This window comes from Streptomyces sp. MMCC 100, from assembly GCF_041538145.2.
Classification (GTDB): domain Bacteria; phylum Actinomycetota; class Actinomycetes; order Streptomycetales; family Streptomycetaceae; genus Streptomyces.
Genome location: NZ_JBGORK020000001.1, coordinates 4,917,180 through 4,971,759, shown reverse-complemented (window position 1 = coordinate 4,971,759; position 54,580 = coordinate 4,917,180). Strand labels below are relative to the sequence as shown.

The following is a 54,580-nucleotide window of genomic DNA, read 5'->3' as shown; positions in this document are numbered from 1 at the left end:
GGCCAGCCGCTCGGCCAGCGCCGTGTCCGGGTGGTCCAGGACCCGGGCGAGCGCCTCGCCGTAGACTTCGGTGAGCGCGCGGACGGCGTCGACGGCCGCCCGGGCCGTAGGGCCGGGCGCGCTCTCGACCTTCTCCAGCAGCTCGTCGATGTGGGCGATCCGTGCCGCGACCTCACCGTCACCGAGCCGTGGCAGCGCGCCGGCGGACTCAGCCATGGGAGGCTCCGTACATGGGAGAGTGCTGAGTGGTGAGTGTCTTCCCCTTGCCGAGGTACATGTGCACCCCGCAGGGCAGACAGGGGTCGAAGCTGCGGACGGTGCGCATGATGTCGACGCCCTTGAAGTCGTCCGGGCCGTTCTCCTCGAAGATCGGCTGGCCTTGGACGGCGTCCTCGTACGGCCCCGGCGTGCCGTAGCTGTCGCGGGGGCTGGCGTTCCACGGGGTCGGCGGATATGGGTGGTAGTTGGCGATCTTCTTGTCCTTGATCACCAGGTGGTGCGAGAGCACTCCGCGCACGGCCTCGTGGAAACCGCAGCCGATCGCCTCGTCGGGCACCTCGAAGTTCTCGAACACCTTGGTCTGCCCGGCCCGCACCAACCCCATCGCCTCCTCCACGAATTGGAGGGCCATCGCGGCGGCGTAGGCGATGAAGTACGGGCGTGCGCGGTCGCGTTCGATGGTGTTGCTCCACTTGGGGATGTGCCACTCCAGCGTGGTCTCCGGGAGCTTCTCGCTCTTGGGCAGCGAGATCCGGACGCTGTGTCCGGTGGCCTTGATGTACGGGGTCTCGACCAGCCCGTTGAGCGCGGTCGACCACAGCCGGGCGAGCGGCCCGCCGCCGGTGTCCAGGGCCAGGTGGTCACCGGTCTTGTCGTCGTACCAGCGCGGGCTCATCACCCAGCTGTAGTTCGAGTCGAAGTCCCGCTTCTGCGGCTGCGGCACGGTGGTCTGGTTCCAGGGGTGACGCATGTCGACCGGGTTGCCGAGCGGGTCGTGGGTGACGAACGGCTGCTCGTTCACCCAGTCCTCGTAGTAGGAACTGCCCAGCAGGATGCGCATGCCGAGGTTGATGTCGACGAGGTTGTTGGTGACAAGTTTCCCGTCGACGATGATGCCGGGGGTGACGTACATCGCCTTGCCCCACTCGTTCATCGTCTCGTAGCGGTAGTCGACGACGTCGGGGTTCTGCCAGGCGCCCCAGCAGCCGAGCATGATGCGGCGGCGGCCGACCTCCTCGTAGCCGGGCAGGGCCTCGTAGAAGAAGTCGAAGACGTCGTCGTTCATGGCCACGGCCTGCTTGACGAAGTCGAGGATCCCCATCAGTCGGGAGAGGTAGTCGGTGAACGTGCTGGGCTGCGGCATCGTGCCCACGCCGCCCGGATAGAGCGTGGAGGGATGGACGTGCCGGCCTTCCATCAGGCAGAACATCTCCCGGGTGACCCGGCTGATCTTCAGGGCTTCCTTGTAGACCTCGCCTTCGAACGGGTTGAACGCTCGCATGATGTCGGCGATGGTCTTGTAGCCGTGCAGGTGGCCGCGCGGCGCCCCGGTGCGCTCCGCCCGCGCCAGGACGCCCGGGTTGGTCGCCTTGACCATCGCCTCGCAGAAGTCCACGAAGACCAGGTTGTCCTGGAAGATGGTGTGGTCGAACATGTACTCGGCCGCCTCGCCGAGATTGACGATGTGCTCGGCCAGTGGCGGCGGCTTGACGCCGTAGGCCATCTGCTGGGCGTAGTCGGAACAGGTCGTGTGGTTGTCACCGCAGATGCCGCAGATGCGCGAGGTGATGAAACCGGCGTCGCGCGGGTCCTTGCCCTTCATGAACACCGAATAGCCGCGGAAGAGCGACGAGGTGCTGCGGCACTCCACCACCTCCCGGTTGGCGAAGTCGATCTTCGTGTAGATCCCGAGGTTGCCGATGATCCGGGTGATCGGGTCCCAGTTCATGTCCACGATCTGCGGAGGTTTCCGCCCGGCGGTCCCGGCCCGGTCCTCGGTGGTGGTCATGTGCGTTCCTGCCTCGCTGCTCGTGTGGTCGTCGGTCGGGGCGTGCGGTCTCACGCGCGCCAGTACGGGTCGTAGCCGGATGTCAGGGCCGGCTCGTTGTGGCGCCACTTGGGCTCGCGGTTGACCGCGGCGTTGGTGATGCCGCGCATCCGCCGGATGAAGGCGCCGTAGGGCTTGATGAGGAGCGACGACAGGCTGCCGCCGGCGGGCTCGTCCATGAACGGCATGAAGGCGTCCGGGAACCCGGGCATGGTGCAGCCGATGCAGATTCCGCCCACGTTCGGACAGCCACCGATGCCGGACATCCAGCCGCGCTTGGGCACGTTGCAGTTGACGACCGGTCCCCAGCAACCCACCTTCACCTGGCACTTGGGGGAGCTGTAGTCCTTGGCGAAGTCGGCCTGCTCGTAATACGCGGCGCGGTCGCATCCCTCGTGCACGGTCTTCCCGAACAGCCACTGGGGACGGAGCATGTGGTCCAGTGGGGGCGGCGGCGCGGCGCCTGCAGCGTGATAGAGGACCCAGACGAGGGTCTCCATGAAGTTCTCCGGCTGGATGGGGCAGCCGGGGACGTTGACGACCGGGAGGGCGCCCTGCGACTTGAAGTCCCAGCCCAGGTAGTCGGCCAGGCCCATGGAGCCGGTGGGGTTGCCCGCCATGGCGTGGATGCCGCCGAACGTCGCACAGGTGCCGGCGGCTACCACCGCCCACGCTCTCGGGGCGAGCCGGTCGATCCACCAGTTCAGAGTGAGCGGCTCACCGGTCTCCTCGTCGTTGCCGAAGGAGGTCCAGTACCCGTCGCCCTGGATGATGTTCTGGTTCGGGACCGAGCCCTCGATGACCAGGATGAACGGCGACAGCTCGCCGCGGACCGCCGCACGGAACGGCGCCAGGAACTCCTCGCCGCCCAGGGTGGGCGAGAGAACCTTGTTGTGCAGGTTCACCTTGGGCAGGCCCGGGATGAGGCCCTGGACGAGATCCTCGATGGCCGGCTGGCCGGCCGCGGTGAGCGACACGGTGTCGCCGTCGCAGCTCATGCCCTCGGAGATCCACAGGATGGTGACCTCGTCGAAGCCGTCACGCTCCTCGGACCGGCTCGGTTCGGTGGCGACGTCGTGGGTGCCGCTTTTGATGCTCATGTCCTGGGCCTCCGCTCCAGTCGGTCCCGGATTCGGTCGTAGGCCGCGGCCACCGGTCCCGCGAAGGTGAGCGCGGGCGGCCGGTCCGGCGCCCCCGGATGCGGACGGGTCGGTGCGGCCTGCTTGGCCCGCTCCAGCTCCCGTCCCAGCTTGTCGAGCTGCTCCTGGTCGACCGCCTCGCGCAGCTTGGGCATGAACTCGGTCTCTTCCTCGCGCACGTGTTCCTCGACGTCCCGTCGAAGCTGTGCCATCAGGTCGTCGGTGCGCTCGTCACCCTCGCCGAGCCGGTCCAGGTCCGCGAGGGCCTTCTTGACCGCCATGTGCTCGCCGAGATGGTTGCCGACCAGTTGCTCGCCGTCCGGCAGGACCTTTTTGGCCAGCGGGTAGACCATCAGTTCCTCGAGAGCAGCGTGCTTGGACAACTCCCGGACGAGCAGCTCGACGACGCCGCGCCGCTGGCTGTCCGATGCTGCCGAGTGGTAGTCGCGGAACAGCTGCTCGACCATCCGGTGGTCGTGCTTCAGCACCTCAAGGGCATCCATCGGACCGTCCTTTCTCCGGCCCATCGGCCAGTGGTTCGAGCGGCTCGAGTTCGTCGGGCCGAAAGTGATGGAAGCGGCCGTACCAGCTGTTCAGCTCCGCTGCGGGGTCTTCATCCAGCGTGACGGCGAGATGCACGCTGCCGTCCACGTCATGGAGGACCGCCGCGACCTCGGCGGTACGGCCGATCAGGAACATGTCCTGGGCGTCGGCGCCCCGACCACGCGGGCGGAGCCGTACCCGGCTGCCACCCCGTACGGGCACGCCGTCGACGAGGACCGTGTCAGTGGTCGGCGACAGCCCGTCGTCGGCGCCCTCCTGCCACCACACGGGCCGGCCTGCGAGGGGATCGACGGGGCCCGTCGCCCCGGCCGGCGCCGCGGGCGGGGCGACGGGCGCGGACGGGGCCGGAGACAGTGACCGGATGGCGCCGTGCAGCCGGGTGAGGACCTCGGGCGGCATGGCCTCGACCCGGTCGAGGATCTGGGCGGCACGAGGGTCGGTGGCGCGTGCCTCACGCTTTTCCTCGTCGCTCAGCAGCAAGGTGCGCAAGGTCAGGATCTCGTCGATCTCCGCGGCGTCGTGGAGATCCCCCGGGCTTTCCGGTGCGACCTGAGGATGATCGGAAAGGATGATGGGCGCGGAAAGCATGGCATTCCCGGTGTGCCCGTCTCCGGCGCCGGTGTCTCCGGCACTCTGGGAATGACGACCTGCCGTGGCCGGTCGGCCGCCGAGAACGGGGAACGTGAACGCGTTCTGACACTCGCGGGCGTACTGCCCCAGTCCCTCCGGCGGATCGATCAGCGAGACGAACCGCACGCCGTCTCCGCCGATGAGCGTGTGCGTGGCGATCAGCGCGTTGCGCAGCGTCTCGCTACGAGCGGCGCCCGGGTCCGGAGCGGGGCTCGTGTTCTCGGTACGGATCCGGAGCCGGTAGAGGCCGTCCGCGACCTGCTCAGCCAGCATGCCGGTGGCCGCCTGAACGGCAACGCGCCGCCGTACCACCCGTCCGTCGCCCCCGGGTAGTGGCTCGATCTCCTCGCCGTCCGGCGCTCCTACCGGAAAGACGTATTCGCGCCCCATGAGGTCGCTGAGTGGAACAACGATTTCGTGTTCGTGTGGCACCGCCTCGTCGAAGGTCAGGTGCGTCGTGCCACCGTCCGTACGCAACGACGCGACCGGACGGTACGGCTCGCCGGGGACAGCCTCCTCGACCTGCTTGTGCTGCCACTGGAGGTAGCGCACCCGTACGCGCACGACTGCGTCGGGCCGCCGAGTGCGCACGAGGCACTCCGTCTGCTGGTACCAGGAGTCGGCGGCCCCTGAGATGCCGGGAACGACGGGAAGATCCAGCTCCGCCCAGTCCCGGGGGAAAAGGACGCCGAACTGCCATCGCACCCGGTTCTTGGGCGAGGACCGGCGATAGGGGTAGAGCAGATAACCCTCATAAAGGATGGCGTCGGCGACAGCGCTGAGCTGTTCCAGGGCACATCCGGGCCAGTCCGACGGCAGAGCCGTGCCCGTCATGGCAGCAGCGTGCGCGGAAACACTCTCGACCCGAGCATTCGCCATCCCGCCTCCTCGAAACCGTGTGTGCGCCCTTCCTTCCACACGGTCGCCCCGCGCACGCGTTCTCGCTCTTCCGGTCTCGCCGGATTGAGCCGTTCAGGGGAATGACGGTCAGCAGGAGCGGGAGTGGGCATGTGGCGCGTCGCGGCCTCGATCGCCGAGCAGTGCCTTTCTGTTGCACGCCGTGGGGCCGCGTGTTCGGCTGGTCCGAGCCGAACCGTGCGAAACGCTGCGTCGGGGCCGAATGAAGGGAAAGTCCGTGGCCGGATCGAAGCGGAAGTGGTCGTCGGTCACCCGTGCAGGGGCAAGAGGCCTTGTGGCCGCCATGGCGATGACGGGCGCCCGCACGGTGACGGCAGGCGTCGCTCCCGAGGAGCGGACGCCTCCGGAGGCGATCGTCGAGGAAGAGGCGCCGGGGCTCTTCTCGCGTCTGGACGAGCACCACCGTGAAGCTGTCACCGAACTGCTCCACTGGGCGTATGGCGCCGGCGGTGGCATGGCTTTCGGGCTGCTGCCCGCGCGGGTCCGCCGATTCCCCGGCACAGGAGTGGTCTACGGCCTGGCTTTCTGGCTGGCCTTCGAATTGGGCATCGCCCCGATGCTCGGTATCCAGCAGGCCAGGCACCGCAAGGTGGTCTGGCGTGTGGTCATCGCGCTCGACCACGTTCTGTACGGCGTGGTGGTGGCCGGTCGCCTGGCGCCAGAACCGTCTGTCAGCGCCACTCAAGGGTCGCGCGAGAACGATGGAGACGGCGCCCCCTGACCGCAACCCCTGGAGCGACCGACGCCTCAGCACCCAGGGCCCAGCAGCGGATTCTCCGCGGCGCGAACGGGTGAAGACCGCGCGCAACCGATGGTGAGTGGCGCCGACGCTACTGCCCTGGAGGATTCTGGTCGCCGTGAACCTCGTTGTCCTCAGAAGGTGGCCAAGACGTGCGAGTACTCGTGGCAGGGATCGGGAACGTCTTCCTCGGCGATGACGGCTTCGGCGTCGAGGTGGCGCGGCGGCTGCGGGCCCGGGGCGGGCTGCCGGAGGGCGTGGAACTCGTGGACACCGGCATTCGCGGCATGCACCTGGCCTACCAGCTCCTCGACGGCTACGATGGCCTGCTGCTGATCGACACCATGCACGGCGACGGCCCACCGGGCACGGTCTACCGGATCGAGCACGACCCGGACGCCCCGGCCCCGGGAAGCGGCCTCAACGGACACGGCATGGACCCCGGTTCGGTGCTGGCCCTCCTCGACGAGCTCGCCACCGCAAACGGCGTCCACCGACCGGTGGGTCGGACTCTCGTCGTGGGCTGCGAACCGGCCTCGCTGGACGAGTCCATGGGATTGTCCGAACCGGTCGCTGCAGCCGTCGAACCCGCGCTCCGGGCCGTCGACGAGCTGGTGACTCTGCTGCTGGAGCGCCCGACGGAGCAGACCGGCAACCGGTCGGACCGATCGGCGGCGCGGCGTGTCACATGAACACCCAGCCACCGTGCGGTCGTAACGTTCGTGTCCGAATAGTCCGGTGCTGACCGTCGCATCGGACGATTCCGTAAGTCTTCTTCCGCTTCGCACGCCGGCCGGTCCGACACCAGCCGCTTTACGCACCCCGGGAATCCGCATGCACGAGTTGTCGATCGCGATGGCCGTGGTGGAGCAGGTCCAGGAAGCCGCCGCGGAGCACGGGCACGAGGCGGCCTCATCCGTGTCCCTGCGACTGGGGGAACTCGCCGGCGTGGTGCCCGACGCACTGCGCTTCAGCTTCGAGCTCGCCGCCGCAGGCACCGTGCTGGAGGGCGCCCGGCTGTATATCGAGCAGTTGCCCGGGCGGGCCCGGTGCGCAAGCTGCGACACCGAGTGGACCACGGGCGTGCCCCCGTCCCTGTGGTGCCCCGAGTGCCGCGGCTGTGCGGCCGACCTGGTGTCTGGACGAGAGCTCCAGATCGCCGAAGTGCGGTGGACCGTCCGCGACGACCTCCCGGTATCCGCACTGCCCCACGAGGAGAGCTGACCCATGTGCCAAGTCGCCGATCTCCAGCAGGCCGTCCTCGTCAAGAACGACGAGCGAGCCGCGGACCTGCGGGCCGAACTGGCCCTCCGCGGCACCACGGTGATCAACCTGCTGTCCAGCCCCGGCAGCGGCAAGACCGCCCTCCTGGAGGCCGAGCTCGCGCATGCCCGGGCCGAAGGTGTCCTGGTCGCCGCCCTCACCGCCGACCTTGCGACCGAGAACGACGCGGTACGGCTGGCCCGGTCGGGTGCGCCGGTCAAGCAGGTGCACACCGATGGTCTGTGCCACCTGGAGGCGGACATGCTGCGCGCACACCTCGACGGCTGGCTCCCGGGCGGCACCCGGCTGCTGTTCGTCGAGAACGTCGGCAACCTGGTCTGCCCGGCCTCCTACGACCTGGGGGAGTCCCTGCGGGTGGTGCTCGCCTCCGTCACCGAGGGCGAGGACAAGCCGCTGAAGTACCCGACCGCTTTCGGGCTGGCGCAGCTGGTCGTGGTGACCAAGAGCGATCTCGCCGAGGCCGCCGGTTTCCAAAAGAACGCCTTCCTCAGCAATGTGCAGCAGGTCAACCCGGGCGTGGACGTGCTGTTCACGTCCGCCCGGCGCGGACAAGGCGTCGGTGACCTGGCCAAGCGGGCGCTCGCGGTCGCCGAGGGCGCCGTCGCCCACCGGCCGGTCATGGCTCGTACCGACACCGCGCACGGCCACCACGCCCCGGCCGCGGCGCGCCGGTGACCGGCGATCCCGGCACAGTGCCCACCGCACCCGGGCTCCAGCGCCGCCGAGTGACGGTGCGCGGAGCCGTGCAGGGCGTCGGGTTCCGGCCGTTCGTCTTCGTCCTCGCCGGCGAACTGGGCCTGGCGGGGCATGTCGCCAACACCGTGGACGGTGTGGTCGCGGAGGTGGAGGGCAGCGGTCCGGCGCTGGCCGACTTCTGCGACCGGGTGGCCCGCGACGCGCCGCCGCTCGCCGTTGTGGAGTCCGTCTCCCACGAACCGGTCACCGCGATGGGCGAGGCCGGGTTCGCCATCGCAGCTTCCCGACCCGGCAGCACCGCCCGCACACTGGTGGCACCCGACACCGCGACCTGCGACCGGTGCCTGGCTGAACTGGGCGACCCGACCGACCGGCGCCACCGGCACCCGTTCATCAGCTGCACCCACTGCGGGCCCCGCTTCACCATCGTCACCGGCCTGCCGTACGACCGGCCCCAGACCACGATGGCCGCCTTCCCCATGTGCCCGCGCTGCGGCGACGAGTACCGCGACCCCGCCGACCGGCGCTTCCACGCCCAGCCCATCGCCTGCCACGACTGCGGCCCCCGGCTCCGCCTCGTCACCCCGGCCACCGGTACGGCCTCCGACGGCGACGCCGACCCGATGGCCGAGGCCCGCCGACTGCTTGCCGAGGGCGCCGTGGTGGCCGTCAAGGGACTGGGCGGCTACCACCTGGCCTGCGACGCGGGCAACTCCGACAGCGTGCGCGACCTGCGGCGGCGCAAGGGGCGCGGGGACAAACCATTCGCGCTGATGGTGCCTCACCTGGCCGACGCCGAACGTTTGGCCTACGTCGGCGCCGTCGCGCGGAGGCTGCTCACCGGCGGCCAACGCCCCATCGTGCTGCTGCGCCGCAGGCACGGCTCAGAGCAGGTCATCGCCGCCGACGTCGCCCCTGGCAGCGCCGATCTCGGTGTGATGCTGCCCTACACTCCGGTGCACCACCTGCTGTTCGGGCTGCCCGGCGACCCGGCAGGGCCGCGCGTGCTGGTCATGACCAGCGGCAACCTCGCGGGCGAGCCCATCGTCACCGACGACGAGGCGCTGCGCCGCCTGGCGGGTCTCGCCGACGCCTGGCTGACGCACGACCGGCCCGTCCACGTCCCCTGCGACGACTCGGTCGTACGGGTGATCGACGGACACGAGCTGCCGCTACGCCGTTCCCGCGGCTACGCGCCGCTACCCGTGCGGCTGCCCCTGCCGGTCCCGCCCACTCTCGCCGTCGGCGGAGACCTCAAGAACACCTTCTGCCTCGGCGAGGGCCACCGCGCCTGGCTGTCGGCGCACGTGGGCGACATGGACGACCTGGCGACGCTGGCGGCCTTCGAGGGCGCCGAGCGGCAGCTGGAGGAGATCACCGGTGTTCGCCCCACGCTGCTGGCCGCCGACCGCCACCCCCGGTATCGCTCGCGAAACTGGGCCGAACGCGCAACAGCCGGGCGCCCGATGGTGGCGGTGCAGCACCACCACGCCCACATCGCCGCCGTGCTCGCCGAGAACGGCCACGACGGCGGGGCCCCGGTCATCGGCGTTGCCTTCGACGGCACGGGGTACGGCGACGACGGCGCCGTGTGGGGCGGTGAGGTCCTGCTGGCCGACTATGACGGGTACCGGCGCTTCGCCCACCTCGCCTACGTGCCGCTACCGGGTGGCGACGCCGCCGTCCGGCGTCCGTACCGGATGGCTTTGTCCCATCTACGCGCGGCAGGCCTGCCCTGGACGGACGACCTGCCGTGTACGGCCGCCTGCCCGCCGCCCGAACTGGGGACTCTCGCGGTGCAGCTGGAACGCGGCCTCCACTGCGTGCCCACCTCCAGCATGGGCCGGCTCTTCGACGCGGTCTCCTCACTGATCGGGGTCTGTCATCACGCGCGGTACGAGGCACAGGCGGCCATGGAGCTGGAGGCGGCGGCCGTCCGTGCCGACGGTGCCACCGGCGGCTACGCCTTCGATCTGGCCGACGGCCCCGGTGACGCGCTCACCGCCGACCCCGGCCCGGTCCTGGCCGGCGCCGTCGCCGATCTGCGGCGCGGAGTACCGGTCGAATTGATCGCGGCCCGCTTCCACCGGACGGTCGTCGATCTCGTACGACGTCTGTGCACGGCGGCCCGGAAACGGCACGGACTGGACACGGTGGCTCTCAGCGGCGGCGTGTTCGCCAACGCGCTGCTCGGCACGGCGTGCGCGGACGAGTTGCGCACGGACGGCTTCACCGTCCTGAGTCACCGGCTGGTACCGCCCAATGACGGAGGACTCGCCCTCGGCCAACTCATGGTCGCCTCGCGAGCCCCGGCTGCCACGGACAGCGAGCAGGGCCCGCTCCCGCAGCCGGCCCACGACCGCACCCACTCCGAGGAGGACTGAATGTGCCTGGCGGTACCCGGCAAAGTGCTGCACATCGAGGAGCGTGACGGCACCCGCATGGCCACCGTCGACTTCGGCGGCGTGGCCAAGGAGGTGTGTTGCGAGTATCTGCCGGACCTGCGGGTCGGTGAGTACGCGATCGTCCACGTCGGCTTCGCGCTGCAACGGCTGGACGAGGAGTCGGCACGGCAGACCCTGGCCCTGTTCGAGGAGATCGGGCTGCTGGAGGAGGAGTTCGGCGATCCCTGGGAGACGGCTGCCCGGGAGAGCGGCGTGCCCCGGCCGGCCGGCACCGGGGTGCCGACGGCGGCAGATGCGACACGGAAGGCGGAGAAGTGAAGTACATCGACGAGTTCCAGGACCCGGACCTGGCGCGCAGACTGCTCGACGACATCCATGCGACCGTCACCCGGCCCTGGGCCCTGATGGAGGTCTGCGGCGGCCAGACCCACTCGATCATCCGGCACGGCATCGACCAGCTCCTGCCGGACAGCATCGAACTGATCCACGGCCCCGGCTGCCCGGTCTGCGTCACGCCGCTGGACGTCATCGACAAGGCCCTGGAAATCGCCTCCCGGCCGGGCGTGATCTTCTGCAGCTTCGGGGACATGCTGCGCGTGCCGGGATCGGGCCGCGACCTGTTTCAGGTGCGCGGCGCGGGCGGTGACGTGCGCGTCGTCTACTCGCCGCTGGACGCGCTGCGTCTGGCCCAGGAGAACCCGGGCCGTGAGGTGGTGTTCTTCGGCATCGGGTTCGAGACCACCGCGCCGCCCAACGCGATGGCCGTCCACCAGGCGCGCAGGCTCGGCGTCCGCAACTTCAGCATGCTCGTCTCGCACGTGCGGGTGCCCCCGGCCATCGAGGCGATCATGGAGTCGGACACCTGCCGGGTGCAGGCGTTCCTGGCCGCGGGGCACGTGTGCAGCGTGATGGGCACTGACGAGTATCCGACGCTGGCGGAGCGCTACCGGGTGCCGATTGTGGTGACCGGCTTCGAGCCGCTGGACATTCTCGAGGGCGTGCGCCGTGCGGTGCGGCAGCTGGAGCGGGGCGAGCACCTTGTGGACAACGCGTACCGCCGTGCCGTGCCGGCCGAGGGAAACCCTGCGGCCAGGGCCATGCTCGCCGACGTCTTCGAGGTCACCGACCGGGCCTGGCGCGGTATCGGGGTCATTCCCCGCAGCGGCTGGCGGCTGTCCGAACGCTACCGCGACCTGGACGCAGAGCATCGATTCGCCGTCGATCACATCGACACCCGCGAACCGGCCGAGTGCCGCAGCGGTGAGGTCCTCCAGGGGCTCATCAAGCCCAAGGAGTGCGCCGCCTTCGGCACGACGTGCACGCCGCGTACACCGCTGGGCGCCACCATGGTCTCCAGCGAGGGCGCCTGCGCCGCCTACTACCTCTACCGCAGGCTCGACGGCGACGGCGACGGCGACGGCGCGCGGGGCGCCGCCGTGACGAGCGAGCCGCCCGCCGTCCTGGAAGGAACCTCAGTTGTCTGACGTGACCGGCCTCACAGCGCCACGTACCGAATCCCTGTCCGCGCCCGACTTCTCCGGCTGGAGCTGCCCGGCACCGCTGCGCGACCAGCCCTGCGTCGTGCTGGGGCACGGCGGAGGCGGGGCGATGTCCGCCGAGCTGGTCGAGCACGTCTTCGCCCCGGCCTTCGGCGGTCCGGCCCTGGCCGGGCTCGGCGACTCGGCGACCGTCACCCTCGGGGGAGCGCGGCTGGCGTTCTCCACCGACTCCTTCGTGGTGCGGCCGCTGTTCTTCCCCGGCGGTTCCATCGGCGACCTCGCCGTCAACGGTACGGTGAACGACCTGGCCATGAGCGGGGCCCGGCCGGCCTACCTCTCCTGCGGGTTCATCCTGGAGGAGGGCGTCGAGATGCCGCTGGTGGCACGCGTCGCCGAGGCGATGGGCCGGGCCGCACGGGCCGCGGGGGTGGAGATTGCCACCGGGGACACCAAGGTCGTCGAGGCGGGCCACGGCGACGGTATCTACGTCAACACCGCCGGCATCGGCGTCGTGCCGGAGGGCGTCGACATCCGTCCGCAGCGGGCGGTGCCGGGCGACGTCGTCATCGTCAGCGGTCCGATCGGGCTGCACGGCACGGCGGTGCTGAGCGTGCGGGAGGGGTTGGAGTTCGGTGTCGAGGTGGAGAGCGACTGCGCCGCGCTCGGCGGCCTGGTCGAGACGATGCTCGACGTCACCCCAGACGTGCACGTGCTCCGCGATCCGACGCGCGGCGGGCTGGCCGCGGCACTCAACGAGATCGCCGCGGCGGCCTCGGTCGGCGTCGCCGTCCAGGAGCGCGCCGTGCCGGTGCCTCCGGCCGTGACAAGTGCCTGCGCGATGCTGGGCCTGGACCCCCTGTACGTCGCCAACGAGGGCAAGCTCGTTGCCTTCGTCCCACGCGAGCACGCGGACGCCGTGCTGGCCGGGATGCGCGCCCACCCCCTCGGCGCCGAAGCAGTGATCATCGGCGACTGCGTCGCGGAGCACCCTGGGATGGTGGTCGCCCGCACCGGCCTGGGCGGCACCCGCGTGGTCGACCTGCCGATGGGCGAGCAGTTGCCACGCATCTGCTGAGGCCACCCGTGGGCTTGTCGGCCGCCTGGCCCGAAAGACTGGCGGCCCATGGTCCGGGTTGGAACGCTGCTGCCTCCTCCTTCAGCGGTGCCATCACGCACACCGGCACCGAGTCCCACCGCCTCGCCTGGAACCGAGGCGCAAGCTGATCGGGCGGCGGACGGCTGAAGGAGTCTCCCATCGCCTCACACCATGGCTTGTCAGCCTCAGCGTGCGTCGCCGTCGCGGCCGTCGGCTACTTCTGGGGAGTGCCCGCCATGCTGCCGGCGGGCTTTCCGCATGCACCGGGGCAGACGCGTATGAGTCACGCGCCGCAGATGCGCTGTGCTTGGGATGCCGTCCGGTCGCGATCGGCCTCGGCGTCAGCCACTGCTTGCTCTCCGACGATGCCCGGGTGCCCTCCCTGAGCAATGAGGTCCTTGTACCACTTCACCGTTTCTTCGTAGTCCTTCTCCGCCATCTCAGCGACCGCTCTGGCCTTGGCGCAGTCGTCCGGCACGACGACTGGCGCCGCGTGAGCTGCCGTGGGGAGAGAGAAGGCCAGGGCGGCCGTGGCTGCCCCGCTGAGAAGCCGTAGAGAGAGCATGGAAACCTCCAGACGAAGGGACGCGGAGACTACGACGTAAGTGCCCAGCTATTCCTGTCGGCGCCCAGTGGGGCCGCCGACGCGGACGGTTACCGGGATGCCACTTGAGCTGCGGGCTTGGTAGCCATCGGCGACGCCGCGCCGCCTGCACGAGCGCCTCATCCACCATCACCCACTCGGACCAGCCCTGCCACTCGGACAACGCCTGTGGCATCACTGACCGGACGCAGCTGCGGCCACGCCGCGAGACACCTGCAGGCGGCCGGCGTCACGCCCCGTCGGGGCGGACAGCTATAACCGGAGAGTCACGTCATGGGCGATGGCTTCGTCACCCTGATCGGCCACCGATGACTCGGCTTGTGATGTGCCACGCTGAAATAGTGAGTGAGGTTGCCCGTGGCATGCGGTTGATGACCATGAACGTCCTGGCACCGTCGTATGCCGACGGCTCGAGTCGGCGGGCGGTCCTCGCGGAGGAGCTGAGGCGCCTGCGGCCGGACGTGCTCGCCCTCCAGGAGGTGACGCGCGAGGACGCACAGGGCCTTGAACGCAGCGGCTGGCACGTGCTTCCGCACCCACGCTGGTCCGCTGAGGGCGTGGGAGCCGTATTGGCGGCCCGGCTAGCTTTCGGGCGCACAGTATCGGACCTCTTGGAGGTGACCGAGCGGACGGCGCACACCGACTGGTGTGGTGTCCTCGCTGCCGAGCTTCCCTTTCCGGAACCCCTGGGCACCGTCCTGGTGGTGCACCACAAGCCGAGCTGGCCCTACGGCTGGGAGCGCGAGCGGGAAATGCAAGCACTCGTGGCGGCCCGCCTTGCCGAAAGCGCCGCGGCTGAACGCTCGCTGCGTCACACGGTTCTACTGGGAGACTTCGATGCGACACCGCAGGCAGCGAGCATGCGGTTCCTTCAGGGGCTGCAGTCGCTGGAAGGAGTAAGTGTCTGCTTCCAGGACACCTGGTCGACTGTGCACCCCTGCGAACAGGGCCCCACTTTCAGTTCCGGGAACCCCCTTGTCCAGCAGGGGGACATGCCCGAGGCGGCGGATCGCCGCATCGACTACATCATGCTCCGCTGCGGCCCCTATGGACCCACTCTGCGCGTCACCTCCTGCCAACGAGTCTTGGCGCGACCGGTGAACGGCGTGTACGCGAGTGATCACTACGGACTGGTAGCCGACCTGTCGCTTCCCGATCATCCGCCAGGCCGTTGGAACGGTACTCGGCAGCAGTGGTGCCCTGATCAACTGCCGTCCGACGGTGCCTGAGATTCTTGTTCCAACCCGGAAGCCTGCGAAGCCGCCCGCGTCCTGGCGGTTTCCGTCGCTAGGCGACGTCTTCCTCCGTGGGGAGATCATGCCGATTCTTGGTGGGCGAGCGTCGACCGGCGCCGTGGTGCCCGCCGCGTGCGAGGCGTTTGAAGGGTATCCGTCGCTGTCCTCCGGGCACCCGGTCGTCGACGCGCTGCGCTGGGCGTAGACGAAGGACTGACTGAGCTTCTTCAGCGTTGCCGCTCCAGCGTGAGGACGGCTTTGACGATTGACGACATGCGGTTGGGGCTGCAACGGGACCTGCGGAAGATCCGCCAGGACTTCATGCGGGCGAGGCCGCGTTCGACCGGGGCCCGTGCCGCGGACAGGGCCCGGTTGGCGGTCTTCTCGGTGGGGGTGAGTTCCTGCAGGGGACTGCGTTTGATGTCCGTGGTCAGCGAGGGACCGCCGCCTTGGTAGGCGAGATCGGCCAGGATGGGGACGCCCTGGCGTCCGCAGATGCGGATGATCCGGCGGGTGCGCGCGGCGGTCAGGTCGTGCCACCGGCCCGGCAGCGCAGGTGAGAGCCACAGCAGTTGGCCGTCCGGATCGGTGACCACCTGCACGTTCACGCCATGCCGACGACGTACCGATAGTCGGCGCCGGTCGGAGGAGCGGTCAGAACTGTGACGGTGCCTTCAAGGCCAAGGCCCCTATCGGGACACGCTCTGCCGGCCAGTGCAGGTACGTGTCGCTCCAGCCGGACGGACAGATCAAGCGCAAGGCACAAGCGGCCAGTGAGAGTACGAGTCAAGCCCGGACAGAACGACACAGCCACCATCCTCACAGTGGGAGTAGCCGGCCCGTCCGTCACCGACCCGGTCGCACTCGGCGAGCGTGCCCTCCAGCAGAACGAAGTCGGGGTCGTGTTCGTGTAGTTCAGTAGACCCGGTGCTCGTTCGGCGAGCAGGTGGATGACCGCGTCGGTGTAGGCGTGGGCGGTAGACTCGCTGATCCCGAACCCGGCAGCGATCTGCGCGAGGATGACGTGTTCGCGCAGGTGCACCAGTGCCACCATCGCGCGCTGGGGCGGGCTGCAGCGTCAAGATGGTTCTGGACCTGGACCGGAAGGCCGCCAACAAGCTGCCCGCGGAGCACGACGTCGTCCTTCAGGTGTGCATGGCCACCAATTGCGTCATTGTGGACCCGGCTTTCCATGACGCGCGTTCGTCGCGGGCGCCGAGGCGCTGAGCTGTGGTTGACCTACGGGACCTCGACACCCAGTTGGGGCCGATGATCAACACCAAGCAGCTGGAATCTATCTGGGAAAAGGTGGCCCGCGCGGTCGGTGAGGGCAGAACTCGTCCTTACCGGTGACCCGACCGGTCCCACCGGCCAGGTCCTGCTGCCGCAAGTTCTGCTCGGCGACAACACCGTCATCACCTCGAGGGCAGGAGGTCTTCGGCCCGGTCGCGACCATCAGCAAAGCGGACGGCGAGGACGATGCCCTCCGCCTCGCCAACGACACCGTGTACGGCTTGTCCAGTGGCGTCTACACCCAGAATGCCGAGCGAGGCCTGCGGTTCGCCCTTCATACGCAGGCGGGAACGACCCACATCAACGACACCACCGTCCACGACGACGCCCACGTCGCCTTCGGTGGCGAGAAGGCATCCGGACTCGGACGCTCCGGTGCCGATTGGGTGGTGGACGAGTACACCACCCATCACTGGGTGAGTCTTCAGCACGCACCTCGCGAGTTCCGCTATTGATGTCTTCGGAGCGGTTCGAGCCTGATACGTGCGGTGAGACGCGCCGCTGTGCGGCATGTCCTCCAGCGGTCGGCCTTGCAGCGGCTACGTCCGGCGCCGTGACGAGATTCTGCGTGAGCTGCGGCGCGCACCGGCGTCGATCGGTCGATCTCAGCGAGTGGAGCTGGCCGGCGTGACGAATCGGCTTCTCGCCGAATACCGAAGCCGAACCGGGGGACGGAAACCGGCAACCGGGTCGCTGAGGGCGCCGGGCCAGCCGTCGGCCACGGCCTGAGAGTCGTTTCCCATCCTTCTTGGACGTCTCAGTCCGCGTCCTCGGTGGCGCGGCCTGCGGGCAGCAGTTCGCGGATGTCCGCGGGCAGTGCCCCGGCCACGTTCTCCATGAGCTCCGGAGCGAGCGCGGCGTCGAGCACCTCCAGCACGGCGGCAGCCTCGCGTACGGCCACATCCTCGTCCGTTCCGGCGCGACCGGCGATCCGCCCGGTGAACGCGGCCAGGTCGAAGCGCTCAGCCGAGGCGGCGTTCGAAGGCCCGTCGGCTGAGGATGCCGTCACCTGCCGGACGGAAGCGGCCAGTTCCGGTGGAAGCTGGGCGGCCATATGGTCGGCGAGCCCGGACGGAAGCCGTTCGGCCAGGGTGGTCAGCACGGCCTGTGTCGCCCGCTCGGCCGGCCCCCGGCCTGGCAGCTGGCTCAGGGCCTGCACCTTTCCGATCATCTCGTCATGCTGCATGAGGTGGGTTTCCTTCCTCATGGACGGTCCGTCGGGTGTCTTCGACGGCTGGGCACATGAGCGAGTACCCCGGAGGTGCGCCGCTGTACAGGACGTTCCGTGAGCAGGGTCGGCAGAGTGTCTCGCCCGGCAGGTGGCGGTGCGTTTGCCGGTGCCGGGGTGGGCTACCCGCTCATGACCTCTGGTGGCGCCGCTGTCGGGAGTGGGACCTTTCGCCCTCCCGGCCGTGGCGGGTCTGGTCGCGGGCGTTGATGCTCCGGTCGAAGCGGCTACCGCGCAGGATGCCGCCCGGTTCGGTGAGCTGGTCGTCGTAACCATTCCCTGCGGACACATTGGTCAGCTGCCAGAGGCCGATTTGCGCGACAAGGTCGTCATGGACACCTGCAACTGCTACCCGGAACGCGACGGCCGGGATGTGGAGCTCGACGACGATTCAACCACCTCTAGCGAGAAGGTTCTGGCCGCGATCAGCGGGAACATCGTGAAAACTTTCAACGCGATGTATAGGAGAACCTGCGCGACCGCGGCCGTCCTGCGGGGGATCCGGAACGGCTCGCCATCCCGACCTCCGGGGACGACGAGGAAGCCAAGGGCATCGTGCCCGGTCTGATCCCCGACATCGGCTTCGACCCGGTGGACGCCGGCCACCGTGGGGGGTGGTCGCAAACATCAACTCGGCAGCGACGTCTCTAAACCGCGGAGTTCTCCGCCGAGCAGTTGAGCTCACGGTTGCGGGCCGCCTGCAAGGTTTTCCGCGGCCGGAGGCGCTGATCGAGGGAGTGCTCCCTGTCTATGACCGGGCCCTTAGATATCGGAGCCCGAACGTCGGCTCACGATATTCGTCATTCGTCGTCGGCGCTGCGAAGCCGACAGGTCCCGAAAACCCGACGCGATTAGGTGATCAGTCCACCACGCCCCAAGCCAGGTCACGCCCGGCGGTTTCGTGATCTGGAGACGTGCCGCGCCGCGCGGTCAGGGTCAGACCATGGCCGGCCCTCGCAGCAGGACCTGGGCCACGGCCATGCCCGCCACCACAATGGCTGCCCGGAACGGCCACCGGTTTCGGGTCTCCGTGGATGCAGCCGTGCCCAGGACGGCGACCGTCCCGGCCGCCGCCGTCAGCGTCCAGCCCAGCGCCCCTACCGGTCCCGGCGGCCCGGCGACGAGCACGCCCACAGCCGCGAGCATCAGGAGCGGGGCGAGCCGCCTGCAGACCGGCCGGCCCAGTCGCTGCGGCAGGCCGCGCACACCGGTGGTGAGATCGTCCTCGATGTCGGGAAGGACGTTAACCAGGTGCGCACCCACGCCCAGCAGCGCCCCCGCGGTCACGGCCCACCAGGCGGGCCAAGACGGCGACGGCAGACCGAGGGTGACGAAGGCGGGCAGCGAGCCGAAGCCCACGGCATAGGGCAGCGGGGAGAGCACGGTGTGTTTCAAACGAAGGTTGTAGGCCCAACCGGCTACCACCATGCCCCCCAGGTGTGCAGCTCCCGCGGCAGCGCCGCTCAACAGCGACAGCGGTACGCACAGCCCCAGGGCCGCACCAGCGGCGACGGCCACTGTCCGGGGAGGGAGATCGCCACTGGCCACCGGCTTGTCGCGGCGCCCGCAGACCATGTCGCGTTGTGCGTCGACCGCGTCGTTGCACCAGCCCACCGAGAGCTGGCCGGCCAGCACGGCAACGGCTACCGCCGCTGAACCCGCCAGCCCGCGGCCCGTCGCCATGGCCAGCGCGGTGGTGAACACCGTTACGGCGACCGCCGGCTCCGGATGGCAGGACCGCAGCAGCGCCGGGACACGGTGTGTCGTGCGTGAGAGAGGCCCGGAAGGGTGGATAGCCACGCATGCACGGTAATCGGGCGTCCAGGTCGAGGAAGACATCATCGACATGCGTGTCCCTGTGATCGTCGATGACGCCCCTGTCCCGCCCGCTGCGCCGCGCGAGGCGGGCGTACCCGCCACCGCGACCACGATCGCCGCCGTCCGCACCGCACTGCCGCCGCACCGTTACGCCCAGGACGACCTCACCGAAGCGATGGGCGACCTGTGTCTTCCCCCGGGGGCCGACCGCGCTGTGCTGCGCCGTCTGCACGCCTCCTCCGGTGTGCGCACGCGCCATCTCGCCCTGCCGATCGAGCGGTACGCCGACCTAGGGGACTTCGGGAGGAGCAACGACGCGTGGATGGCGGTCGGCCTCGACCTGTGCGAGGAAGCTCTCACCGGCGCGCTGAAGGAGGCGGGGCTCGAGCCGGCCGACGTCGACCTACTGGTGTGCGCATCCATCACCGGCATCGCCGCCCCGTCGCTCGACGCCCGTCTGGCCGGGCGCGTGGGGCTGCGCCCCGACGTCAAAAGGCTTCCGGTGTTCGGCCTGGGCTGCGTGGCGGGCGCCGCCGGACTCGCCCGGCTGCACGACTACCTGCGCGGGCACCCCGACGACACCGCGGTGCTGCTCACCGTCGAGCTGTGCTCGCTGACACTCCAGCAACACGACGACTCTCCCGCCAACCTCATCGCCGGCGCTCTGTTCGGTGACGGTGCGGCTGCTCTCGTCGCACGCGGCAACGCCAGCAGTGGTATCGCTATCGGCGGCGACGGGCCGGTCTCCGCAGGACCCTCGGTAGTCGCCACGCGCAGCCGCCTGTATCCGGACACCGAAGAGATCCTGGGGTGGAACATCGGCGCGAGCGGGTTCCGCGTCGTGATCGGTGCCGACATCCCGGGCATCGTACGAAACCACTTCGGCCGGGACCTGCGTGCGTTTCTGGCCGACCATGGCCTCACCACCGACGACATCAGGACCTGGGTATGCCATCCGGGAGGCCCCAAGGTGCTTTCCGCCGTGACCGAGACCCTCGGCCTGCCCGCCAAGGCCCTGGAAACCGCGTGGCGCTCACTCGCGACAGTGGGAAACATGTCGTCCGTCTCCGTCCTGCACACACTGCAGAACATCCGGGAGTCCGGTTGGCCCAAGCCGGGTACCTGGGGAGTACTGATGGCGATGGGCCCGGGGTTCTGCTCCGAGCTCGTCCTGCTGCGCTGGTGAGTGGCCTCCATGCTCTGGTACACGCTTCTCATCCTCGCCGTCGCCGCGGAACGGGTCGTCGAACTGGTCATCGCCCGGCGCAACGCGGCCTGGACCCTGGCCCGGGCCGGTCTGGAGCACGGCCGCGGTCATTATCCGGTCATGGTCGTCCTGCACACAGGCCTGCTCGTATGCTGCCTCCTCGAATCCGTGCTCACCCACCGGTCGTTTCTGCCCACCCTGGGATGGCCGATGTTGGTGTTGGTGCTCCTCGCGCAGGCACTGCGCTGGTGGTGCGTCACCACGCTCGGGCCGTACTGGAACACCCGTGTCATCGTCGTTCCCGGGGCGCGACTGGTCGGCGCCGGCCCTTACCGCTTCCTACGCCACCCCAACTACGTCGCCGTCGTGGTGGAGATCGCCGCACTGCCCCTGGTGCACTCCGCATGGCTGACCGCGACGGCGTTCACCCTCGCCAACGCGGCGCTGCTCACGGTCCGTATCCGCTGCGAGAACGCAGCCCTCACCCAAGTGCTGCCCGCATGAGCGGTGGCCACGACCTGCTGATCGTCGGAGGCGGTCCCGCCGGCCTCGCGACCGCTCTGCATGCCGCGCGCGCCGGTCTCGACACCGTCGTGGCCGAGCCACGTCAGGCGCCGATCGACAAAGCGTGTGGTGAGGGCTTGATGCCCGGCGCCGTCCGCGCCCTCGCCGCCCTCGGCCTGCAGGTAGCCGGCCATCCCCTCACCGGCATCCGCTACGTCCAGGGGTCCCGTCGGGTTCAGGCGGCGTTCCGGCACGGCCCCGGCCTCGGTGCGCGCCGCACCCACCTGCACAGCGCCCTGCACCAGGCGGTGTCCGAGGCGGGAGTGCCCGTACTGCCCCTGCGGGTGGAAGAAGTACGGCAGGACTCCACCGGTGTGACCGTGCCCGGCACGGGCCTGCGCGCTCGGTGGCTGGTGGCCGCAGACGGCCTGCACTCGCCGGTGCGCCGCTCCCTCGGCCTGCGAGTCGAGTCCCGAGGGACACCCAGATACGGGCTGCGCCGACACTACGCCGTGCCCCCGTGGTCTGCGTATGTCGAGGTGTACTGGGGAGCGCACGGGGAAGCGTACGTCACCCCCCTCGGCCCCGAACTCGTCGGCATCGCCCTGCTGACCGGCCAGCGGGCACCCTTCGCCACCCAGCTGGAGCACTTCCCCGAGCTGGCGGCCCGCCTCCCTGCGGAAACGGCCGTTACCCCGGTACGAGGCGCGGGACCGCTCCGTCAGAAGGCACTCGCCCGATGCCACGGGCGAGTTCTGTTCGTCGGCGACGCTGCCGGATACATCGACGCGCTGACCGGCGAAGGCATTTCTCTGGCCCTCACCGGCGCCCAAGCCCTGGTCGGCAACGTGCGCCGCGGTACACCGGGCCGCTATGAGGCCGACTGGGTCCGCGTTACTCGCCGCCACCGACTTCTGACGGAGCTTCTGGTGCGTGCCCGGCAGAAGCCCGCGCTCGCGTCGCGCATCGTGCCCACGGCCGAACGTCTGCCACACCTCTTCGCCGCCGCGGTGAACGCACTGGCATGAGGCCTTCTCCGTGCCTGTACGGTCACGATCCGTGCGTTCAGCTCAAAGCCACTGATCAAGGCAAGATCGACGCTCTGCCCGTCATGCGTGCCTCGGATGGCGGCGGGAACCCGGACACAGCGGTGACGCGCCGCAGGCCCGCGACATGCGGGCCGGCGACTGGGTTGGCTCATAAGCAGCCGATCCGCAGTGAACGCTCAAGACGCTCAAGTGAGCGGAGCAGTGACATGCGAGATCGTAGAGACGTCGTCACGGTGGTGAGGGAGCAGCACCGAGAGATGCAACGTGCGCTCACTGAGGTTTTGGAGCTGCCTGCTGGCGAGCCCCGCCGCAGGGAGCGCCTCAAGGGGGCTGCGGTCACCTTGGCGTGCCATGCGGCAGCGGTGGAGCGCCATCTGCATCACGCCGTTCGCCGCTATGTGCCCGACGATGCCGACTGGCTCGTGCAGCAGGAGGCCACGGACCTACTGCGCGCCGAGGAGACGATGAAGGACTTGGAGTTCACCGATACGAACAGCGGCGAATTCGATCCCCTCGTTCGGCGGCTGCTCGTTCGGATCCGCCGCCATGGCGAGGGCAAGGAATCAGAAGTCTTCCCCCGGCTGCGTACGGCTGCTTCGCCCGGAGTGCTGGCCGATCTCGGAGACGCGGTCCGGCGGGTCGAGGCTGAGGCTGCCGGTTTGCGGGTCGAAGTCGAGGGCTGTCGTCGTCGTGACGTGATCGACCGGTTGCTGACTGCCCTGGCTGAGCAGGACGCTTCTCCTGCGATGTACCAGCAGGCCGAGCAGTTCGACCGGTTCCTCACCGGGGACACGGAATGGACGGGAGCATGAACGTTTCGGGAGACGGCAAGGACCGGAGTGACGAACGAGGCGCCCGCCCTACGGTGGTGACACGGGCACCAGCATGGTGATGCTGTTCCTCTGCGGTGACGTGATGCTCGGGCGCGGCGTCGACCAGATCCTTCGCCATCCCGGCGACCCTGAGCTGCGGGAGGAGCATGTGCGGGATGCGCGGTCATACGTGCGGCTGGCAGAACAGGCCAATGGCCCGATTCCCACACCCGTCAGCCCGGCATGGCCGTGGGGTGAGGCACTGGACGTACTGGAGCGGGCAGATCCGGACGTCCGAATTCTTAACGTGGAGACTGCGATCACCAAGCAGGGTGAGTTCACGCACGGCAAGGCGGTCCACTACCGGATGCACCCGGCCAACCTGCCCGCCCTGTCGACGGTCCGGCCCGACGTGTGCGTGCTGGCCAACAATCACGTCCTCGACTTCGGCCGCCGCGGCCTGGCGGAGACGCTCGATGCCTTGACCCGAGTGGGTCTTCGGACGGCCGGTGCCGGCCGTGACGCCGCGGCGTCATTTGCACCCGCCGTGATTCCCGTCGAACGGTCCTCCCGCGTCCTGGTGTTCGCCATCGGTATGTCCTCCAGCGGAATTCCGCCGAGCTGGGCGGCGACCGCGGAACAGGCCGGAGTCGCCTACGTTCCCGAGCCGACGGCGGCAGCGGCCGACGACCTGGTCCAACGCGTGCAGTGGGCCAAAGAACCGGGGGATGTCGTGGTCGTGTCCGTGCACTGGGGGTCCAACTGGGGCTACCACGTACCCCAAGATCAGACCCGCTTCGCCCGCGCCCTGGTGGACGGCGGCGTCGACGTCGTCCACGGGCACTCCTCGCACCACCCCCGCCCCATCGAGGTGTACCGCGGCCGGCTGATACTGCACGGCTGCGGAGACTTCGTCGACGACTACGAGGGCATCTCCGGCTACGAGGAGTACCGCGGCGACCTTCGCCTCGCCTACTTCGTATCGGTGGCGGCCGACACCGGCCGGCTGGCCACCGTGCGCATGGTGCCCCTGCGGGCCCGGAGGATGAGGCTGGAGCTGGCGCCGGGTGAGGACCGCGCCTGGCTGCGCACGGCGCTTGCGAGGATCAGCGAGGGCGTCGGCGTGGCTCTCCAATCCGACGGCACGCTCGTCCTGTCCCACGGAAGCGGACCGGCCGGTGAAGCATCCGGACAGAGACCACCGCCCAGCTCCTGCTGCGGCACTGCGACGAGTAGATCACCGCGTGCGATCACCGCCGAATACCAGCGCCAGCTCACCGAGTGGACCAGCAACCAGCGCGGCGAAGACGAGAACTGACCATGACCGCCACGTACCACCCGTCCGTACACGCCAGCCGATAGATCCCCTGGCAGACCTGCTCACGAAGCCCGCGGTCATGGCTGGCCGGGTGTCAGTGCAGGAACTTGAGCCCCACCACTCCACCGATGATGGCGACCAGGCACAGCAGGCGTGCGACGGAGGCGGAGTCGCCGTGGAAGACCATGCCGTACAGGGCAGTGCCAACGGCTCCGATGCCGACCCAGATGGCGTAGGACGTGCCGATGGGGATGGAACGCATGGCGTAGGCCAGACCGAGCATGCTCAGCGCCAAGGCGACGACGAACAGGGCGACCGGCCGTGGCCTGGTGAACCCGTGGGAGGCGTCCATGGCCGACGCCCAGACGGTTTCCATGACCCCGGAGATGAACAGGACGATCCACGCCATAATGGCGTACCTCCGCGAGAAGTTGCAGCAGCAGTGCCACGTGGACCTTTGCTCAGCACGATGTTGCGCCAGTGATCCTCTCGTGAACGTAGCACCCTGATCCGAGTCTCCCCGCCCTGTCTGGACCAACTGGGGTACGGCGCCGCGCCCGGCGCACACACCGCACGAAGTCGCAGGCGGCTCCCGCGTTCTCCATGTTCATCGGCTCGGCGAAGACCGCGGTGATCGTACTCATCGGCGCCTACACACCCTCCATCCCTTCCATACCGTCCGGGCGTGCGCCGGCGCGCGGAGGGCTTACTCCGTCGGCCGGGCGTCGTCCGCCGCGCCCTTGTGTCTGCTGGTGTGCTCCGGCAAGCGTGCTGTTCACTCGGTACCGGTCACCGCTTGATCATTCGAAGGAGACCGCTGTGCCCGAGTCGTCAGGCGTGCCCTTGTTCAGCACCGAGCGGGCTGCGAACTGCCCGTTCGATCCCCCGCCGCAGCGGCTGCGGCTGCTGCGGGAGGAGCCCATCTCCCGTGTGAGGATCTGGAACGGCGCCACCGCGTGGCTGGTGACCCGACATGCCGACCAGGCGGCACTGCTGCGTGACCCCCGGTTGAGCGCCGACAACCGGCTACCTAACTACCCGGACGTCAGCCCCAGCCTCGGCGCGACACTGAGTGAGAACCGGACGTTCATCACGATGGACGACCCCGCACACCAAAAAGACCTCGCCCGCCACACGCACGCCTTCTGCGTGAAACGCCTTCGAGGTCTTCGCCCGCAGATCGAAAAGGTCATCGCCGATCTGCTGGACGGCATGGAGCAGACCGGGCCGCCGGCCGACCTCGTCACCGACTTCGCGCTGCCTCTCGCTTCCAAGGTCATCTGCGAACTGCTCGGCGTCCCCTACTCCGACCACGCGTTCTTCCAGCGCGCCACCGCTGTGCTCCTGAACAACACCGTCAGCGCCGAAGAGGGCAGCGCCGCATCCAAGCAGCTGGTCGACTACCTCATCGATGCCGTCACCGCCAAACTCGCCGACCCCGCAGAGGACCTGCTCAGCGACCTGGCCACCCGCTACCTCGCCCACGGGCTCATCACGCCCGAGGAATGCGGCAAGCAGGTGCGGCTACTGCTGGTGAGCGGCCACGAATCCACCGCCCACATGGTCAGCCTCGGCGTCCTCGCGCTGCTGGAACACCCTGACCAGGTGGCCGCAGTACGCGACGGCGGCCAGGAAGTCGTCACCCGCGCGGTCGAGGAACTCCTGCGCTACCTGACCGTCGTCCAGATGGGCCGACGCCGCGTGGCCGTTGAGGACATTCCCATCGGCGAGCACCTCATCCGCGCCGGAGACGCGGTCATCTGCGCAGGCGACACAGCCAACCGCGACCCCGACGTCTTCGACAACCCAGACCGGCTCGACATCACCCGCTCGGCCCGCGGCCACCACGCCTTCGGCGTCGGCATCCACCAATGCCTCGGCCAGAACCTGGCACGCCTGGAACTCCAACTCGCCTACCCAGCGATCTTCAAGAAGTTCCCCACCCTGTACCTGGACCGGCCGCTTCAGGAACTGTCCTTCCGCGACCACATGGTCGTCTACGGAGTCGACGAACTGCCACTGCGCTGGTGAACCCGCACGAGCAAGGAGTAGACACAACCCGTACCGTCGAGTTTGCGACGGGGTGAGTGCCGTGCCTGACGCGGTGAACACCGTCTGACTCCGGACCGTGGTGCAGATCTGCGTGGTCCACCTCATCCGCGCCAGCCTGCGCATGCCTCGCGCCGCGACTGGGCCAAGGTGGCCCGCGACCTCAAGCCCGTCTACACCGCCGTCAACGAGGAGCACTACTCCTCGATCGCCGGCACCTGGCAGCGGGCCTGGAACGAGTTCGTGCCCTTCCTCGGCCTGCCCGACGAGGTCCGCCAGGTCGTCTTTTGCCACCGGGCGGCCCGACAGGCATCGTACGCGGTGTGGATGCGGGTGTGGTGACGGGCGGATCACCGTGTGGGACGCTGGGCATGTGGCCTCGGTTTTCTCCGGGGCGCGGGAGGAGGGTATGGACTGGCGTGGGTTCGCGCAGCAGATGGCGTCGCTGGCGCGGGATCTGCTGGCGCAGGAGTCGGTGGAGGCCACGCTGGAGAGGATCACCTCGGCGGCCACCGAGTTGGTGGAGGGCTGTGACGAGTCCGGCATCCTCGTCCTGAGCGGTAAGAAGGTGGACTCTCTGGCCTCCACCGGGCAACTGGTCGTCGACAGCGACCGGTTGCAGGAAGGCTGGGCGAGGGGCCGTGCTTCGATGCCGCCCGGACCAAGATGGGGGAGCGCGTCTACCGGATCACGGACTTTACTCAGGAACAGCCCCGCTGGCCCGCCTTCGCACCCCAGGCCCACGACCTGGGAGTGGGCAGCATGATGGGCTTCCTGCTCTACACCGAGGACGAAGAACTCGGCGCCCTGAACCTGTACTCCCGCAAGCCCGGCGCCTTCACCGAGAACAGCGAGACCGCCGGCTGGCTGCTAGCCTCCCATGCCGCCGTCGCTCTGGCCGGGGCCCGCGCCCACGCCCAGATGAACCAGGCCGTCGCCACCCGGCACACCATCGGCGAAGCGATGGGCATCCTCATGGGCAGCCGCCGCCTCACCGAGAAGCAGGCCTTCGACGTACTGCGCCGCTACTCCCAGGACCACAACGTCAAACTCCGCGAGGTCGCCCGCCGGGTGTGCGAGACGGGCACCATGTAGGACCTGCGACGGGGCGGTTCCCCCGGCCCGTTGTCTGGACCGGGGGAGCCTGAGCGGGAGCAGCACCCGGGGGAACGCCGCCGCCCCGCCTGGAGGCAGAGTCCCCCGCGACGTTGTGTCAACGCCCGCAGGGCGTGACTATGCCTGGTGACAGCCGTTGTCTCAGGTGACACTGGCGTGCTCCGCTGCTGTGGTCCCCGGTTCCTCCCGGCGTTGGGCCGGGACCGCCCCCCAGAGTCCCTCTTGTCATGGCAGGCGGTCCCCTGGCCTTCCTCCCCGTTGGGCCAGGAGCCACCACGGATGGTGCCTCAGTTATCATCCCGTCCGACGTCAGCACGGGCGGAGTGAGGCGGGACAGAATCCAGTGCCTAGCCGATGTCGGCAGACGTCACCCGGGTGAGGCTGGCTGCGGCGTCGTCCGGTACGTCTCCACCCCGTACGGCCGACCAGGAGGTGGCCCTCCCGGCCAAGGGGATGAACTGCGGGAGAGAGCCGGGCTGAGCACAGACCCGTCGGCGGGCAATAGGACGCCAAGAGCTCTCGGCTTTGGCTGGGTTGACGCTGCGGCAAAGGATCTTTCCGGGCGTCGGCGTCGTCTCGGCAGGCCGGGAAACCGGCGCCGTGCTGGAGAGGCGACCGTACGAGTCGTGACCACGGCTGTGAGCCAGAGCTGCCGACTGGTTCAGCCGATCTGGCGGATATGAGCGGCCACCTCCACGCAGACGACTCGGCTGTGCTGGCCCATGGCCTCACCCTGATGGCCTGCTCACGGGCTTCCTGCCGAGCGCTTCTGCCGGCGCCCTCTAGCGTGGAGGAACGCGGCTCGTGCGGGTCCTCACCATCCAATGTGCGGCCGTGTCGGGCTCGGCCGGGGTGGCCGACTTCTTCTCCCCGGCCGGGCCTGCTGCCCCCGCTCGCCGTACGGCCTCGGTGGGAGCACGCTTGGAGGACGTGTCCACGGCGCGCCCCGTGAAGCCGGAGCCAGGAACGGCGGCACGACCGGAATCACCCGCTCATTGGGGTCTGCCGATGCCGTGACCTTTGGCCGGCTGGTGGTGTTGAGGTGTGTGACACGCTCCTTGGTCCTCACTTGGGGTGGCGTGGGACGGCTCTGACTTCCGCAGCCCGGGGTCAGGGCTGTCGTCACGTGTCCCGGGCGCCCGCTTCTCCCGGCGATGTGCCGGGCACATATCCCGTCGGCCGGCCGGCGCGCCGGGAACGCTCTCGCCCCAGGCGGATGGCGCCCGTGCGGGCGAAGATTCTCCCGGCGCGGGAGGCGGGCACCTCGCTGGTGGTATCCGCTCTGGACGGGGCCGGAAGCGGTCTCGTTCGGATGCTGCCCAGAAGGAGAAGCAGTGGCTCAGCAGGTACGCGAGGTCATGACCGCCGACCCGGTCACGGTCGAGCCCGGCACGCCGGTGCAGCAGGTCGCCGCCCGGATGCGGAACGAGAGTATTGGCGCGGTGCTGGTGACCGACAGCGGTCAGCTGCGGGGCCTGGTCACCGACCGGGACCTGACCGTGCGGATCCTCGCCGACGGCGGGGACGTCTCGGGTCGCACCGTGGGAGAGGCGTGCAGCAGCGAGGTGGTGGCCGTCGCCCCGGACGATGACGTTGACCGGGCGGTGCAGCTGATGCGGTCCAAGGCGCTGCGCAGGCTGCCGGTCGTCGACAACGGCCGGCCGGTCGGTATCGTCGCGCTGGGCGACCTGGCCGTGGAACGCGACCCCGGCTCCGCCCTGGGCGACATCAGCGCCGCCGACCCCAACACGTAACACCAGGACCGGCGGCGCGCGGGCATACCGGGGCCTGGCCGGGTTAGGCGAACGGCTGCGACAGGCAACCACTCTGCCGACGACGCCGCGGACCCCGTCCGGTCCGCGGCCGGACGCGGGGCTGGAACGGCTGCGTACGGAAGCCGCGCAGCCGCGCCACGCGCTCGAATTCCGGCCGGTGATCGACCAGGCCCGTGGCGTGATCATGGCGGTCGGCCGCTGCACACCGGAGCAGGCCTGGCAGGTACTGGTGGCCCTCTCCCAGCACAGCAACGTCAAACTGCACACCGTGGCCCGGAAACTAATCGACACCGCCGCTGGCCACCCTCTGCCGGCCGATACGCCAGGCGCTGGGCCAGCTCTTGCGAACCCGCCACCGCGCACCGGGCCCGCCATGAACAAGCGGGGCGGTCCGCCCTCTACTCCTTGCTGTCCTCGTCGCCAGCCGCGCCCGCCGTGCCGAGACCGGTGCCCAACGCGCCGAAGTCCAGGACCTCGGCGGTTGCACGCCGGGTCTGCTCTGCCGTCTGCGAGGCCACTGCGACGGCGTCACCGCGTTCGGCTATCAACCGGTCGTAGATCGGCGCAGTGGCGCTGTCAGCGGTATTCACGTGGTGGGGGTCCGTCCGTTTCTGCTGGGCGTCACGGGCGTGGCCAAGGGAAAGAGCTCAGCTGCCGTGCAGGACCGCGCCGTGCTCGGGCCGGGCGCCGGACAGCTGACGGCGGGCCGCGAGGAGAGCCGTATCGATCTCACGGGTGCCGGTGGACACACACAGCGTGTAGGCGACGTCCTCCATCCGCTGCCGCACCCGAGCGCTGTCCGCGTCGCGGACCTGCAGCGCCTGAAGAGTTTCATACTGCTCGATCAAGTCCCGCAGCACCGCGGGGTGGGCCATCAACATCAGGAAGATCTCCTTCCACACCGCCACACGGCCCGAGCAAGGCCGACCCCTCAGCTACCCGATTCTTCGCCCCTCAAGCCTCACAGACCACCACAGCGCTCTGACCTGAACACGTACAGCACCCTCGTGCATACCCTGGGTATCTGGGCCGGGAATCGGGGGGCGCACGTGTTCAGTTGGCGGGAGCGGTGCTTCGAGCTCGCTTTAGCGGTGGGAGTGCCGCTGCTCGCGTTGGGGGCTGCGGCCGGGGGAAGTCTCCTGGCGGCTTACGGCCCCGACGGCTGGCCGAGCGAGCTGGTCGGCGGGGGGATCGTCCTCATCGCCTGCGCCGGGGCGTTCTTCTCCGGCGTCTTCTACGACAACGTGCTGGCGTTCTTCAGCGGCGTCCCCCTTCTCCTCGCCTGCCTCGGGGTTGCGGGGATGGTGGACGAGGCGGCGCTCAGGTCGCGGGGCGAGGCGACGACGTGCACGGTGACCGAGGTGGACGTCCGGGTGGAGACGAGCACGTACACCGACTCGGATGGGATGACACACACCACCACCACGACCTACTACGACCACGCTCTGGACTGCGACGCCGCCGCCGGGCCCCGCGCGATGACCCGCACCGAGCGGCTCGCCGACGCGGGAAAGCGCATCGACCTCACTTACGACCCTCACGGGCGGGTGAAGCCCCAGCTGACCGGCGAGGTCAGCGAAGGAAACCACAGCAACGAGTGGATGTTCGGCCTCGGACTGGCCATCACGCTCGTCATCCGCGTACCCGTGGGTCTGACCGAGGGAAGCGACTGGTGGTGACCTCCCCTGCGACACGCCCCCGGACGGCCCCATGTACTGCGGGCCCTGCCCCAGCGGCTATACAGGAAGCAGCGGCGCAGGGCTCCCGCGCCGCTGCTCTGTGGAACAGCACCGAGCCTCTCCGGTCCTGCAGGCAGGGGGGTGGCTGCCGGACTGGCAGCCGCCCCCCGCCCCCTGTGCTCGTATCGTCCGGTCAGCCGCGGACGATGTTCTGCGCCTGCGGCCCCTTCTGTCCCTGCCCGATCTCGAAGGTGACGTGCTCACCTTCGACGAGCTCGCGAAACCCGTTGCCCTTGATCTCCGAGTAGTGCGCGAAGACGTCAGGGCCCCCGCCGTCCTGCTCGATGAAGCCGTAGCCCTTCTCGCTGTTGAACCACTTCACGGTGCCGCTGGCCATACTGCTCGATCCTTCGCTCATACCCGGGAACAGCCCGTCAGCCGGACGTGCTCCGGCCCCTGCGACAACAGGAGCCACCAGACTTCCTACCCCGTACCGGCCCGCCCATCCGGCTGCTACGCCGCCACCGCCCCTCCTCGCAGGCGACGGCCCCGCGCCCGGCGCGTTACGCCGCACGCCCGCTGACGCCGAGCGCGGAAGCGGTCTGCGTAAGGTGGAAGAGCCGCCCGACGACCGGCGCCTGGACCTGAGCGACGCCGAAGACGACACCGGCGTCACGCGCCTGCGCCCGGGCGCGCAGTAGCACGCCCAGACCGGAGCAGTCGCAGAACCGAACGCCGGAAAAGTCCACCTCGACGCGGTGCACTCCGCAGGTCAGCGCATCATCGAGAGCATCACGCAGCCGCGGAGCAGTGCCCAGGTCGATCTCGCCCGCCACTGTGATCACCACGCGCCCGGCGTCCTCCCGGCGGCCGACCCTGAAATCCTGGTCCCTCACGACGCCCTCCACGCTGACCCAGCCAGCCAGTAGCGCACCTTCTCGTGGGACAGACCGGCCGCGGCACCGATCCGCCGAAGAGCCCACCCACGACCGGACGCCTCCGCCATCGCACCGTCCAGGGCCTTCGCGTGCAACGGGTCCAGCTCCTCACGCAGACCGGCCGCCAGCCGCAACCGGGCCTCGGCCGGCATTCGCTCCAGCTTGGCGCAGTACAGGACGACCGCCGCCCTCACACGCTCGAGCTCCGACTCATCGTCCATACAAGAGCGCCTGACCCGCCTGGGCGGGGCCAAACGCTTTGACACCAAGCCCTCGCTGCTGACCTGATCGCGGACGATGAACAGGCCCCCGACGCCGGGCGTAGCAGCGGTTGCAATGTCGTACTGCCGGCTGCGAGACCCGATGGATACTCGGCTCGGTGCGCGGTACTCATGCCTCGCCGATTCAGCACAGGGCTTCCCGATTTCCGTCCTCCCACGTGATGACCAGAACGCCCGGCCCTTTGTCGCAGCCCCTGATGGAACTCTCCGGCGTCGGAGTCCCGACAGTGGCTGTGCCCCGGTACGCGCGCCCGGGACCTTTCAGGTCGTCGAGGCTGTGGCAGTCCAGCTTCATCTGGAACTCGCCTCTTCCCTTGACGGAGCCGAAGCAGAGTTCTTTGTCTCCCCCAGGGGAGTAGGGGCCGGGGCTGCCGACCGAGTCGGCGTCTCCGGATTTGTCGATGAGGAGGGTGTAGACGCCGTCGTTCGTACCGATCGGCGTCCAGCCCCCGGCGAGGTCCTCCACGCCGACGCCTTTCGGGGTCGGGCTCGGACTTGGCGCCGGGAACGATCGCTTCCCAGATGTTGGCGTGGGTGACGGTGTGGCCGCAGACGTGTCGTAGTTGGCGGAGCCGCCGCCGTCGGAACAGCCGCTGACGGCCAGGAAGGCAGCGGCTGCGGCAGTGATCAGGGGTATGGATCGCTTCATAGCTGACTTATGCCGGGACCGGGTCAGGCCAGACACCCGTCAGCTTCCCTTGCCCCAGACCCTCCGAGGCCGCCGTCCGGGGTTGCAGGCGACAGCCGCTGACGTGCTGTGGGTGGCTGGGGGAACCCTGGGCCCCGGGAGCGCTCAGGACATCGCCATCAGGGTCAGCCCGTTCATCGAGCGCGCCCACACCCGGCCCGGCGACTACCACGGCCCCGACCTCATCGCCGTCGCCCGGCGGTCAGCAGGAGGCCGGCGACTTCACTGAGCTTCCGCCAACCTGAAGTCGCAGGTCAAAGGGCTGGTGTGACCGGCTCTCGCGGTGTTCACGCTACTCGTGGGCGGGAGCCCATCGAGAAGTTGTCTGCCCGAGGTCGGGATTGTCTCCGAAACGGAGTCGGGGGCAGCGCTCCGGCCCGTGCATCTAGGCCGGGCGCAGTCCGTCCTGCTGGCCAGCGCATGACATCCTGGCCCAGTGCTCCTGAACGATCTCTCCAGCAGTGTCGACCTCCGCCCAGTGCGTTATCAGTTCGCCACCGTTCGGGGCGACTCGTACGACGACAACTGGCTGGTCATTGACGGCACGGTGATGACTCCTGAGGGAAGCTGGTCATTCGCCGATCCGTGTCTGCTCACCGATGAGGCCCGCCAGGTGTCCGCGTGGCTGCGCGCGGTGGCCGCGGGGACGGTGGACGTCACCGAACCTGATGCCGAAGGTGAGCTGTCGCCGGACACGTGGTTCATTGAACCGGTCGTGGCTTTGAGCCTCGCCAATCGAATCGAAGGTGGGACCGCGGTGATTCGGGTTCATCTGTCCCTGGAGGCGGCACCTCCATGGCAACAGGGTGAGGACAGGGCTGACATCTACCAGTACGTCGTAGAGGTCAGGCTGGACGCAGCAGCGCTGCTTTTCGCGGCTGACCAGTGGGACCTCTCTCTGGCTTCCCTCCCAGCCCGCTGATCCAGACACCTGACACCCCCGTACAACCGATTCCCACCTGCTAGGGCCGGATGACCCTCTACGTCCGGTGCGTGATGGAACTCGATTTGCTGGAACGGATCGCCGCGCGGCGCGCGGAGCTGGACGAACTCGAAGGACAACTGGCCAAACAGCTGGCGGAAGTGCGGGCCGAACGGGACGAACTCGCCATCGCCGAGCGCGTCCCCAAGCGGATGACCGGGCAGCTCGCCGAGGAACGTTGCTCAGCCCGGCCGATGCCGGGACAGGTGGGCGGACGGGCGGTGATGCTGGTCCCGCACCGCTGTCAACGGCCTCTTGGTCGTGGCTCTGTCGCGACTTTCGTGATCCCCCTCGCTGATCTTCATCGTGTGAGGAGGACCCGCTTCCGGAGAAGGGCAGGCTTCGCGCGGCCGAACATCTGGCGTTTGAGCATCTTGATCCGGTTGATGGGGCCGGGGTTCCAGTGCATGCTCAGGCTGGCGACAACGGCGTCCCAGTCCTTGCGGAGACCGGAGGCGAATCCCCGCAGTTCGGGGAGGGCGCTCGCCTCGGCGTCCTGTACCCACTGTTCAAGCCGTTCGCGGCCGCGTGGGTGAACGAGGATCTTGGCGAACCGGGAGATGAGCGTGCTGGCGGCGTCCAGGTCGTGGCTGCGGTCGCGGAGTTCCTTGAGCATCGTCCGGTCGGCTTCCTCGCGGTTGTCGGGGTGGGTGAGGAGGACGATCGTGACCTCGCGCGGCTTGAGAACTGGGGGCCGGGTGGTCGGTTTGTTGTTTTCCCTCATCTGTTGGAGGAAGCGGCGGACGGTCCGTTCGCTCACGGCCAGGCCGCGGGCGGCGAGCTCTCTGCGCAGGAGTTCGCTGTTGCGGCAGCCCTCGGCGTATCGGGCGGCGCAGGTCGGCGGCGTCGATGAGTGGCGCCGGCGAAGGAGCATGGGCCAGGTGCTCCAACGCGATGTGCATGGTGGGTGATGCAGGGGCAGGCACGGTCTCGTTCGGTTCTCATGGGTCTCGACAACCACATGATCACCGACGCCGTGCCCGCACTGCTTTTCAGTTATAGAACAGGACATGACGCGAGGTCACGGGCACAATGCGTGAACCGGACGAATCCGTTCATGTAAAGGCCCTGGGCCGGTGGTGGGGGCACGCGTCTCAGAGGATTCCCGTCCACGACCACGGCCGCGGGCCGGATCGACCACGAAGACAGTCGATCCGATACTGCGCCTGGCTCCTCCACTCCGCGTTGCTGGCTGCGTGCTGCGCTGCGTACGTCACCATGCGCAGCTCACGGGCGCGCGCGAGGACGGGATAGCCCTCCCACGCCGTCACGTCGTACCCGTACACCGCACAGAAGCGGTTGTACTCGCGTGCGCTGACGGCGCCCGTGGTCTTCGCGCGCACGGCAGTGGACACGAGATCCCACTCCGGGGGCCCGACAGAAAAGCGCTCCAGGTCCATCATCAGGACCCCATCGGCCGTGCGGACGATGTTGCCGGGCCAGGCATCACCGTGCACAGCCCGATCGGGGAGACCGGTCGGCCGCTCGGCCCAGGCCGCTACGAGGTCGCGGTGAAGGGAGTGCAGCCACTGCTTGTCGTCGTCGCGGATCGTGGTGGCCGCTTGCAGCCGTTCGCCGACCCGGACGAAGGGATCGAGGTACCCCAGCTCGATTGCCGGTGTGGGCAGGGAGTGCAGCCTCGCGAGGAGTTCAGCGACATCCTCAACCGAGCCGTGCTGTTGCGGTGGCAGTTCCACCCAGAAGGTCACGGGTCTGCCGTCTGACTCGACCGGCTGCTCCACGTCGACCAGGCGAACGGCCGGGACGTTCTCCTGGGCGAGCCAGCGTGCGACGCGCACCTCGCGGGCCGCCGCAGCGCTCTGTCCTTCCCGGGCGATCCGAACGATCATCCGCTGACGAGGCAGCCGCCATATCTGGTTCTCGGCCAAGCGGAGAGGCTCCGCTCCGTCGGAGTCCAATCCGACCGCCGAACAGGCCTGCTTCAGGACATGACGTGCAGGTTCGGATGCCGAAGAAGTCATGCGGAAACCGTAGCGGCGATCCGGTCTCGCAGCGCTGCAACCTCCTGCACAGTCCGATGCTTCGAGGAGAAACGGCCGAGCTGCCGCAAATCGTCGGCAGCTCGCCGGGAGGTGAGTCGGCCTACCTCGTTCAAGGCGTCGTGGCCGAGTGCCGCCGCCTGGCGAGGGTCGCCCTTGGCCATGAGCAGGGAGGCCAGCTTCGTCCGCGAGATCGCACGAGACCGTTTGTAGGCGTCCGCGTGTCCGTTCACCGCTGTGTTGAATCGGCGCGCTGCCCGGCCCGGGTCCTGTCCGGCGAGGATCGCGAGATCGAACAGGGCGTGAGCCGTGTCCCCGTTGTGCTGCGCCTCGTCGTAGTAGGCCATCCATGGTGATTCTTCGGCGGGCCGGGCCCGAGTGAACGCCTCGTCTGCGGCGCCAACGGCCGCCATGGTGTCCCGGACGTTGCCCATCTTCCCGAAGGCCCTGGCCCTTGCCGTGTGAAGCATCGCCTGCTCGGTCGCCGTCAGGCGGTCGGAGCGCACAAGCCCCTTCTCGGCGTACGTGAGGCCGTCATCGGGGGCCCCGATCCATACGGCTTGTCGTGCGAGGAACGAGTACGTCTTGGCCCGCAGATGCCAGTCGCCGGCCTCCTCGGCACAGTCTGCTGCGAACCGGAAAGTCTTGGTGGCTTCATCGTGGTGGTAGGCGTCGAAGGCAGAGGCGCCGACCACGATGCCGAGCCGTGACACGGCGGCGAACAGGTCGGTTCGCATGTGCTCGGGGAACTGGGCTTGCAGCAGGCCGGCTGACCACTGCATCGCTCGGGCGGCTACGTCTCGCACCACGCCCCCGCCGCCCAGCTCGTTGTCCATGCCGCTGATGGCGGTGGCCACGGCTAGGACCTGGTCGACGTGGCTTGGGTTCACATGTGTCGGGAGAGACAGCTCGGCGGGGGCGAAGACGTCGGTGAAGTTGAGAGGGGCTATGGCGGCGAGGCCGCCGATCTGGAGGAACGAGCGTCGAATCACGGGCTCATGGCTCCCAGGGTGAAGAGTTGCTTCGTCTCTGCCCAGGATGCGGCCTGCTGGCCCCTGCGTGGGTCCCTCCCCTCGGCGCGGGGAGGCCTTATCGGCATCAGCCCGCATTTTGTCGGCATCGCGGTTGCCGAAGACCATCGGCCACGCCCGGTCGAGGAGTCCTCCCGTGCCGAGGACGTCATCGAGCCGCTGAATCACATCGCGGCGACAGCTCGGGTACTTTCCCTTCTCGATCGACAAGATCATGTCGTCGCTGACCTGCACTAACCGCCCCAGTTCCTTGGCCGACAGCCCTTGCCCGAGGCGCAGTCTGCGCAGTTCGTTCCCGAACCACTCCTGGGGGGACGCCCCGGGATCGAGCTGCTTCATTGGCTGCGGCATGTTCTGCCCCCGAAGTCGTTGATGCCGAACTCTTCACCTCTCGGCATCAGGCTCTGCACGTTCTCGGTGCGCTCTGCCTAAATGGTTGCTGATCGGTTCCAGTCCAGTACACACCGCAACCCACCCCTGCTGAAGGGGTTCCGGCAGAACGGAGGAAGCAGCGATGGACCTACTCGTCGACATCCGCGAGCGGGATGCTTCTGTTCGAGCCACGTCCAGGAGCGTGGACGGTCAACTCGACATGAGTTTCAACGTCCGGGCCGAAGACCTGGCAACCGTGCGGGACATCGTCGCATCGCACCTTTGCTGGTGGCGCGTCGACAACGGCACCGCGTTCCGCATCCTGACCGTGGTCAACGAACTGCTCACCAACGTCTTGCAGCACACCCCTGCGGATGCCGACGGGTGCCGGATGGCCAGCCTGCTCCTCCAGAAGGTGCCGGACGGCGTCACCGCCATCGTTCGCGATCAGGACCGTTGTCCGCCGGTGTACTCGTCGCCGGCCCTCTTGGCCGAGGAGGGGCGCGGGCTGATGCTGCTGAGTGCTTTGGCCGACGACACGTCCGTGTCCGTGACCCCAGAGGGCAAGGACGTGTGGATCTTCATAGCGACCCCGGAACCGACCGAGCACTTGTAGCCCTCCACGGCCGGTACTTGGCCCTCCCGAGGAGTCCCGATGTCCCTCACCGTTCTGGTTCCGGAGAACGACGTGGTCCCTCCGTCAGCCGACGAGCCCCGCACACGGCAGTGGACCCCTCCACTCGACGCAGAGGGTTTGAGGTCCGTCCTGGAACGGATCAAGAACTGGAAGCCGCTCGACGTGGAGGAGGTCTTTGACGACCTCAACACGGCGATCGGCGACCAGACGCCGCCCGTCGCGGTGACCGACACCCTGGTTGACCGTCTCGGGGGCCATCTGAAGCAGCTCAGCGACATCGCCGTCGCGGACGAGCAGTACCCGCCCACCGCGGAGATGCTCCAGCTCGTTGCACGTGGGGTCTCCCTGCGGGAGGAGCGTGCGCCGGCCGACTACCGGCAGGCCGTCGGCCTCGCTCGTCGTCTGGCCTTCGTTACCTCCGACCTGGTCGAAGAGCTGATCCAGGCCCGTTACATCAAGGAGGCGGAGTGACGCACAACCCCAGCTCCGTTCGGTACCCGGCCGTGACCGCCACCGCGATAGCCCTCCCGCACGACGCGTACGACTTCGAGTACTACGAGCGGCGGATCTCCGACACCTGGCTCCTGGAGGAGAGCGTCGCCGTGCGCACCATGCGCATGCCGTTCCTCGCTGTTCCCATCGGGGCCACGAGGCGCGGCGGGGACTACCCGGTGTCGTGTCCGTGCTTCGGGCTCAAGGTCCGTGACCTTCTCCTCGGACAGCCGGGCTTCCCCGACCTCCGCGTGCAGTGGTCGCCCTACCCGGACACCTGCTTCGTTGTCGAGTGGGGAGAGAGGCCGCCGAAGCTCGGGGGCGACGGTGACGCCACCACCCTGGGGCGCTTCTACGGCTACAGCGAAGCAGCGACAGCCGCCTTCATAGGGCGGCGGTGCCACGAGACCCCCTCTTCGGCCGGGCCCGAACCGTGTTCCCCCACGGCACCGTAGCCGGCCGAAGAGGACCAACTTCCCACCCGAGAGGACGAGCATCATGTGTGCGCACAACCCGCCGTGCCCCACGGCCGAGGCTCCCGACAGGGAGGCCGCGCGGCTTTGCGTGCATCGGCCTGAGCAGGGCTGGAGCCTCACCGGCGAACTCCTCCCCGACGGCCAGATCGTCCCCCCGATCCGGTCCCTCGACCTGGCGAGGGCAGCCGCGTGAAGCGGACCAGTGCTGCACCCCGGCTCGTCCCCTACATCACCCAGCGAGAGGGCGAGTACGGCGGGCTGGAGTCGGAACTCACGCTGAGCATGAACGCCTTCGGCGCAGTACGTCTCGCCTACCAGGAGGAGACATACGCCGACCGCGGGCCGCGCGGCGAGCTGTGGGCGCGATGCTCCCAGTCGCTGAACGCTGCCGGGAAGCCGACGGGCAAGCCGCAGTGGCGCTTGGTCAACTCCACCCGGCAGCGGGAGGCGATGGAGCAGCTTCGGTGCCAGGTCGGCTTCTGCCCGGCCGAGACCGAACGGGGGTACGTCTTCCTCACCGGGACCGCGGAAGACGCGTCCCACCGTGCTGGTGAGCCGGTGAGGACGGCCCAGCCGCCGGTGTGCCTGAAGCACCTGCGGCCGGCCGTAGAGCTGTGCCCGCATCTGCGGAAGGGGCACGTCGCCTTCTGCGCGCGGGCCACATCGTCCTGGGGCGTCATCGGCACTCGGTACCGCCTCACTGCCACCGGGCTGGCGCCGCTCCCTGTTGAGGACGACGACGCGCCCGTGGCGTACGGGCACCCCCAGATGGGCTGGTTCCTGGCGAGCCAACTCATACGCGAACTACGGGACTACGAGGTCGTCAATCTGGACGATCTTGTGCCCGCCGCCTAGACGGCCGCCCAGCGGTCCTGAGTGATACGGACAGGACCGCCGGGCGGCTCACCACCGGTGCGCCAGAGCACTCGCGTGCCGGTCAGCACGAAACCGCCAACCCTCGGCGGTCCCGGCCCGGAACGGAAAGCGTTCGCCGATAACCTCCCGGCCCACCGGCACGCGATGCCGGCTTACCTCCCCCGAACACGAACGACCGAAGGAAGTCCATGACGAACACGACCGTCGAGCCCGACGAGGCGACCCGCCTGCGGAACAAGGTGGTGGACGAGCTGTGCGCGGACGGCAACATCTCCTCGCCGGAGATCGAAGCGGTGATGCGCAAGGTACCCCGGCATGAGTTCACCCCCACGGACACGCCGCTGGACAAGGCGTACGACACGTACGCCGCCGTTATCACCAAGACGGACGAGCACGGTGTGCAGCTCAGCTCCGTCTCCGCGCCGCAGATCCAGGCCATGATGCTGGAGCAGGCCCAGGTGGAGCCCGGGATGCGGGTTCTGGAGATCGGCTCGGGCGGGCTGAACGCGGCCTACCTCGCCGAGCTCGTCGGTGTGGACGGTGAAGTCGTCACCGTGGACATCGACCCCGTCGTCACCGACCGCGCGCGCCGGCTCCTGGACGAGCACGGCTACGGCCGGGTGCACGTCGTCACCGCCGATGCCGCCGAGCCCATTCCGGACCTCGGCGAGGTCGACGTCGTGATGGTGACCGCCGGGGCCTGGGACGTCTCTCCGGCCTGGACCGCCCAGCTCAAGCAGGGCGGCCGGCTCGTCGTTCCGTTGCGGATGCGCGGCCTGACCCGGTCGGTCGCCTTCACCCAGGTCAAGGATGAGCACGGCCCCTACCTGGAGAGCGAGTCGGCGCGGATCTGCGGCTTCGTCCCGATGCAGGGCTCGAACGCCCACCGGGAAGAACTCCTCCTCGTCAACGGCAACCCGCAGATCGGGCTGAAGTTCGATGACGGTCTGCCGGCCGACCCGCACCGGCTCGACAACGCCGTCACGTTCCCGCGCCACGAGCTGTGGACTGGCGTCACCGTCCGTATCCAGGAACTCATCGACACCCTTCAGATGGCGATGGCGATCAGCCTGCCGGGCTTCTGCACGATGGCCGTCGACGAGAACTCGGACACGGGCCTGGTCGACCCCGTGAACAAGCGGTTCGCCCTCGCGGCCGTCGAGGACGACACCTTCGCCTACCTCGTCACCCGCCGCACCGAGGACAACAAGCACCTGGAGTACGGCGTGCACGCCCTCGGCCCGCACGCGGAGCAGTTCGCCGACAAGATCGCCGACGTGCTCCGCGACTGGGAGGCCAACCGGCGCGGCGGCCCCGGCCCGGTCATCCGGGTCTACCCGGCCGGCACCCCCGATGAGCAGATCCCGGCCGACCGGGTCATCGACAAGGTGCACAGCCGGATCTCACTCTCCTGGCCCTCGGCGTAACACCGGGAGCCAGGTAATCCCGCACCACCCCAACAAGAAGAAGGGCACAACATGACGAGCGCCACTCTCGCCCCGCCCCCGGTCACGCTGTCGGCGGACCTGGACGACGACTTCGCGCCCCTGGACGTGAAGGTCGTCATCGCCGAGCACTCGTACGGCCACCTCATGTGCTCCACGGGCGACGGCTGCGGCACCACCTGCGCGACCGGTGCCTCCGCCTGCGGTTCCTTCACCGAGGACCCGGCCTGATCCAGGCCAACCCCTCACCTGTGGGCCGGGCGAAGCGCTTCGCCCGGCCCACGGGCCCCTCTCTCCTCCTGCGCCGCCTCATGGAAGGGCCTCATGGCTTCCCGAGCAGCCGCCGGATACCTGTGGCAAGGCGTTGCGATGCTGCGCGCCACCACCAGCCCCGGGCCGGCAGACATCCCCTGCACCCTCGACCTTGACAACGTGGCCGTCACCCGCGGATGGCTGAACCGCATCTGGCAGCGGGAGGACTTCCGCAGCGCGCTGGAGCTGGCCACCCCTGTCCTGTCCGACGCCATCGAGGCCGTCGTCCGGGGCCGGCAGACCGAGCCCCGTCACGTCCGCCGCACCGCGCTGTCGACCGTCTCGTACCTCCTGCGGTGGCAGCACCGGCCGACCCCGCTCGGGCTGTTCGCCGGCACCGCCCCGGTGTCGGTCGGGCCCCGGGCGAGCGCGCGGTGGCGCGACAAGCACCGCGCGATGATTCGGCCGGACGCCGAATGGGTCACCGACATGGTTCTCCGGCTCCAACGCACCCCCGCGTTGCTGAAGCGGTTACCGCTCGTCGCCAACAACGCCGCCCGCGTCCGCGGTGACCGGCTCGTGGCGCCGGGGCCGCCCTCCGACGGCCACGCGGTCCTCCTGGCCCCGGTCGAGATATCCGTCCGCAACGCCCGGCCGGTGGCCGCCGCCATGGACGCGGCCCGCACCCCCATCTCCTACGGCGACCTCCACAGCCACCTGCGCGACCGCTTCCCGCAGGCCACCCCGGAGAAGAGCGACGCCCTTCTCACCAGCCTGGTCGAGCAGCAGTTCCTCATCACCAGCCTCTGGGCGCCCATGACCACGGTGGACGCCTTCCAGCACCTGTGCCGCGAACTGGACCAGCACCAGGCGGACACCGTCCCGGAGGTGCGGGACCTGGTCCACGCGCTGTACGCCCTGTGCGACGAACTGTCCGCCCACCAGCCGACGCTCTCCGACACCAGCGTGAGCGCCGTCGCCGCGCGCATGCGCGCCCTCACTCCCGTCACCCCGACACCGCTGCTCATTGACACCGCCCTCGACTGCGAGATCCAGCTCCCGCACTCCGTGATCGCGGAAGTGCAGGCAGCCGTGTGGGCCCTCTACCGGACCACCCCGCAGCCCTACGGCTACCAGCACTGGCGCGACTACCACCGCCGCTTCCGGGCCCGGTACGGCGTCGGCGCCCTGGTGCCGGTGATGGACCTGGTCGCCGACAGCGGCCTGGTCCTGCCCGCCGGATACGTCGGCTCCGAACGCGGCGCTGCCCTGAAGGTGCGCACCGACCGCGACGAACTGCTGCTCGCGCTGATGCAGCAAGTCCTCCTGGACGGCCACGATGAACTGCGGCTGACGGACGACATGGTCGACGCCTTGGAGAAAGCCGCCGGAACGGACGAGCGGCTGTTCGTGCCCCGGGTGGAGGCCGCCTTCGAAGTCCACGCCCCCAGCACGCGGGCACTGTCCAGCCGCACCTTCGACGTCCTGCTCACCGCGGTCCCCCGGCCCGGCAGCAGCATGGCCGGCCGGTTCGCCCACGTCCTGCCGCCCGAGCATCAGGACGCGCTCGCCGCCACCTACCGCGGGGCGCCGGACGGCCTCACAGCGCAGCTCGTATTCCCGCCGCGCCGCCACCGCAACGAGAACGTCACCCGCACGCCGCGGCTGCTGCCGCACGTCATCGAGCTGTCCGGCCACCAGGAGACAGACGAGGCGACGATCCCGCTCGCCGACATCGCCGTCACCGCGGACCCGCGCAGCTTCCACCTCGTGCAGCTCTCCACCGGCCGCCGCATCGACGTGCGGGTCCTGCACGCACTGGAAGGCGGGACCCAGACCCCGCCACTGGCCCGGTTCCTCGCCGAAGTGGCCAGCGGGCGGTACGCCGCCTACAAGCCGTTCGACTTCGGCGCCGGTTCCCGGCTCCCGTTCCTGCCCCGGGTCCGCTACCGCCGCACCATCCTCACGCAGGCCCGGTGGCTGCTGATGGCCGACGACCTGCCCGGACGCAAAGCCTCGACCGAGGAGTGGGAGAACGCCTTCGCCGTCTGGCGGGACCGGCTGCGGGTCCCGATGCAGGTCGCGATCATCGAGTACGACCAGCGCCTTCCCCTCGACCTGTCCCACCCGGTCCACCGCCGGGCGCTGCGCGCGCACCTCGACAATGCCCGGCGGCTGGAGCTGCGCGAAGTCCCGGACGCGGACGCCCACGGCTGGATCGGGCGGGCGCACGAGATCTGGCTCTCCCTGGGCCGGTTGGAGCCGGTCGCCGCCGATGTGCCCCGGCCGCGCCCCGCCACGGCGACGGCCCCCGGGCGGCATCTTCCGGGTGCGGGGGACGTCCTGCTCGCGCAGCTCCACGCCCACCCTCGCCGTTACGACGAGATCCTGAGCCGCCACCTGCCCAGCCTCCTCGCCGCGTTCGGCGACACCCCGCCACTCTGGTGGTTCACCCGGCACCGGGAGATGGCCCGCCCGGACGCCGACCAGCACCTCGACCTCACGCTGCACCTGCCGCCGGACGCGTACGGCGCCGCCGCTCAGCACGTCCGCAGGTGGGCGGACAGCCTGCACGGGACCGGTCTGGCGGCCGGGCTCGTCCTGGCTCCCTACCAGCCGCAGACGGGGCGCTTCGGCGGCGCGGCGGCCATGGACGCCGCGCACCAGGTGTTCGCCGGGGACTCCGCCGCCGCCCTCGCGCAGATCCAGCTCACCGAGCGAACCGACGCCCTAGCCCCGCAGGCCCTCGCCGCGGCCAGCGCCCTACGCCTCGTCACCCCCTTGGCGCCGGACACCGCGGCGGCCGAGGAGTGGTTGGTGCGCCACCTCCCCCAGGGCACCGGACGGTTGAACCGCGCCCTGCGCAACCAGGTACTCGAACTTGCCGCACCGAACGGCTCCTCCGCGCTCGCGGCCCTCCCCGGCGGCCTTGCGGTCGCCGAAGCATGGCGGACCCGCGCCGCCGCCGTGGACACCTACCGGAACACCTTGACTGGCCAGCGTGATCCGCTCGACGTCGCCCGGTCGCTACTGCACCAGCACCACGTCCGGGCCCTGGGCGTCGACCCGCGCGCCGAGGAAACCACGATCCGGCTCGTACGAACCACGGCCCTCCAGCACCGGATGGCGCCCCGATGACCGCCCCGGCCGCGACCACCGCGGCAATCCTGGAGCAGTACACCGCCCAGCTCGCACGACCTGCTCCTCCGCCCCCGGACGAGCCTTGGGCGGTGCAGTCCCTCGCCGACGGCGCCGCCGGAATCAGCCTGCTGCACGTCGAGATGGCCAGCCGTCACCGCGGCTCCTGGCGCCCCGCCCACCGGTGGATCACCGCCGCAGCGGCCGGGCACATCAGCGCGGCCGACACGGCGGGGCTGTTCCTCGGAGCCCCAGCCCTCGGCTTCGTCCTCACCACCGTCCCGCCGTCCTTCCAGCACCTGTACGAACCGGCGCGCCGGACCCTGCACCAGCACATCACCGGCCTGACCCACCGCCGCGTGGACGCCGCCCTCACCCGAATCCGCAAGGGCGACCTGCCCACGTTCGCCGAGTACGACCTGTTCTACGGCCTCACCGGCATCGGGGCGTACCTCCTGCGGTCCGACCCCGAAGGGCTCCCCCTGGAACGAGTCCTGAAGTACCTCGTCGCCCTCACCCGCCCCCTCGCCCCCGACGGCCGCGGCCTGCCAGGCTGGTGGGTCCGCCACGACCCGGCCCGCGGTGAATCCCCCCACTTCGCCGGCGGACACGGCAACTTGGGCGCCGCCCACGGCATCACCGGCCCGCTCCTCCTGCTGGCCCAGGCCATGCGCCACGGCATCACCGTCAGCGGCCACCGCGAAGCCATCTGGAGGATCTGCGAGCACCTCGACATCTGGTACCAGATCGGTCCCTCCGGTCCCTGGTGGCCCGAGCACATCTCGCGCCGCGGCTTCGACCACGGGCGCCCGCACCACGACGCTCCCACCCGGCCGAGCTGGTGCTACGGAACCACGGGCATCGCACGAGCCGGGCAACTCGCCGGGCTGGCCCTGCGTGCCCCTGACGTCCAGGCCTTCTACGAGGACGCCCTGTACCGCGCCCTGACCGACCCCGAACAGCTGGCGCAGGTCACCGACTCCGGCCTGTGCCACGGCTGGGCCGGCATCTACCAGACCGCCGCCCGCGCCGCCGCCGATGCCCTCGACCCCCGCCTTCAGACCCTCCCGAAGGTCCTCGGCGACACCCTCGCTGCGAACGCCCAGCCCGGCCTTCCCGGGCCCGGCCTGATCAACGGTGACGCCGGCACCGCACTCGCCCTGACCACCCACGCCGCACAGCAGGCCCCGATCACCGGATGGGACGCATGTCTCCTGATCAACTGACCTTGACGGAACCGAGTCCGATCCAGCGCGCGGTCGCCGCTGCCCATGCCGGCCTGCCGATCCCCGAAGTCGCGGCCCAGTACGGGATGGAAGCCGAGACCCTGTCCGACGCCCTGGCGGTCTACGACCAGGCCGGCCGGGAGGCTCTGGCACGACATGCTCCAACGGTCGACTGGTGGCAGGTGTACCTCCACTTCACCGACTGGACCAAAGCCGACGAGACTTTCACCGCTCGTATCCTGCCCCTGCTCCAGGAGGCGGAGACTGCCGGGCTCGGCGGCTGGTGGTACACAAGAAAGCACCCCTGCTGGCGTCTGCGCCTCCGCGTCCAGCCCGCGAGTGGTGCCAAACTGAGTATCGGGGACCACTTCGACCGCCTCGTCTCCGACGGGCACCTTCAGCGTTGGTGGCCCGGCATCTACGAGCCGGAGGTTTCGGCGTTCGGCGGGAAGTTCAGCATGACGGCCGCGCACTCCCTGTTCGTCACCGACAGCCGCGAGATCCAGGAGCTGCGCCGGCGCGGCGGCCTCACTATCGGACCCAGGGAGATGTCCGTCCTCCTGTGCACGATCATGATGCGTGCGGCGCGCCTGGAGTGGTACGAGCAGGGCGATGTCTGGGACCGGGTCATCACGGTGGAACACCGCTCGGCCGTCAGCGACGTTCCCCCGGAGCGGCTCAACGCCCGTTCCCAGGAGATCCGTCCCCTGCTTCTCGCTGACAGTGACGCACTGCTGAACTCCGGGGGCCCGTTGGAGCCCCTCGCCGAGTGGGCCGCCGCCTTCCGCAGCACCGGCCAGGCCCTCGCCCACGGGATTCAGGGCGGAACACTCGACCGGGGGCTGCGGCAGGTGCTCAGCTACCACGTGATCTTCCACTGGAACCGGCTCGGCCTGTCCATGCGAGGGCAGAGCATCCTGGCCTGGGCAGCCAGGGCGGCCATCCTGCACGGTGCCGAGCACAAGGAGAGCCAGCGCGCATGACGACGCTCATCATCGGCGGCAGTGGCTTTCTGGGGACCGAACTGATCAGGCAGGCGAGAGCGGCAGGGCATCGTACGGCCGCGACCTACCACGTGACCGTCCCCGCATTCACCTCCGAGACCGCGTGGTACCCCCTTGACCTGCGGGATGCGGAGCGCCTCGCCGTCGTCGTGGCCGAGACGCGCCCGAGTCTCATCATCAACGCATCCAGTGGGGGAGCCGACTGGGCGACTACGGCGGAGGCCCCCGTCCGGCTCGCGATGACCGCGAGGAGACACGGCAGCCACCTCGTGCAGGTGTCCACCGACGCGGTGTTCTCCGGTACCGGCCGGGCCCGCTACGACGAGTCCTGCCTCCCGGACCCGATCACGACCTACGGCGCCGCCAAGGCCGCCGCGGAGACCGGTGTTCTCGCGGTATACCCGGAGGCCGCTGTCGTCCGCACGTCCCTGATCATCGGGCACGGCCGTTCCGTGCACGAGCGCTTGGTGCACCAGCTCATCGCCGGCACCGCCAGCGGAGTCCTGTTCACCGATGACATCCGCTGCCCGATCCACGTCACGGACCTCGCCGCCGCGCTGCTGGAGCTCGCGGAGAACGGCGCCGTGGGGACGCAACACGCCGCAGGGGCCGACGCCGTCAGCCGCTACGAACTCGGTGTCCTCATCGCACGGCGCGACGGCCTGGACGCTGCCCGTCTGGCCGCCGGCCTGCGCGCCGAGTGCACGCTGCGCGGCCCACTCGACGTGCGCCTGGACAGTCGGACGACCCAGCACCTGTTGAGCACCCGTCTGCGCGGTGCGCACGACTTCCTTGTCGCGCACGAGGGTGAACCACAGGGCTGACCGGACGGCGGCGAAGTCCATCTATACGCTGGAGCACGATGAAGAAGGTCGCCATTGTCGGCTGCGGAGGCAGCGGTAAGTCTCACGTGGCCCGCGAGCTCGGCAGGATCCTCGACGCCCCGGTGACGCACCTGGACGCCGCGTTCTACGACGACGAGTGGAACGCGCTGCCCATGGACAAGTTCACCGACGTGCAGCGTGAGCTGGTTACTCAGCCGCGGTGGGTAATCGACGGCAACTACAACTCGACGCTGCAGGTACGGCTCGAGGCCTGCGACACCGTGGTCCTGATGGACGTGTCGACCGTGGCGGCGCTGTACGGGATCTTCTCCCGACAGCTCCGGCACGGGGCCGGGCACAAGGGCAACGGGGTGCACAACCGCATCCAGTGGGGTGTGATCAAGTACGTCGGCACGTACCGGCGCAAGATGCGGCCCCGCGTGATGGCGAAGATCGAGGAGTTTGGCTCCGGCACCGACGTGGTGCTGCTGGCCAACCGGCGCCAGACGCGGCGCTGGCTACAGAAGGTGGCTGCCGAGGAGTCCTGAACGGCCCGCACCCCCGGTCAGGGGCTCCGGCATGACCGAGCCCAAGCCGTTCCTGGTCCCCATCCGACGGCTGTACGGACAGGCCTCGCGGCTGGCCGGGCGGACCAGCGCCGTGATACGTGCCAAGACCCCGGGCCGCCCCGTGCCCGAGCCGATGGACCGGGCACCCTGACGTTCGTACGAATCGAGGGCCGCTCCGTACGCCCCGAGGACTTTCCGGGCGCGGCGAACTGTTGGGCCGCCAGCTCACTGGCAGAGCCCTGCTGGTGCTGCATAGGCGGTGAGAAGCCGCAGCAGACCTCGTCCAGGAACTCAGGCGGCGACTTCGCCAGGGGCGTCGAATTCGCCGTCCTGGCTCGGGTAGAACCACCGGCGAACGTAGGTATAACCAGGGGGGAGGTCGCAGCCCCACCGTTCCCTGTACCTCGCGTTGGCCTCCTCGCTGGCGTGGTGGCCGGGGAAGAGCTTGCGGAGGAACGGGTCGCGGTCAGGGTCGAGAAGGGACTGACGGGGCTCCTGAATGGCTTCGCGAGCGGCGAAGGACTCGGGATCCTTGACGTCCTTGGCGTCGTACCTCTCGGCGTCCGCTCTCTCTTGGAGATGGGCGAACACAGCCAGGCCCACGGTCAGGGTCACGCCAAGAGCGACGCGGATTTTCGGCTTGTTCTTCCCGCACCAGCTCTTCGCCTTCTCGGAGAAGGAGATGGTCTTGCCGTCCTCGGGAGGCATGGAGTCGGTCACCCGCACAGATTTACCCGACGGGCCCCTTACCTGTCAGGCAGTTATCCGACATAGCCACATGAAGTTCAGCAAGGCGGGGGCGGAGCCCAACCTCATTGGCTCGCCGTCACGCCAGGACGGGAAGGGACACAAGTCCGCGTACGAGACGGGTTCGTCGCCACTCCAGCAGCTCTGCCGGTACGGCAAGGCTGATTCCGGGGAAGCGGGCCAGTACCGCCCGAAGAGCGATCTCGAGCTCGGCCATGGCCAGGGGCGCACCGACGCAGCGGTGGATGCCGTGGCCGAAGGCAAGGTGAGCAGTCGCGTTGCGGTTCAGATCGAGCTGATCCGGCGCCGGGAACCGCGTAGGGTCCCGGTTGGCTGCCCCGAGGGCGACCAGGAGCGGGGTGCCGGCCGGGACATCGGTGCCGCCGAGCGTGACGGCTTCCGTGGTGAACCGGAAGGTGGCTGTACTCACCGCGGAGTCGAAGCGGAGCAGTTCGTCCAGTGCGGCGGGGATCTCGTCGGGATTTCCACGGAGGCGATCCAGCTCGGCTGGGTGCTGGAGCAGCGCGAGGAGGGCGTTGCCAAGGGCGTTGGTGGTGGTCTCGTGTCCGGCTACGAGCAGCAGCACGGCCATGGAGACCAGTTCCTCCTCGCTCAGGTGGTCGTCTCCGTCGCGCGCCGAGATGAGCCGGTCGAGGAAGGACCTGCCGGGGTCTTGCCGTTTGTCGGCGACGAGGTCTGTCATGTAGTCGGCCATCGCGTGTGAGGCCGCGTCGATGACGCCGGGCTCTCCCGCCGCGAACAGTTCAGCGGACCAGCGCTGGACATCGGACCGGTCGGCCGGCGGCACTCCGAGCAATTCGCAGATCACGGTGACCGGCAGCGGCACTGCCAGGCCGGCCACGACGTCGAACGGCTCGTTGGTGCGCCACTGGTCCAGCAGGCTGTCGGTGACCCGAGTGATGAACGGGCGCAGTTGTGCGACGGCCCTCCTGGTGAACGCCTTGGTCACCAGTTTGCGCAGCCGGGTGTGCCGGGGCGGATCGCTGGCCAGCATGGTTTGGGCGATCGCGGGGTGCAGACGGCGTCGTGACTTCTTGCCCGCGAAGAAGACGGCGGTGTCCTTCGACAGTCGGGCGTCGCCGAGGGCTTCCCGGGCTTCCGCGTAGCCGGTGACCAGGTAGCCGGGGCGTCCGCCGGAGTCGGCCTGCAGAGGCTGCACCGGGCACGCGGAGCGCATGGCCTCATACGTCGGATAGGGGTCCCGGAGGAAGTGGGGGCCCTTCGTCGGGTCAGTCATGATCCCAGGCTCCAACGGGTTCCGGTCGGCCGTCGTCGGCGACACGCCCCGCGTGGCGGGCGTAGGCGGAGGCCACCAGGAGGAGCCACTCCGTGTCCCCCTGCAGGTCCTTGCGGGAGGCGGCCTCCGCCGATCGCGGAGCAACGTTGTCAGGGACCCGGCCGGCCTTTCGGTCGGCGAGCGCCGCCCTCAGAATGGCCGCCTCGACTGTTGCGGCGCCGTGCGCCGTTCCAGCGTCGACGGTGTCCTGGACCGCTTCCTGCACCTCCCGGGATCGGTATGGCCGTAGAGCGAGGACGCCGTCGCTGATCTCGATGACCCGCCGCTGGAGCAGGAAGTCCGAGTCGGTCGACACGTCCTCGGTGCGCGCGGGCGACAGGATGATGTGAGGCATGGCGGTTGACAGGTCCTGCCACAGGGGGTCGAGCGCCTCGAAGGACTGGACTTCCCAGCGTCGCCGGCGTGCCTGGCTGATCGGGTAGGCCACGGTGGGCAAGGTCAGGCCGAGGCAGATCAGCAGGACCGCGAGCGCCGGGGCAGTGACGCTGAAGGCACACCTGCCGACCAAGGTCGAGCACTCCACAGTGCTGTCGATGAGCCCCAGCCCCAAGCCCAGGTCGACGAGCCGCGTCGTCTTGTAGGCGACGTAGATCAGGGCGAAGACGCAGCCGGTCGCCGCAACGCGAAGGCCGATCCGGACGCTGCCTCGGCGCGTCGACGCCGACTGGCGTACGGCCTGGACGAGGAAGTCGATGACCGCGAAGCCCAGGTAGGAGATGTACAGGAGCAGGTAGAGGGCGTACGCCTGGGGCGACCGGTTGGTGAACTGCTCGTAGGTGAACAGGAGCGTCATGCCGGCGACCGCCGTGACAAGCAGAGCGAGACGCACCCGGATGAGTCGTCGGGCTTCCGCGGGGTCCAGGTTGAGCTGGAGGATGACGGCCACGACCGCCGCAGCGGCTCCCAGTGACGCGCAGTTGCTCAGCAGCCGGGCGATGTGGGGCACGAGCGCCTCGACGGCGTTTTCGATCAGCGGTGCGTAGGAGGCGAAGGCCAGGGCGAAAGCTCCGAGGAGCCCGCCCATGGCCCACGTACCGGTGGGGCGGGGCGTCCCTCGGCCGAACACCCAGTAGCCGCTGGCCGCAGCGAGCAGGAGTGACATACCAAGGAAGACGTAGTTCATCGGCGGAGCCGCCCTCTCCTGACGGGCTGGGCGAAGAGCGCGTCCCAACTGTCCGGCCCTCTTTCCGGCCGAAGGGATGGAGATTCGCGATCGCGATAAATGCGCCGGCGGATGACCGAGGCCATCATCTCGGCCTGCCGCTCGTCGGTTGTCGAGTAGTTGGTTCGCCCCGACATGCGCATCGCCAGGGTGGGGTTGACCCCGAGAGCGCGGGCCGTCTGCATGTCGATCTCGAGACTGCCGGGATGATCGCAGTACACATGGCACAGTTCGTGCGTGAGGATGTGACGTTGGTGGTGCACGGAGGTGCCTTCCTCATAGAAGAGGAGGTCGGCCTCCAGCATCTCCAGCCTTATGCCACAGGGTGCGTCGACCACGCCGAGCGTGTCCAGCGGTTGCAGAATGATTGGCTTCCCGCGCTTTTCGGCTATGGCCTCTCGCAATTCGCGCGTGCTGAAACGGTGCGGCAGTCTCAGAAGATCGACCTGTTCCTCGCACCAACTACGCAGTTGGCTCTCGTGATTTTCCGGCAAGGGCATGACGCTTCCCCCTCGGCCTCGGCTGTGCGCCAACTTCTGGTGAGCGAACACGAGGATGCCAAGAGGAAGGCGGAACTCACAGTTCCCGGAAGCCGCAGTTCCGATCACGGAAGGTGAGTCAGGGCGGGTCGCCCTCCCGGCGCTGCTCGCCTTTCGGTCTTCCTTCGAGGCGGGATGACGCCCAGCCTTGCGGGCCCATGTGTCGGCCCGTCAGATTACTTGAACGATTGACCATCCGTTATGTCCGACTACGCTGAATGACTGATTCATGATCCATTGGCTGCGATTCGCGATGCACTGTGGCGCATGTCACCGAGCGGCGGGGTCTAATTTCAGGTCATGGATGCTCGGGGTGAGCAGGGCAAGAGCGTCGATCCCGGCGGTGAACCTTTGCCCGATCTGCTGCGATTCTGGCGGAGGCGTATCGACCCGCTGAAGGTTCCAGGATTGATGGCCACGGGGCGGCGGGGTAGGGGGCTGACGCAGAACGACGTAGCTCGCCTGGCCGGAGTGAGTGTCCGCTGGTACGGCGCACTGGAGCGCGGAATCAAAGCGGACTACTCGGTCGATTTCCTTGATCAGGTTTCGTCGGTGCTCCGGCTCAACCCTGCGGAGCGCCGCGCGCTGTACCTGAAATCGGTCGGTCGTCCGCCAGCTCTTGCCGCATCACCGGGGGCAGGGGCGGTTGTGCCGGTGGATGCGACGCTGCTCCAACGGTTCCTGGACCTCCAGAACCCCGCGCCGGCCTTCGCGACGGACCTGGCCTGGAACATGATTGCCCACAACCAGCAGCTGCGGAACTGGTTCCCCTGGACCGTCGATCAGGGCGCCAATCTGATGAGGTGGACGTTCCTCGCGACGGAGGCTCGCGAGCAGCTCGTGGCGTGGGAGCAGGACTGGGCGCGCCCCTTCCTGGGGCGACTCCGCTATGAGCGGGCCCACCATCCGCAGGACAGTGGGCTGCTTAACCTGGAGCGGGACATTCTTGCCGGGTCGTCGGCCGCGCGGGAGATGTGGGATCGCCCAGATGTGGTCGAGCACTCCCACGGTGTCCTTCGACGTCTCAGACTCCCGTACCACCAGGGGCGCGAGGCTGCCATCCGCGTCGTGGCTCTCCGGCCGATGCGCAGCGACACCCTCCGCGTCGTCGTGCTGCTGGAGGGGCCGGAATGTGCCGACGGTATCTGATCGGATCGTGAAGCAGGTGCGCCTCGAGTCTCAGGTCGGCGACGTCACTCGTCGTCGAGCAGGTCCGAGTCCTCCGGCTCCGGCATCCCCTCGAGCCGACGCGCCTGGTCGATCACGCTGGCCAGCATGGTCAGGCTCCCCGCGCTGAGCCCGTTGGCGCGCAGGGCGATCCGCCGTACGTCGTGATCTCGCATTGCGGCAAGAAGCTGAATCTCGGCATGCTGCCGCTCGGCTTCGCCCTTGTCGAAGAAGTAGCTCGGCTGTACCCCGAAGAACCCGGCCAGAGCCCGGATTGTCTCCATCTTGGGGTTCTTGTTGGTTCCGGTACGGAGCTGCTGGATGGCGCTAGCGGAGATAGTCACGCCGGAGGCGTCACGGATGCCCTTCGAGGCTTCCGCGTACGTGTACGGGCCGCGCCCCTGGGGGTGCACCGTCTTGAATAGGTGGTCGAGCAGCTCCGCGAAGCTCTTCTCGGTGGTCATCCCCCAGCCCTTCGTCATGCCCGTCATCGTATCCACCCCAGTGGCGGCGGCACCCAATCTCGCTCCGTGTGCTGCCACCGTAGTTGACGGCCGCGCGTGATTGCAGTGTACGTTGACCATCGCGGTCGTCCAGTTGAATGTTCCGCCCCTGGTGGGGGTGGGTGCAATGAGTCTGGACTTGTGCCAGGGGGTCCCCATATGGTCTTGGTCCCTCAGCAACCGGATCATCAGTCGGAACGGACCAGAAGGAGCAGGGCATGCGCGCACACGGGCCATGAGAACGCGGAGCAAAAAACCGGCGCCCGGGAGCTACCAACTCCCAAGCGCCGGGCCGGCACCCCAAGAGATGCCGATTCACATCACGCGGGCGGCAGGGCTTCTTGCACGAGACCGCCGCACCGCGCTCCTACGAACAACGGAGTATCGCATGCTCGCCACGCCGAGCGGAAACCTGGCCTGCGCGGACGACGGCCGTCCGCGCCGCCTCGCCGCCCAGCTCGCCGACATGATCCCGGGAGCGGCCACGATCCGGGTCAGCCTCACCGATCCGGCGCAGACATGGCTTCACCTCCACGCCGTCGTCAGGGACGAGGCCGGTAGGACCAAGGAGCTGGGCCGCCCCACCGCCAGGGTCGCGGCACGCTGGATCCTGCGGGTCTGGCCGGAGGTGGACTGGATGCGCCCGCACACCTTCCGCCTTGCCGACGCCACCCTCACACGCAGCGACCTGGTCGCCGCCGATCGGGGCCGCTGACATGGCCCGGATCCGAACCGTCAAGCCGGAGGCGTTCACCTCCGAGTCACTTGCCGAAGTGACCGTGACGGCCGAGAGGACCTTCTTCGGCCTGCTCACCCAGGCAGACGACCACGGCCGCCACCGGGACAACGCCGCGATCATCGCAGGGCTCCTCTGGCCCCTGCGCGCCGAGCACACCTCGGTCCACGTCGAGGACGACCTCCACCAGCTTGCGAACGCCGGACTGATTTGCCGGTACACCGGATGCGACGGCCGCCGTTACCTCCACATCGTGACTTGGTCCGAGCACCAGAAGATCGACAAGCCGAGCCAGTCGCGCCTGCCCTCGTGCCCGCAGCACCAGGCTGCCGACCGGTGCGCACCCTGCAAGGGCTCCTGCACCCGGAGGGCGGAGGGCTCACCCACCACTCCCCGAGGACTCGCCGAGACCTCGGCGAGGGCACCCCGAGCCCTCGATCTGCCTGTCGCACCCGCCTCGACGGTGCCGGAAC

At 69.1% G+C, this 54,580-nt stretch carries 61 protein-coding genes and 4 pseudogenes (2 of these 65 only partly in view); 40 read left to right on the top strand and 25 right to left on the bottom strand.

The window, feature by feature from the left end:
• The 5 genes in view from ABS735_RS23290 to ABS735_RS23270 are tightly spaced (at most 50 nt apart) and all read right to left on the bottom strand, a layout consistent with a single transcriptional unit that may run on beyond the window.
• Positions 1–216, bottom strand: the 5' portion of a protein-coding gene (locus tag ABS735_RS23290; RefSeq protein ID WP_373900635.1) for a NifU family protein. It extends 354 nt beyond the left edge of the window; the window shows 216 of its 570 coding nt (coding positions 1–216); the start codon lies at positions 214–216; its stop codon lies beyond the left edge, outside the window.
• Positions 209–2,008 carry a nickel-dependent hydrogenase large subunit gene (locus ABS735_RS23285; protein ID WP_373900636.1) on the bottom strand — a complete coding sequence of 600 codons (1,800 nt, stop codon included), beginning with the start codon at positions 2,006–2,008 and terminating at the stop codon, positions 209–211. Before ABS735_RS23285 ends, ABS735_RS23290 begins: the two co-directional genes overlap by 8 nt.
• Before the next feature lie 50 nt (positions 2,009–2,058).
• Entirely contained in the window at positions 2,059–3,147 is a 1,089-nt protein-coding gene (locus ABS735_RS23280) for an NADH-quinone oxidoreductase subunit B family protein (RefSeq protein ID WP_373900637.1), read from the bottom strand.
• Positions 3,144–3,689 carry a hemerythrin domain-containing protein gene (locus ABS735_RS23275; protein WP_373900638.1) on the bottom strand — a complete coding sequence of 182 codons (546 nt, stop codon included), beginning with the start codon at positions 3,687–3,689 and terminating at the stop codon, positions 3,144–3,146. Before ABS735_RS23275 ends, ABS735_RS23280 begins: the two co-directional genes overlap by 4 nt.
• Positions 3,676–5,214 (bottom strand): hypothetical protein, encoded by a 1,539-nt coding sequence (locus ABS735_RS23270; protein ID WP_373900640.1) that lies wholly within the window; start codon positions 5,212–5,214, stop codon positions 3,676–3,678. The genes ABS735_RS23275 and ABS735_RS23270 overlap by 14 nt, the downstream gene beginning before the upstream one ends.
• A 301-nt stretch (positions 5,215–5,515) precedes the next feature.
• Here ABS735_RS23270 and ABS735_RS23265 point away from each other — a divergent pair, with 301 nt between their 5' ends.
• From ABS735_RS23265 to hypE, 8 genes are all read left to right on the top strand, one after another.
• Entirely contained in the window at positions 5,516–6,019 is a 504-nt protein-coding gene (locus ABS735_RS23265) for a hypothetical protein (RefSeq protein ID WP_373900641.1), read from the top strand.
• Between the two features lie 170 nt (positions 6,020–6,189).
• The gene (locus ABS735_RS23260) at positions 6,190–6,729 is read left to right on the top strand and encodes a hydrogenase maturation protease (protein WP_373900643.1); all 540 of its coding nucleotides are present in this window, start codon (positions 6,190–6,192) and stop codon (positions 6,727–6,729) included.
• A 142-nt stretch (positions 6,730–6,871) separates the two neighbouring features.
• Positions 6,872–7,261 carry a hydrogenase maturation nickel metallochaperone HypA gene (gene hypA, locus ABS735_RS23255; protein WP_373900644.1) on the top strand — a complete coding sequence of 130 codons (390 nt, stop codon included), beginning with the start codon at positions 6,872–6,874 and terminating at the stop codon, positions 7,259–7,261.
• Positions 7,262–7,264: 3 nt separating this feature from the next.
• Positions 7,265–7,996, top strand: a complete 732-nt coding sequence (gene hypB / locus ABS735_RS23250) for a hydrogenase nickel incorporation protein HypB (protein ID WP_373900645.1) — start codon at positions 7,265–7,267, stop codon at positions 7,994–7,996.
• A gap of 17 nt (positions 7,997–8,013) precedes the next feature.
• Positions 8,014–10,401 (top strand): carbamoyltransferase HypF, encoded by a 2,388-nt coding sequence (gene hypF / locus ABS735_RS23245; RefSeq protein WP_373900646.1) that lies wholly within the window; start codon positions 8,014–8,016, stop codon positions 10,399–10,401.
• Positions 10,402–10,740: a HypC/HybG/HupF family hydrogenase formation chaperone gene (locus ABS735_RS23240; protein ID WP_373900647.1), complete on the top strand. Its 339-nt coding sequence runs from the start codon at positions 10,402–10,404 to the stop codon at positions 10,738–10,740. It abuts the gene before it with no gap.
• A complete protein-coding gene (gene hypD, locus ABS735_RS23235; protein WP_373900648.1) occupies positions 10,737–11,906 on the top strand; it encodes a hydrogenase formation protein HypD in 1,170 nt (389 codons plus the stop codon). Before ABS735_RS23240 ends, hypD begins: the two co-directional genes overlap by 4 nt.
• Positions 11,899–12,996: a hydrogenase expression/formation protein HypE gene (gene hypE, locus ABS735_RS23230; protein WP_373900649.1), complete on the top strand. Its 1,098-nt coding sequence runs from the start codon at positions 11,899–11,901 to the stop codon at positions 12,994–12,996. The genes hypD and hypE overlap by 8 nt, the downstream gene beginning before the upstream one ends.
• A gap of 304 nt (positions 12,997–13,300) precedes the next feature.
• Here hypE and ABS735_RS23225 read toward each other — a convergent pair whose 3' ends face one another.
• Positions 13,301–13,456: a hypothetical protein gene (locus ABS735_RS23225; RefSeq protein ID WP_373900650.1), complete on the bottom strand. Its 156-nt coding sequence runs from the start codon at positions 13,454–13,456 to the stop codon at positions 13,301–13,303.
• Positions 13,457–13,992: 536 nt separating this feature from the next.
• On the opposite strand from ABS735_RS23225, the gene ABS735_RS23220 reads away from it, so the two are divergent.
• The gene (locus ABS735_RS23220) at positions 13,993–14,850 is read left to right on the top strand and encodes an endonuclease/exonuclease/phosphatase family protein (RefSeq protein WP_373900651.1); all 858 of its coding nucleotides are present in this window, start codon (positions 13,993–13,995) and stop codon (positions 14,848–14,850) included.
• A 233-nt stretch (positions 14,851–15,083) separates the two neighbouring features.
• Here ABS735_RS23220 and ABS735_RS23215 read toward each other — a convergent pair.
• Both ABS735_RS23215 and ABS735_RS23210 read right to left on the bottom strand, forming a co-directional pair.
• Positions 15,084–15,476 (bottom strand): annotated as a pseudogene (locus tag ABS735_RS23215) (transposase family protein); the annotation flags it as partial.
• A gap of 204 nt (positions 15,477–15,680) precedes the next feature.
• Positions 15,681–15,934: pseudogene (locus tag ABS735_RS23210) on the bottom strand (helix-turn-helix domain-containing protein); the annotation flags it as partial.
• Between the two features lie 271 nt (positions 15,935–16,205).
• Between ABS735_RS23210 and ABS735_RS23205 the strand changes: the two are divergent.
• Positions 16,206–16,604, top strand: a complete 399-nt coding sequence (locus ABS735_RS23205) for an aldehyde dehydrogenase family protein (RefSeq protein WP_373900652.1) — start codon at positions 16,206–16,208, stop codon at positions 16,602–16,604.
• A gap of 302 nt (positions 16,605–16,906) precedes the next feature.
• Here ABS735_RS23205 and ABS735_RS23200 read toward each other — a convergent pair whose 3' ends face one another.
• Positions 16,907–17,335, bottom strand: a complete 429-nt coding sequence (locus tag ABS735_RS23200) for a DUF2267 domain-containing protein (protein ID WP_373900653.1) — start codon at positions 17,333–17,335, stop codon at positions 16,907–16,909.
• A gap of 226 nt (positions 17,336–17,561) precedes the next feature.
• Between ABS735_RS23200 and ABS735_RS23195 the strand changes: the two genes are divergently transcribed.
• Entirely contained in the window at positions 17,562–17,945 is a 384-nt protein-coding gene (locus ABS735_RS23195; protein WP_373900655.1) for an NAD(P)-binding domain-containing protein, read from the top strand.
• A gap of 368 nt (positions 17,946–18,313) precedes the next feature.
• Here the strand turns inward: ABS735_RS23195 and ABS735_RS23190 are convergent, their stop codons facing one another.
• A complete protein-coding gene (locus ABS735_RS23190) occupies positions 18,314–19,216 on the bottom strand; it encodes a UbiA family prenyltransferase (RefSeq protein ID WP_373901269.1) in 903 nt (300 codons plus the stop codon).
• 7 nt (positions 19,217–19,223) lie between these two features.
• Between ABS735_RS23190 and ABS735_RS23185 the strand changes: the two genes are divergently transcribed.
• From ABS735_RS23185 to ABS735_RS23165, 5 genes are all read left to right on the top strand, one after another.
• Positions 19,224–20,381: a type III polyketide synthase gene (locus tag ABS735_RS23185; protein WP_373900656.1), complete on the top strand. Its 1,158-nt coding sequence runs from the start codon at positions 19,224–19,226 to the stop codon at positions 20,379–20,381.
• 9 nt (positions 20,382–20,390) lie between these two features.
• Entirely contained in the window at positions 20,391–20,906 is a 516-nt protein-coding gene (locus ABS735_RS23180; protein WP_373900657.1) for an isoprenylcysteine carboxyl methyltransferase family protein, read from the top strand.
• Positions 20,903–21,934: an NAD(P)/FAD-dependent oxidoreductase gene (locus ABS735_RS23175; RefSeq protein WP_373900658.1), complete on the top strand. Its 1,032-nt coding sequence runs from the start codon at positions 20,903–20,905 to the stop codon at positions 21,932–21,934. The genes ABS735_RS23180 and ABS735_RS23175 overlap by 4 nt, the downstream gene beginning before the upstream one ends.
• A gap of 278 nt (positions 21,935–22,212) precedes the next feature.
• Positions 22,213–22,767 (top strand): hypothetical protein, encoded by a 555-nt coding sequence (locus tag ABS735_RS23170; protein ID WP_373900659.1) that lies wholly within the window; start codon positions 22,213–22,215, stop codon positions 22,765–22,767.
• Between the two features lie 73 nt (positions 22,768–22,840).
• Positions 22,841–24,085 carry a CapA family protein gene (locus ABS735_RS23165; protein WP_373900660.1) on the top strand — a complete coding sequence of 415 codons (1,245 nt, stop codon included), beginning with the start codon at positions 22,841–22,843 and terminating at the stop codon, positions 24,083–24,085.
• A gap of 94 nt (positions 24,086–24,179) precedes the next feature.
• On the opposite strand, the gene ABS735_RS23160 is transcribed toward ABS735_RS23165, so the two are convergent.
• Positions 24,180–24,494 (bottom strand): DMT family transporter, encoded by a 315-nt coding sequence (locus tag ABS735_RS23160; RefSeq protein ID WP_373900661.1) that lies wholly within the window; start codon positions 24,492–24,494, stop codon positions 24,180–24,182.
• A gap of 410 nt (positions 24,495–24,904) precedes the next feature.
• On the opposite strand from ABS735_RS23160, the gene ABS735_RS23155 reads away from it, so the two are divergent.
• The 5 genes and pseudogenes from ABS735_RS23155 to ABS735_RS23135 all read left to right on the top strand — a co-directional run.
• The gene (locus tag ABS735_RS23155) at positions 24,905–26,116 is read left to right on the top strand and encodes a cytochrome P450 (protein WP_373900662.1); all 1,212 of its coding nucleotides are present in this window, start codon (positions 24,905–24,907) and stop codon (positions 26,114–26,116) included.
• 168 nt (positions 26,117–26,284) lie between these two features.
• A complete protein-coding gene (locus ABS735_RS23150; RefSeq protein WP_373900663.1) occupies positions 26,285–26,476 on the top strand; it encodes a hypothetical protein in 192 nt (63 codons plus the stop codon).
• A gap of 67 nt (positions 26,477–26,543) precedes the next feature.
• Positions 26,544–27,229 (top strand): annotated as a pseudogene (locus ABS735_RS23145) (GAF and ANTAR domain-containing protein).
• A 1,355-nt stretch (positions 27,230–28,584) separates the two neighbouring features.
• Entirely contained in the window at positions 28,585–29,004 is a 420-nt protein-coding gene (locus ABS735_RS23140; RefSeq protein WP_373900664.1) for a CBS domain-containing protein, read from the top strand.
• 34 nt (positions 29,005–29,038) lie between these two features.
• Positions 29,039–29,299 (top strand): annotated as a pseudogene (locus ABS735_RS23135) (ANTAR domain-containing protein); the annotation flags it as partial.
• A 124-nt stretch (positions 29,300–29,423) separates the two neighbouring features.
• On the opposite strand, the gene ABS735_RS23130 reads toward ABS735_RS23135, so the two are convergent.
• Positions 29,424–29,615 carry a hypothetical protein gene (locus ABS735_RS23130; RefSeq protein WP_373900665.1) on the bottom strand — a complete coding sequence of 64 codons (192 nt, stop codon included), beginning with the start codon at positions 29,613–29,615 and terminating at the stop codon, positions 29,424–29,426.
• 57 nt (positions 29,616–29,672) lie between these two features.
• Positions 29,673–29,906, bottom strand: a complete 234-nt coding sequence (locus ABS735_RS23125) for a DUF5133 domain-containing protein (RefSeq protein WP_373900666.1) — start codon at positions 29,904–29,906, stop codon at positions 29,673–29,675.
• A gap of 126 nt (positions 29,907–30,032) precedes the next feature.
• Between ABS735_RS23125 and ABS735_RS23120 the strand changes: the two genes are divergently transcribed.
• Positions 30,033–30,704, top strand: a complete 672-nt coding sequence (locus ABS735_RS23120; RefSeq protein ID WP_373900667.1) for a hypothetical protein — start codon at positions 30,033–30,035, stop codon at positions 30,702–30,704.
• Positions 30,705–30,897: 193 nt separating this feature from the next.
• On the opposite strand, the gene ABS735_RS23115 is transcribed toward ABS735_RS23120, so the two are convergent.
• From ABS735_RS23115 to ABS735_RS23100, 4 genes are all read right to left on the bottom strand, one after another.
• The gene (locus ABS735_RS23115) at positions 30,898–31,101 is read right to left on the bottom strand and encodes a cold-shock protein (protein ID WP_373900668.1); all 204 of its coding nucleotides are present in this window, start codon (positions 31,099–31,101) and stop codon (positions 30,898–30,900) included.
• Positions 31,102–31,267: 166 nt separating this feature from the next.
• Positions 31,268–31,600, bottom strand: coding sequence for an STAS domain-containing protein (locus ABS735_RS23110; RefSeq protein ID WP_373900669.1), 333 nt, complete (start codon positions 31,598–31,600; stop codon positions 31,268–31,270).
• Entirely contained in the window at positions 31,597–31,863 is a 267-nt protein-coding gene (locus tag ABS735_RS23105) for a hypothetical protein (protein WP_373900670.1), read from the bottom strand. The genes ABS735_RS23110 and ABS735_RS23105 overlap by 4 nt, the downstream gene beginning before the upstream one ends.
• Positions 31,864–32,047: 184 nt before the next feature.
• Entirely contained in the window at positions 32,048–32,389 is a 342-nt protein-coding gene (locus tag ABS735_RS23100; RefSeq protein ID WP_373900671.1) for a hypothetical protein, read from the bottom strand.
• A 295-nt stretch (positions 32,390–32,684) separates the two neighbouring features.
• Between ABS735_RS23100 and ABS735_RS23095 the strand changes: the two genes are divergently transcribed.
• Both ABS735_RS23095 and ABS735_RS23090 read left to right on the top strand, forming a co-directional pair.
• Positions 32,685–32,840 carry a hypothetical protein gene (locus tag ABS735_RS23095; protein WP_373900672.1) on the top strand — a complete coding sequence of 52 codons (156 nt, stop codon included), beginning with the start codon at positions 32,685–32,687 and terminating at the stop codon, positions 32,838–32,840.
• Between the two features lie 207 nt (positions 32,841–33,047).
• A complete protein-coding gene (locus tag ABS735_RS23090) occupies positions 33,048–33,533 on the top strand; it encodes a WapI family immunity protein (RefSeq protein ID WP_373900673.1) in 486 nt (161 codons plus the stop codon).
• 361 nt (positions 33,534–33,894) lie between these two features.
• Here the strand turns inward: ABS735_RS23090 and ABS735_RS23085 are convergent, their stop codons facing one another.
• The 3 genes from ABS735_RS23085 to ABS735_RS23075 all read right to left on the bottom strand — a co-directional run bounded on the left by ABS735_RS23085 (position 33,895) and on the right by ABS735_RS23075 (position 36,963).
• Positions 33,895–34,467 (bottom strand): transposase, encoded by a 573-nt coding sequence (locus tag ABS735_RS23085; RefSeq protein ID WP_373900675.1) that lies wholly within the window; start codon positions 34,465–34,467, stop codon positions 33,895–33,897.
• A 220-nt stretch (positions 34,468–34,687) separates the two neighbouring features.
• Positions 34,688–35,482, bottom strand: coding sequence for a phosphotransferase family protein (locus ABS735_RS23080; protein ID WP_373900676.1), 795 nt, complete (start codon positions 35,480–35,482; stop codon positions 34,688–34,690).
• 89 nt (positions 35,483–35,571) lie between these two features.
• A complete protein-coding gene (locus ABS735_RS23075) occupies positions 35,572–36,963 on the bottom strand; it encodes a helix-turn-helix domain-containing protein (protein ID WP_373900677.1) in 1,392 nt (463 codons plus the stop codon).
• Between the two features lie 175 nt (positions 36,964–37,138).
• Here ABS735_RS23075 and ABS735_RS23070 point away from each other — a divergent pair, with 175 nt between their 5' ends.
• The 13 genes from ABS735_RS23070 (at position 37,139) to ABS735_RS23010 (ending at position 48,086) form a co-directional block, all read left to right on the top strand.
• Positions 37,139–37,612 carry an ATP-binding protein gene (locus tag ABS735_RS23070; RefSeq protein WP_373900678.1) on the top strand — a complete coding sequence of 158 codons (474 nt, stop codon included), beginning with the start codon at positions 37,139–37,141 and terminating at the stop codon, positions 37,610–37,612.
• A gap of 39 nt (positions 37,613–37,651) precedes the next feature.
• A complete protein-coding gene (locus tag ABS735_RS23065) occupies positions 37,652–38,104 on the top strand; it encodes a DUF6415 family natural product biosynthesis protein (RefSeq protein WP_373900679.1) in 453 nt (150 codons plus the stop codon).
• Complete coding sequence (locus ABS735_RS23060; RefSeq protein ID WP_373900680.1) at positions 38,101–38,580, top strand: DUF6302 family protein; 480 nt, start codon at positions 38,101–38,103, stop codon at positions 38,578–38,580. The genes ABS735_RS23065 and ABS735_RS23060 overlap by 4 nt, the downstream gene beginning before the upstream one ends.
• A 43-nt stretch (positions 38,581–38,623) precedes the next feature.
• Positions 38,624–38,794, top strand: a complete 171-nt coding sequence (locus tag ABS735_RS23055) for a DUF5999 family protein (RefSeq protein WP_373900681.1) — start codon at positions 38,624–38,626, stop codon at positions 38,792–38,794.
• Positions 38,791–39,456, top strand: coding sequence for a hypothetical protein (locus ABS735_RS23050; protein WP_373900682.1), 666 nt, complete (start codon positions 38,791–38,793; stop codon positions 39,454–39,456). The genes ABS735_RS23055 and ABS735_RS23050 overlap by 4 nt, the downstream gene beginning before the upstream one ends.
• A gap of 209 nt (positions 39,457–39,665) precedes the next feature.
• A complete protein-coding gene (gene fxlM, locus ABS735_RS23045) occupies positions 39,666–40,904 on the top strand; it encodes a methyltransferase, FxLD system (RefSeq protein ID WP_373900683.1) in 1,239 nt (412 codons plus the stop codon).
• Between the two features lie 51 nt (positions 40,905–40,955).
• A complete protein-coding gene (gene fxlA / locus ABS735_RS23040) occupies positions 40,956–41,153 on the top strand; it encodes an FxLD family lanthipeptide (protein ID WP_373900684.1) in 198 nt (65 codons plus the stop codon).
• A gap of 93 nt (positions 41,154–41,246) precedes the next feature.
• Positions 41,247–44,312, top strand: a complete 3,066-nt coding sequence (locus ABS735_RS23035) for a lantibiotic dehydratase (protein ID WP_373900685.1) — start codon at positions 41,247–41,249, stop codon at positions 44,310–44,312.
• Positions 44,309–45,538, top strand: a complete 1,230-nt coding sequence (locus ABS735_RS23030; protein WP_373900686.1) for a lanthionine synthetase C family protein — start codon at positions 44,309–44,311, stop codon at positions 45,536–45,538. The genes ABS735_RS23035 and ABS735_RS23030 overlap by 4 nt, the downstream gene beginning before the upstream one ends.
• 2 nt (positions 45,539–45,540) lie before the next feature.
• Positions 45,541–46,521, top strand: coding sequence for a thiopeptide-type bacteriocin biosynthesis protein (locus ABS735_RS23025; protein WP_373900687.1), 981 nt, complete (start codon positions 45,541–45,543; stop codon positions 46,519–46,521).
• On the top strand, positions 46,518–47,366 hold the full coding sequence (locus ABS735_RS23020) for an SDR family oxidoreductase (protein ID WP_373900688.1): 849 nt from the start codon (positions 46,518–46,520) through the stop codon (positions 47,364–47,366). The genes ABS735_RS23025 and ABS735_RS23020 overlap by 4 nt, the downstream gene beginning before the upstream one ends.
• 38 nt (positions 47,367–47,404) lie before the next feature.
• On the top strand, positions 47,405–47,914 hold the full coding sequence (locus tag ABS735_RS23015; RefSeq protein WP_373900689.1) for a P-loop NTPase family protein: 510 nt from the start codon (positions 47,405–47,407) through the stop codon (positions 47,912–47,914).
• 31 nt (positions 47,915–47,945) lie between these two features.
• A complete protein-coding gene (locus ABS735_RS23010; RefSeq protein ID WP_373900690.1) occupies positions 47,946–48,086 on the top strand; it encodes a hypothetical protein in 141 nt (46 codons plus the stop codon).
• Between the two features lie 140 nt (positions 48,087–48,226).
• Here ABS735_RS23010 and ABS735_RS23005 read toward each other — a convergent pair whose 3' ends face one another.
• From ABS735_RS23005 to ABS735_RS22990, 4 genes are all read right to left on the bottom strand, one after another.
• Positions 48,227–48,655 carry a hypothetical protein gene (locus ABS735_RS23005; protein WP_373900692.1) on the bottom strand — a complete coding sequence of 143 codons (429 nt, stop codon included), beginning with the start codon at positions 48,653–48,655 and terminating at the stop codon, positions 48,227–48,229.
• 106 nt (positions 48,656–48,761) lie between these two features.
• On the bottom strand, positions 48,762–49,940 hold the full coding sequence (locus tag ABS735_RS23000) for a cytochrome P450 family protein (RefSeq protein WP_373900693.1): 1,179 nt from the start codon (positions 49,938–49,940) through the stop codon (positions 48,762–48,764).
• On the bottom strand, positions 49,933–51,123 hold the full coding sequence (locus ABS735_RS22995; RefSeq protein ID WP_373900694.1) for an MAB_1171c family putative transporter: 1,191 nt from the start codon (positions 51,121–51,123) through the stop codon (positions 49,933–49,935). Before ABS735_RS22995 ends, ABS735_RS23000 begins: the two co-directional genes overlap by 8 nt.
• Positions 51,120–51,662, bottom strand: coding sequence for a regulator component (locus ABS735_RS22990; protein ID WP_373900695.1), 543 nt, complete (start codon positions 51,660–51,662; stop codon positions 51,120–51,122). Before ABS735_RS22990 ends, ABS735_RS22995 begins: the two co-directional genes overlap by 4 nt.
• Before the next feature lie 339 nt (positions 51,663–52,001).
• Here ABS735_RS22990 and ABS735_RS22985 point away from each other — a divergent pair, with 339 nt between their 5' ends.
• Complete coding sequence (locus tag ABS735_RS22985) at positions 52,002–52,850, top strand: helix-turn-helix domain-containing protein (RefSeq protein ID WP_373900696.1); 849 nt, start codon at positions 52,002–52,004, stop codon at positions 52,848–52,850.
• Between the two features lie 44 nt (positions 52,851–52,894).
• Here the strand turns inward: ABS735_RS22985 and ABS735_RS22980 are convergent, their stop codons facing one another.
• A complete protein-coding gene (locus ABS735_RS22980) occupies positions 52,895–53,350 on the bottom strand; it encodes a Secondary metabolite protein (RefSeq protein WP_373900697.1) in 456 nt (151 codons plus the stop codon).
• 409 nt (positions 53,351–53,759) lie between these two features.
• Here ABS735_RS22980 and ABS735_RS22975 point away from each other — a divergent pair, with 409 nt between their 5' ends.
• The gene (locus ABS735_RS22975; protein WP_373900698.1) at positions 53,760–54,086 is read left to right on the top strand and encodes a transcriptional regulator; all 327 of its coding nucleotides are present in this window, start codon (positions 53,760–53,762) and stop codon (positions 54,084–54,086) included.
• 1 nt (position 54,087) lies between these two features.
• On the top strand, positions 54,088–54,580 hold the beginning of the coding sequence (locus ABS735_RS22970; protein WP_373900699.1) for a hypothetical protein. The gene runs 527 nt beyond the window's last position; the window shows 493 of its 1,020 coding nt (coding positions 1–493); the start codon lies at positions 54,088–54,090; its stop codon lies beyond the right edge, outside the window.

Coding starts and splice junctions, on each gene's coding strand:
- ABS735_RS23280 (WP_373900637.1), bottom strand. CDS start 3,147: ATGAGCATCAAAAGCGGCACCCACGACGTCGCCACCGAACCGAGCCGG.
- ABS735_RS23180 (WP_373900657.1), top strand. CDS start 20,391: ATGCTCTGGTACACGCTTCTCATCCTCGCCGTCGCCGCGGAACGGGTC.
- ABS735_RS23285 (WP_373900636.1), bottom strand. CDS start 2,008: ATGACCACCACCGAGGACCGGGCCGGGACCGCCGGGCGGAAACCTCCG.
- ABS735_RS23035 (WP_373900685.1), top strand. CDS start 41,247: ATGGCTTCCCGAGCAGCCGCCGGATACCTGTGGCAAGGCGTTGCGATG.
- ABS735_RS22990 (WP_373900695.1), bottom strand. CDS start 51,662: ATGCCCTTGCCGGAAAATCACGAGAGCCAACTGCGTAGTTGGTGCGAG.
- ABS735_RS23085 (WP_373900675.1), bottom strand. CDS start 34,467: ATGCTCCTTCGCCGGCGCCACTCATCGACGCCGCCGACCTGCGCCGCC.
- ABS735_RS23185 (WP_373900656.1), top strand. CDS start 19,224: ATGCGTGTCCCTGTGATCGTCGATGACGCCCCTGTCCCGCCCGCTGCG.
- ABS735_RS23020 (WP_373900688.1), top strand. CDS start 46,518: ATGACGACGCTCATCATCGGCGGCAGTGGCTTTCTGGGGACCGAACTG.
- ABS735_RS23270 (WP_373900640.1), bottom strand. CDS start 5,214: ATGACGGGCACGGCTCTGCCGTCGGACTGGCCCGGATGTGCCCTGGAA.
- ABS735_RS23015 (WP_373900689.1), top strand. CDS start 47,405: ATGAAGAAGGTCGCCATTGTCGGCTGCGGAGGCAGCGGTAAGTCTCAC.
- fxlM (WP_373900683.1), top strand. CDS start 39,666: ATGACGAACACGACCGTCGAGCCCGACGAGGCGACCCGCCTGCGGAAC.
- fxlA (WP_373900684.1), top strand. CDS start 40,956: ATGACGAGCGCCACTCTCGCCCCGCCCCCGGTCACGCTGTCGGCGGAC.
- ABS735_RS23240 (WP_373900647.1), top strand. CDS start 10,402: ATGTGCCTGGCGGTACCCGGCAAAGTGCTGCACATCGAGGAGCGTGAC.
- ABS735_RS23075 (WP_373900677.1), bottom strand. CDS start 36,963: ATGAAGCAGCTCGATCCCGGGGCGTCCCCCCAGGAGTGGTTCGGGAAC.
- ABS735_RS23125 (WP_373900666.1), bottom strand. CDS start 29,906: ATGTTGATGGCCCACCCCGCGGTGCTGCGGGACTTGATCGAGCAGTAT.
- hypB (WP_373900645.1), top strand. CDS start 7,265: ATGTGCCAAGTCGCCGATCTCCAGCAGGCCGTCCTCGTCAAGAACGAC.
- ABS735_RS23170 (WP_373900659.1), top strand. CDS start 22,213: ATGCAACGTGCGCTCACTGAGGTTTTGGAGCTGCCTGCTGGCGAGCCC.
- ABS735_RS23105 (WP_373900670.1), bottom strand. CDS start 31,863: ATGGACGATGAGTCGGAGCTCGAGCGTGTGAGGGCGGCGGTCGTCCTG.
- ABS735_RS23200 (WP_373900653.1), bottom strand. CDS start 17,335: ATGCAGCATGACGAGATGATCGGAAAGGTGCAGGCCCTGAGCCAGCTG.
- ABS735_RS23055 (WP_373900681.1), top strand. CDS start 38,624: ATGTGTGCGCACAACCCGCCGTGCCCCACGGCCGAGGCTCCCGACAGG.
- ABS735_RS22975 (WP_373900698.1), top strand. CDS start 53,760: ATGCTCGCCACGCCGAGCGGAAACCTGGCCTGCGCGGACGACGGCCGT.
- ABS735_RS23000 (WP_373900693.1), bottom strand. CDS start 49,940: ATGACTGACCCGACGAAGGGCCCCCACTTCCTCCGGGACCCCTATCCG.
- ABS735_RS23030 (WP_373900686.1), top strand. CDS start 44,309: ATGACCGCCCCGGCCGCGACCACCGCGGCAATCCTGGAGCAGTACACC.
- hypA (WP_373900644.1), top strand. CDS start 6,872: ATGCACGAGTTGTCGATCGCGATGGCCGTGGTGGAGCAGGTCCAGGAA.
- ABS735_RS23190 (WP_373901269.1), bottom strand. CDS start 19,216: ATGTCTTCCTCGACCTGGACGCCCGATTACCGTGCATGCGTGGCTATC.
- ABS735_RS23165 (WP_373900660.1), top strand. CDS start 22,841: ATGGTGATGCTGTTCCTCTGCGGTGACGTGATGCTCGGGCGCGGCGTC.
- ABS735_RS22980 (WP_373900697.1), bottom strand. CDS start 53,350: ATGACGAAGGGCTGGGGGATGACCACCGAGAAGAGCTTCGCGGAGCTG.
- ABS735_RS23225 (WP_373900650.1), bottom strand. CDS start 13,456: ATGGCGGAGAAGGACTACGAAGAAACGGTGAAGTGGTACAAGGACCTC.
- ABS735_RS23010 (WP_373900690.1), top strand. CDS start 47,946: ATGACCGAGCCCAAGCCGTTCCTGGTCCCCATCCGACGGCTGTACGGA.
- ABS735_RS23220 (WP_373900651.1), top strand. CDS start 13,993: ATGACCATGAACGTCCTGGCACCGTCGTATGCCGACGGCTCGAGTCGG.
- ABS735_RS23275 (WP_373900638.1), bottom strand. CDS start 3,689: ATGGATGCCCTTGAGGTGCTGAAGCACGACCACCGGATGGTCGAGCAG.
- ABS735_RS22985 (WP_373900696.1), top strand. CDS start 52,002: ATGGATGCTCGGGGTGAGCAGGGCAAGAGCGTCGATCCCGGCGGTGAA.
- ABS735_RS23065 (WP_373900679.1), top strand. CDS start 37,652: ATGTCCCTCACCGTTCTGGTTCCGGAGAACGACGTGGTCCCTCCGTCA.
- ABS735_RS23160 (WP_373900661.1), bottom strand. CDS start 24,494: ATGGCGTGGATCGTCCTGTTCATCTCCGGGGTCATGGAAACCGTCTGG.
- ABS735_RS23070 (WP_373900678.1), top strand. CDS start 37,139: ATGGACCTACTCGTCGACATCCGCGAGCGGGATGCTTCTGTTCGAGCC.
- ABS735_RS23115 (WP_373900668.1), bottom strand. CDS start 31,101: ATGGCCAGCGGCACCGTGAAGTGGTTCAACAGCGAGAAGGGCTACGGC.
- ABS735_RS23175 (WP_373900658.1), top strand. CDS start 20,903: ATGAGCGGTGGCCACGACCTGCTGATCGTCGGAGGCGGTCCCGCCGGC.
- ABS735_RS22995 (WP_373900694.1), bottom strand. CDS start 51,123: ATGAACTACGTCTTCCTTGGTATGTCACTCCTGCTCGCTGCGGCCAGC.